At 71.1% G+C, this 56,273-nt stretch carries 51 protein-coding genes and 1 riboswitch (2 of these 52 cut by a window edge); of the genes, 25 read left to right on the top strand and 26 right to left on the bottom strand.

Going from position 1 to position 56,273, the window contains the following annotated elements:
- The 3 genes in view from modA to Vlu01_RS06075 are tightly spaced (at most 3 nt apart) and all read left to right on the top strand, a layout consistent with a single transcriptional unit that may run on beyond the window.
- Positions 1-707, top strand: partial view of a molybdate ABC transporter substrate-binding protein gene (modA, locus tag Vlu01_RS06085; protein WP_373307290.1) — the 3' portion only. It extends 79 nt beyond the left edge of the window; only the last 707 of its 786 coding nucleotides appear in the window; its start codon lies beyond the left edge, outside the window; the stop codon is at positions 705-707.
- A gap of 3 nt (positions 708-710) precedes the next feature.
- Positions 711-1,556, top strand: a complete 846-nt coding sequence (locus tag Vlu01_RS06080) for an ABC transporter permease (RefSeq protein WP_203995240.1) — start codon at positions 711-713, stop codon at positions 1,554-1,556.
- Complete coding sequence (locus Vlu01_RS06075) at positions 1,553-2,683, top strand: ABC transporter ATP-binding protein (protein WP_239095721.1); 1,131 nt, start codon at positions 1,553-1,555, stop codon at positions 2,681-2,683. Before Vlu01_RS06080 ends, Vlu01_RS06075 begins: the two co-directional genes overlap by 4 nt.
- A gap of 65 nt (positions 2,684-2,748) precedes the next feature.
- On the opposite strand, the gene Vlu01_RS06070 is transcribed toward Vlu01_RS06075, so the two are convergent.
- The gene (locus Vlu01_RS06070) at positions 2,749-6,963 is read right to left on the bottom strand and encodes a HEAT repeat domain-containing protein (RefSeq protein ID WP_203995235.1); all 4,215 of its coding nucleotides are present in this window, start codon (positions 6,961-6,963) and stop codon (positions 2,749-2,751) included.
- A gap of 210 nt (positions 6,964-7,173) precedes the next feature.
- On the opposite strand from Vlu01_RS06070, the gene Vlu01_RS06065 reads away from it, so the two are divergent.
- Positions 7,174-8,214, top strand: coding sequence for an SCO2521 family protein (locus Vlu01_RS06065; protein ID WP_203995229.1), 1,041 nt, complete (start codon positions 7,174-7,176; stop codon positions 8,212-8,214).
- A gap of 11 nt (positions 8,215-8,225) precedes the next feature.
- Here Vlu01_RS06065 and Vlu01_RS06060 read toward each other — a convergent pair whose 3' ends face one another.
- From Vlu01_RS06060 to Vlu01_RS06030, 7 genes are all read right to left on the bottom strand, one after another.
- Entirely contained in the window at positions 8,226-9,194 is a 969-nt protein-coding gene (locus Vlu01_RS06060) for an SCO2522 family protein (RefSeq protein WP_239095720.1), read from the bottom strand.
- Entirely contained in the window at positions 9,194-10,123 is a 930-nt protein-coding gene (locus Vlu01_RS06055; protein WP_203995228.1) for an SCO2523 family variant P-loop protein, read from the bottom strand. Before Vlu01_RS06055 ends, Vlu01_RS06060 begins: the two co-directional genes overlap by 1 nt.
- The gene (locus tag Vlu01_RS06050; RefSeq protein WP_203995227.1) at positions 10,124-11,965 is read right to left on the bottom strand and encodes an SCO2524 family protein; all 1,842 of its coding nucleotides are present in this window, start codon (positions 11,963-11,965) and stop codon (positions 10,124-10,126) included.
- 205 nt (positions 11,966-12,170) lie between these two features.
- On the bottom strand, positions 12,171-12,965 hold the full coding sequence (locus Vlu01_RS06045; RefSeq protein WP_203995225.1) for an SCO2525 family SAM-dependent methyltransferase: 795 nt from the start codon (positions 12,963-12,965) through the stop codon (positions 12,171-12,173).
- A 252-nt stretch (positions 12,966-13,217) separates the two neighbouring features.
- Positions 13,218-13,892 carry a hypothetical protein gene (locus Vlu01_RS06040; RefSeq protein ID WP_203995222.1) on the bottom strand — a complete coding sequence of 225 codons (675 nt, stop codon included), beginning with the start codon at positions 13,890-13,892 and terminating at the stop codon, positions 13,218-13,220.
- A 195-nt stretch (positions 13,893-14,087) separates the two neighbouring features.
- Entirely contained in the window at positions 14,088-16,040 is a 1,953-nt protein-coding gene (locus Vlu01_RS06035; RefSeq protein WP_203995221.1) for a tetratricopeptide repeat protein, read from the bottom strand.
- A 447-nt stretch (positions 16,041-16,487) separates the two neighbouring features.
- Positions 16,488-17,108, bottom strand: coding sequence for an L-threonylcarbamoyladenylate synthase (locus Vlu01_RS06030; RefSeq protein ID WP_203995219.1), 621 nt, complete (start codon positions 17,106-17,108; stop codon positions 16,488-16,490).
- A gap of 85 nt (positions 17,109-17,193) precedes the next feature.
- On the opposite strand from Vlu01_RS06030, the gene Vlu01_RS06025 reads away from it, so the two are divergent.
- Positions 17,194-17,592, top strand: a complete 399-nt coding sequence (locus Vlu01_RS06025) for a hypothetical protein (protein ID WP_203995210.1) — start codon at positions 17,194-17,196, stop codon at positions 17,590-17,592.
- A gap of 81 nt (positions 17,593-17,673) precedes the next feature.
- On the opposite strand, the gene Vlu01_RS06020 is transcribed toward Vlu01_RS06025, so the two are convergent.
- Entirely contained in the window at positions 17,674-17,988 is a 315-nt protein-coding gene (locus Vlu01_RS06020; protein WP_203995209.1) for an amphi-Trp domain-containing protein, read from the bottom strand.
- 264 nt (positions 17,989-18,252) lie between these two features.
- Between Vlu01_RS06020 and Vlu01_RS06015 the strand changes: the two genes are divergently transcribed.
- The 8 genes from Vlu01_RS06015 to Vlu01_RS05980 all read left to right on the top strand — a co-directional run bounded on the left by Vlu01_RS06015 (position 18,253) and on the right by Vlu01_RS05980 (position 27,474).
- Positions 18,253-19,422, top strand: a complete 1,170-nt coding sequence (locus Vlu01_RS06015) for an ATP-grasp domain-containing protein (protein WP_239095737.1) — start codon at positions 18,253-18,255, stop codon at positions 19,420-19,422.
- Positions 19,419-21,044, top strand: coding sequence for an IucA/IucC family protein (locus tag Vlu01_RS06010; protein WP_203995207.1), 1,626 nt, complete (start codon positions 19,419-19,421; stop codon positions 21,042-21,044). Before Vlu01_RS06015 ends, Vlu01_RS06010 begins: the two co-directional genes overlap by 4 nt.
- Positions 21,041-22,678, top strand: a complete 1,638-nt coding sequence (locus Vlu01_RS06005) for an IucA/IucC family protein (protein WP_203995206.1) — start codon at positions 21,041-21,043, stop codon at positions 22,676-22,678. Before Vlu01_RS06010 ends, Vlu01_RS06005 begins: the two co-directional genes overlap by 4 nt.
- The gene (locus tag Vlu01_RS06000) at positions 22,675-23,802 is read left to right on the top strand and encodes an alanine racemase (RefSeq protein ID WP_203995205.1); all 1,128 of its coding nucleotides are present in this window, start codon (positions 22,675-22,677) and stop codon (positions 23,800-23,802) included. Before Vlu01_RS06005 ends, Vlu01_RS06000 begins: the two co-directional genes overlap by 4 nt.
- A 67-nt stretch (positions 23,803-23,869) precedes the next feature.
- The gene (locus tag Vlu01_RS05995) at positions 23,870-24,967 is read left to right on the top strand and encodes a FecCD family ABC transporter permease (RefSeq protein ID WP_203995203.1); all 1,098 of its coding nucleotides are present in this window, start codon (positions 23,870-23,872) and stop codon (positions 24,965-24,967) included.
- Between the two features lie 25 nt (positions 24,968-24,992).
- Entirely contained in the window at positions 24,993-25,979 is a 987-nt protein-coding gene (locus tag Vlu01_RS05990) for an ABC transporter substrate-binding protein (protein ID WP_203995200.1), read from the top strand.
- Complete coding sequence (locus tag Vlu01_RS05985) at positions 25,976-26,761, top strand: ABC transporter ATP-binding protein (protein ID WP_203995197.1); 786 nt, start codon at positions 25,976-25,978, stop codon at positions 26,759-26,761. The genes Vlu01_RS05990 and Vlu01_RS05985 overlap by 4 nt, the downstream gene beginning before the upstream one ends.
- Positions 26,758-27,474, top strand: coding sequence for a class I SAM-dependent methyltransferase (locus tag Vlu01_RS05980; protein ID WP_203995194.1), 717 nt, complete (start codon positions 26,758-26,760; stop codon positions 27,472-27,474). The genes Vlu01_RS05985 and Vlu01_RS05980 overlap by 4 nt, the downstream gene beginning before the upstream one ends.
- 65 nt (positions 27,475-27,539) lie before the next feature.
- On the opposite strand, the gene Vlu01_RS05975 is transcribed toward Vlu01_RS05980, so the two are convergent.
- Positions 27,540-28,574, bottom strand: a complete 1,035-nt coding sequence (locus tag Vlu01_RS05975) for a ribonucleotide-diphosphate reductase subunit beta (RefSeq protein WP_203995191.1) — start codon at positions 28,572-28,574, stop codon at positions 27,540-27,542.
- A complete protein-coding gene (locus Vlu01_RS05970) occupies positions 28,571-30,931 on the bottom strand; it encodes a ribonucleoside-diphosphate reductase subunit alpha (RefSeq protein ID WP_239095736.1) in 2,361 nt (786 codons plus the stop codon). Before Vlu01_RS05970 ends, Vlu01_RS05975 begins: the two co-directional genes overlap by 4 nt.
- Before the next feature lie 143 nt (positions 30,932-31,074).
- Positions 31,075-31,278: riboswitch (cobalamin riboswitch) on the bottom strand.
- A gap of 122 nt (positions 31,279-31,400) precedes the next feature.
- Here Vlu01_RS05970 and Vlu01_RS05965 point away from each other — a divergent pair.
- Positions 31,401-31,895: a hypothetical protein gene (locus tag Vlu01_RS05965; protein WP_203995186.1), complete on the top strand. Its 495-nt coding sequence runs from the start codon at positions 31,401-31,403 to the stop codon at positions 31,893-31,895.
- Positions 31,896-31,940: 45 nt separating this feature from the next.
- On the opposite strand, the gene Vlu01_RS05960 is transcribed toward Vlu01_RS05965, so the two are convergent.
- From Vlu01_RS05960 to metH, 4 genes are all read right to left on the bottom strand, one after another.
- Complete coding sequence (locus Vlu01_RS05960) at positions 31,941-32,240, bottom strand: hypothetical protein (protein ID WP_239095719.1); 300 nt, start codon at positions 32,238-32,240, stop codon at positions 31,941-31,943.
- A gap of 29 nt (positions 32,241-32,269) precedes the next feature.
- Positions 32,270-32,482, bottom strand: a complete 213-nt coding sequence (locus Vlu01_RS05955) for a hypothetical protein (RefSeq protein WP_203995443.1) — start codon at positions 32,480-32,482, stop codon at positions 32,270-32,272.
- 52 nt (positions 32,483-32,534) lie between these two features.
- Positions 32,535-33,677: a helix-turn-helix domain-containing protein gene (locus Vlu01_RS05950; RefSeq protein WP_203995184.1), complete on the bottom strand. Its 1,143-nt coding sequence runs from the start codon at positions 33,675-33,677 to the stop codon at positions 32,535-32,537.
- A 169-nt stretch (positions 33,678-33,846) separates the two neighbouring features.
- Positions 33,847-37,362 carry a methionine synthase gene (gene metH, locus Vlu01_RS05945; protein WP_203995182.1) on the bottom strand — a complete coding sequence of 1,172 codons (3,516 nt, stop codon included), beginning with the start codon at positions 37,360-37,362 and terminating at the stop codon, positions 33,847-33,849.
- A gap of 303 nt (positions 37,363-37,665) precedes the next feature.
- Here metH and Vlu01_RS05940 point away from each other — a divergent pair, with 303 nt between their 5' ends.
- On the top strand, positions 37,666-38,535 hold the full coding sequence (locus tag Vlu01_RS05940; RefSeq protein ID WP_093402074.1) for a PAC2 family protein: 870 nt from the start codon (positions 37,666-37,668) through the stop codon (positions 38,533-38,535).
- 133 nt (positions 38,536-38,668) lie between these two features.
- Positions 38,669-39,460, top strand: a complete 792-nt coding sequence (locus Vlu01_RS05935; protein ID WP_203995180.1) for a GntR family transcriptional regulator — start codon at positions 38,669-38,671, stop codon at positions 39,458-39,460.
- 80 nt (positions 39,461-39,540) lie between these two features.
- On the opposite strand, the gene mshC is transcribed toward Vlu01_RS05935, so the two are convergent.
- From mshC to Vlu01_RS05905, 6 genes are all read right to left on the bottom strand, one after another.
- On the bottom strand, positions 39,541-40,779 hold the full coding sequence (gene mshC / locus Vlu01_RS05930; protein ID WP_203995177.1) for a cysteine--1-D-myo-inosityl 2-amino-2-deoxy-alpha-D-glucopyranoside ligase: 1,239 nt from the start codon (positions 40,777-40,779) through the stop codon (positions 39,541-39,543).
- Positions 40,780-40,844: 65 nt separating this feature from the next.
- Complete coding sequence (locus tag Vlu01_RS05925) at positions 40,845-41,663, bottom strand: SCO1664 family protein (protein WP_203995174.1); 819 nt, start codon at positions 41,661-41,663, stop codon at positions 40,845-40,847.
- Positions 41,660-42,241: a DUF3090 domain-containing protein gene (locus Vlu01_RS05920; RefSeq protein WP_203995172.1), complete on the bottom strand. Its 582-nt coding sequence runs from the start codon at positions 42,239-42,241 to the stop codon at positions 41,660-41,662. The genes Vlu01_RS05925 and Vlu01_RS05920 overlap by 4 nt, the downstream gene beginning before the upstream one ends.
- 97 nt (positions 42,242-42,338) lie before the next feature.
- Complete coding sequence (locus Vlu01_RS05915) at positions 42,339-43,052, bottom strand: MSMEG_4193 family putative phosphomutase (RefSeq protein ID WP_203995170.1); 714 nt, start codon at positions 43,050-43,052, stop codon at positions 42,339-42,341.
- Between the two features lie 258 nt (positions 43,053-43,310).
- Positions 43,311-44,147, bottom strand: a complete 837-nt coding sequence (locus Vlu01_RS05910; RefSeq protein ID WP_203995168.1) for an undecaprenyl-diphosphate phosphatase — start codon at positions 44,145-44,147, stop codon at positions 43,311-43,313.
- A complete protein-coding gene (locus Vlu01_RS05905) occupies positions 44,144-45,196 on the bottom strand; it encodes an LLM class F420-dependent oxidoreductase (protein WP_203995166.1) in 1,053 nt (350 codons plus the stop codon). Before Vlu01_RS05905 ends, Vlu01_RS05910 begins: the two co-directional genes overlap by 4 nt.
- A 167-nt stretch (positions 45,197-45,363) precedes the next feature.
- Here Vlu01_RS05905 and Vlu01_RS05900 point away from each other — a divergent pair, with 167 nt between their 5' ends.
- Both Vlu01_RS05900 and Vlu01_RS05895 read left to right on the top strand, forming a co-directional pair.
- The gene (locus Vlu01_RS05900) at positions 45,364-46,335 is read left to right on the top strand and encodes an aldo/keto reductase (RefSeq protein ID WP_203995164.1); all 972 of its coding nucleotides are present in this window, start codon (positions 45,364-45,366) and stop codon (positions 46,333-46,335) included.
- Between the two features lie 54 nt (positions 46,336-46,389).
- Positions 46,390-46,581: a DUF5703 family protein gene (locus tag Vlu01_RS05895; RefSeq protein ID WP_053655860.1), complete on the top strand. Its 192-nt coding sequence runs from the start codon at positions 46,390-46,392 to the stop codon at positions 46,579-46,581.
- Positions 46,582-46,670: 89 nt separating this feature from the next.
- Here Vlu01_RS05895 and Vlu01_RS05890 read toward each other — a convergent pair whose 3' ends face one another.
- Together Vlu01_RS05890 and Vlu01_RS05885 are read right to left on the bottom strand one after the other, a co-directional pair.
- Complete coding sequence (locus Vlu01_RS05890; protein WP_203995160.1) at positions 46,671-47,324, bottom strand: hypothetical protein; 654 nt, start codon at positions 47,322-47,324, stop codon at positions 46,671-46,673.
- An 85-nt stretch (positions 47,325-47,409) separates the two neighbouring features.
- Positions 47,410-48,738, bottom strand: a complete 1,329-nt coding sequence (locus Vlu01_RS05885; RefSeq protein WP_203995158.1) for a M20/M25/M40 family metallo-hydrolase — start codon at positions 48,736-48,738, stop codon at positions 47,410-47,412.
- Between the two features lie 168 nt (positions 48,739-48,906).
- On the opposite strand from Vlu01_RS05885, the gene Vlu01_RS05880 reads away from it, so the two are divergent.
- The 3 genes from Vlu01_RS05880 to Vlu01_RS05870 all read left to right on the top strand — a co-directional run bounded on the left by Vlu01_RS05880 (position 48,907) and on the right by Vlu01_RS05870 (position 50,838).
- The gene (locus Vlu01_RS05880; RefSeq protein WP_203995156.1) at positions 48,907-49,506 is read left to right on the top strand and encodes a hemerythrin domain-containing protein; all 600 of its coding nucleotides are present in this window, start codon (positions 48,907-48,909) and stop codon (positions 49,504-49,506) included.
- Positions 49,507-49,583: 77 nt separating this feature from the next.
- Positions 49,584-50,582 carry a LysR family transcriptional regulator gene (locus Vlu01_RS05875; protein WP_203995154.1) on the top strand — a complete coding sequence of 333 codons (999 nt, stop codon included), beginning with the start codon at positions 49,584-49,586 and terminating at the stop codon, positions 50,580-50,582.
- A 19-nt stretch (positions 50,583-50,601) separates the two neighbouring features.
- Positions 50,602-50,838, top strand: coding sequence for a hypothetical protein (locus Vlu01_RS05870; protein WP_203995152.1), 237 nt, complete (start codon positions 50,602-50,604; stop codon positions 50,836-50,838).
- 62 nt (positions 50,839-50,900) lie between these two features.
- Here Vlu01_RS05870 and Vlu01_RS05865 read toward each other — a convergent pair whose 3' ends face one another.
- The 3 genes from Vlu01_RS05865 to Vlu01_RS05855 are packed head-to-tail and all read right to left on the bottom strand — an operon-like array spanning position 50,901 to position 53,979.
- A complete protein-coding gene (locus tag Vlu01_RS05865; RefSeq protein WP_203995150.1) occupies positions 50,901-51,251 on the bottom strand; it encodes a DUF3140 domain-containing protein in 351 nt (116 codons plus the stop codon).
- A complete protein-coding gene (locus Vlu01_RS05860; RefSeq protein ID WP_203995148.1) occupies positions 51,251-51,415 on the bottom strand; it encodes a hypothetical protein in 165 nt (54 codons plus the stop codon). Before Vlu01_RS05860 ends, Vlu01_RS05865 begins: the two co-directional genes overlap by 1 nt.
- A 14-nt stretch (positions 51,416-51,429) precedes the next feature.
- The gene (locus tag Vlu01_RS05855) at positions 51,430-53,979 is read right to left on the bottom strand and encodes an ATP-dependent Clp protease ATP-binding subunit (protein WP_203995145.1); all 2,550 of its coding nucleotides are present in this window, start codon (positions 53,977-53,979) and stop codon (positions 51,430-51,432) included.
- Between the two features lie 141 nt (positions 53,980-54,120).
- Here Vlu01_RS05855 and Vlu01_RS05850 point away from each other — a divergent pair, with 141 nt between their 5' ends.
- The 4 genes from Vlu01_RS05850 to Vlu01_RS05835 all read left to right on the top strand — a co-directional run.
- The gene (locus Vlu01_RS05850; RefSeq protein ID WP_203995143.1) at positions 54,121-54,519 is read left to right on the top strand and encodes a PIN domain-containing protein; all 399 of its coding nucleotides are present in this window, start codon (positions 54,121-54,123) and stop codon (positions 54,517-54,519) included.
- Positions 54,520-54,666: 147 nt separating this feature from the next.
- On the top strand, positions 54,667-54,927 hold the full coding sequence (locus Vlu01_RS05845; RefSeq protein ID WP_092379879.1) for a hypothetical protein: 261 nt from the start codon (positions 54,667-54,669) through the stop codon (positions 54,925-54,927).
- 8 nt (positions 54,928-54,935) lie between these two features.
- A complete protein-coding gene (locus tag Vlu01_RS05840; RefSeq protein ID WP_239095718.1) occupies positions 54,936-55,985 on the top strand; it encodes a hypothetical protein in 1,050 nt (349 codons plus the stop codon).
- Positions 55,978-56,273: the beginning of an FtsK/SpoIIIE domain-containing protein gene (locus tag Vlu01_RS05835; protein WP_203995141.1), read on the top strand. The gene runs 2,374 nt beyond the window's last position; 296 of the gene's 2,670 nt are visible here — the first part of the coding sequence; it begins with the start codon at positions 55,978-55,980; the stop codon falls past the right edge of the window. Before Vlu01_RS05840 ends, Vlu01_RS05835 begins: the two co-directional genes overlap by 8 nt.

The raw sequence follows: 56,273 nt of genomic DNA, 5'->3' as shown, positions 1-56,273 counted from the left end.
ACCCGCTGTCCGGGAGCGGTGCCAGCACCGTGACCGGCGATGTCACGGTGTTCGCCGCCGCGTCGCTCACCGAGTCGTTCACCCGGATCGGCGCGGACTTCGAGGCGGCGAATCCCGGCGTACGGGTCGTCTTCAGCTTCGCCGGCAGCTCCGCCCTCGCGACACAGATCAACCAGGGCGCGCCGGCGGACGTGTTCGCCTCCGCCTCCCCGGCGAACATGACGACCGTCACCGACGCCGGTAACGGCGACCGCAGCCCGACTGTCTTCGTCCGCAACCAGCTCGTGATCGCGGTACCCGACGGCAACCCGGACGAGGTGACCGGCCTGGCCGACCTGAACCAGCCGGATGTCAAGGTCGCGCTCTGCGCCGAACAGGTTCCCTGCGGCGCGGCGGCGGGGAAGGCCCTGGCGGCAGCCGGGGTGACACTCACCCCGGTCACCCTGGAACGGGACGTCCGGGCGGCGCTGTCCAAGGTGCGGCTGGGCGAGGTCGACGCGGCACTGGTCTACCGCACCGACGTACGGGCCGCCGACGACGACGTGGACGGCATCGAGTTTCCCGAATCGGCCGAGGCGATCAACGATTATCCGATCGTCGTGCTGAAGCACGCCCCGAACAGGCCGGCCGCCCAGGCGTTCGTCGACCACGTACTCTCCGGCCCGGGCCAGGCCGTCCTCACCGCCGCCGGATTCCAGGCCCCGTAGTCGATGTCCCGACGCGACGCCGTGCTGGCGCGGCCCGACCGGTCCACGCCACCAGCACGCACCAGACGCACCGGTCGGGTACCCGTCGCACTGCTGCTGCCCGCCGCGCTCGGCCTGCTCTTCCTGGTGCTGCCGCTGGCCGGGCTGCTGGTCCGGACTCCGTGGAGCACGCTTCCGCAGCGACTCACCGAGCCGGGCGTGCTCACCGCGCTGCGGCTGTCCGTTCAGGCCGCCACCCTCGCCACCCTGCTCTGCCTCGTCCTCGGGGTGCCCCTGGCCTGGATGCTGGCCCGCGTCGACTTTCCGGGTCGCCGCGTGGTGCGCGCTTTGGTCACCGTGCCGCTGGTGCTGCCGCCGGTGGTCGGCGGCGTGGCTCTGCTGCTCGTCTTCGGCCGGCAGGGCATCCTCGGCGGCTGGCTCGACAGCACCCTCGGGGTGACCCTGCCGTTCACCACGACCGGTGTGGTTCTCGCCGAGGCCTTCGTCGCGATGCCGTTCCTGGTGGTCGCCGTCGAAGGCGCATTGCGCGGCGCGGACGTCCGGTACGAGGAGGCGGCGGCGACCCTCGGCGCCGGCCGTTGGACCACCTTCACCCACATCACCCTCCCGCTGGTCGCACCGGGCATCGCCGCCGGGGCGGTGCTGTGCTGGGCCCGGGCGCTCGGCGAATTCGGCGCCACCATCACCTTCGCCGGCAACTTTCCCGGCCGTACCCAGACCATGCCGCTCGCGGTGTACCTCGCCCTCGAAACCGACCTGGAGGCGGCGATCGTGCTCAGTCTCGTGCTGCTCACCGTCTCGGTGGTGATTCTGGCCAGCCTCCGCGACCGCTGGCTCAGCAGCCGGTGACCGCCGATCCGAGCGGGCCCGGTGCCGCCCCACCTCCCGGCGGCACGGTGCTCGACGCCCACCTCGTCGTGGACCGTGGCACCTTCCGACTCGACCTGCCACTGACCATCAGACCCGGCGAGGTCGTCGCTCTGCTCGGGCCCAATGGCGCCGGCAAGACAACCGCGCTGCGTGCCCTTGCCGGCCTGATTCCCCTCACCGGTGGACACCTCAGCCTCGCCGGGCGTCACCTGGACGATCCCGGCCGTCGCATCTGGACCCCGACCGAGCAACGCGCCATCGGTGTCGTCTTCCAGGACTACCTGCTCTTCCCTCACCTGACCGCGCTGGACAACGTCGCGTTCGGGCCGAGGCGACAGGGCCTCAGCCGGCACCGGGCCCGACAGCGGGCAGCGACCTGGCTGGCCCGGGTGGGGCTCGCCGAACACACCCATTGCAAGCCCCGACACCTGTCCGGCGGGCAGGCCCAACGGGTGGCCCTGGCTCGCGCCCTCGCCGTCGAACCGGCACTGCTGCTGCTCGACGAGCCGCTCGCCGCCCTCGACGCCCGCACCCGGCTCGACACCCGCGCCCAACTCCAGCACCACCTCGCCGGGCATTCCGGCGCGACGCTGCTGGTCACGCACGACCCGATCGATGCTGTGGTGCTCGCAGACCGGCTCGTCATCATCGAAGACGGACACGTGGTGCAGGAAGGTGACGTCGCCACCGTCACCGCCCAGCCGCGCACCGACTACGTCGCCCGCCTGGTCGGCCTCAACCTCTACCGGGGGCACGCTGACGGGCACCACGTCCGGCTCACCGACGGATTCCAGTTGGTCACCGGCGACCGGCACGTCGGCGGCGTGTTCGTCGCCTTCGCACCGTCAGCAGTGGCGCTGCATCCCCGTCGACCTGACGGCAGCCCCCGCAACACCTGGCCGGCCACCATCACCGGCATCCAACGCCACGGCGACAACCTGCGGGTACAACTCGACGGCCCGATCACCGTGGCGGCCGACATCACCCCGGCCGCCGCCGCCCACCTGAAACTGACCCCCGGGCAGACCCTCTGGGCCGCGGTGAAGGCCGCCGAAACCCGGGTCTATCCGGCCGCCGCCCCCCTCAACGTCCGGGCCGAGCCATGAGATCGACCGGCCGCCGCGCCGACCGGCCACGGCCAGCCCGCGTCGGCCACCGCTGGGGCAGCCGGTCACGGGAAGTCGTCCGGGCCGGTGCCGGGCAGCGTCGCCAACAGTTGCCCGGCGAGTCCGCTTACCGTCGGGTCGGGCTGACCGGCCAGCCCGACAAGTATCGGCCGGGTCCGGGTGTCCGCACCGTAGTGCCGGGCGAGCGCGAGCAACGCGGTGCGGCGGATCTCCCAGTCCTCGTCGTCCACCAGCCGCATCAGCAAGTCCCGCACCCCGGTCTGGTCGGCCAGGTTGGCCGCGAGCTGCTCCGCGGCCCGGCGACGCACCTCCAGCGCCGGATCGTCGCGCACCAGCCCCACCAGCAACACCCGGACTTCCGGATCGTCACCGAAATGCTCGCCGAGCGCGGCGGCGATGCGAGCCCGGATCGCCGGATCCCGATCGACCAACCGACGCATCAACCGCAGCGTCACCGCCATCGCGGTCTCACCCCGCGCGATCAGGCAGCCCACCGCCGCGTCGAACGCCGCCGGGTCGGTGTCGGAGCCGATGCACTCCAGCAGCACATCGGTGACCACGTCCGAACCGCCGTACGCGCTGAGGGTCTCCACGGCGGCCAGGCGGATGCCCGGGTAGCTGTCCCGGCGGGCCCGTCGCGACAGCGTCTCCACCAGCGCGTCGGTCTCACCGTGGCGCGCCAACGCCTGCGCTGCGGCGCGTAGCACGTTCGGATCCGGATCCCGGCGGACCTGCTCGGCGAGGCACTCCACCACCGCCGCGTCGAGCGGATCACCGAGACGGGCCAGGCTGCGGGTGACGCGAAGCCGGACGATCGGGTCCCGCTCTCGGGCGGCCCGGCTGATGAGCAGTTCGCGCGTGGCGGGCCCGAGCGGTGGTCGGCCGGTGAGCAGGTCGACGGCGGCGAGCCGGACCCCGGCGGTGGGATCCTGGCGGGCCCGTTCCCGCAGCAGCTCGCCGGTGCGGTCATCGGGGTACGCCTCGGCCATCGCACGAACCGCGGCGAGGCGCACCGTCGCGTCGTCGTCCACCCGCGCCGCCCGGGCGGCCACCGCCCATCCGCTGTCGTCCACGCGGTACCGGTCGGTCAACGCCACCACCGCCGCCGCCCGCACCGCCGCGTCCTCGTCCTGCTCGATCCGGTCCACCAGCCGGTCCCGGCACCGTCCGTCCGGGTCGGTGACCAGCACCAGCCGCTGCACCGCGACTGCGCGCACCCGCGCCGAGGCATCTGAGCCGGCCAGCTTGAGCAGCAGCTCGGTGGCGTCCGTGCCGCCCTGCCCCGGTAGCAGGTCGCACACCAGGCAGCGCCGCACCTCGTCGTGGGAGTCACCGACGATCCGCGACAGGGCCCGACCGCGAGCCGTCTCGCTCTGCTCGGGGAGGGTGAGCAGGCAACGCAGCGCGGCCTGCACCACGCCGGGATCGGTGTCGGTGGCCAGCAGGCGGTGCAGCGTCTCGGTGACGTCGGGCAGGTCGAGGCAGCGAGCCGCGAGCACCGTCACGGCGGCCCGCCGCACGCCGGTGTCCCGGTCCTCCGTCGCCCGCGTCACCAGCCGCCGGACGTCCTTGGCCAGCTCGGCCCGCCCGCCGAGGGACTGCACCGCCAGAGCCCGGACCGCCGCGTCGGGGGAACCGGCGAGGTCCCGCAGCATCTCGACCAGGTCGCCGCCGCTGGCACCGAAGTTGGCGACCAGTGCCCGCACCGCGGCCTGCCGCACCGTGGTCGAGCCTTCCGCCCGCGCCTGCGCGAGCAACAGGTCCTGGTAGTGGCGACGACTTCGGCCGGTGGCGTCCAACCTCCCGGCGGCCTCGGCCAGACCGGCCACCAGCGCGATCCGCGCCTGCCGCTCGCGGCCCTGCCCGAGCTCCTGGACCAGCAGCTCCTCCAGCTGCTCATCGGCGGTGGACAGCGCCGCCGCCGACCGGGTGGCGAAGGTCGAGCCCGAGCGCCAACTGGTGCGCACCCCGCGACGGCGATACCAGTGCAGGAAGACGGCCCGTCCGGGCCACTGTGGTCCGAGCGCGCGGATGGAGCTGAGCAGCTCCTGCTCGGTGACCTCGACGAGGTTCGGATCGTCGGTCGACATGCCGTGCTCGATCAGCAGCACGACCTGGCGTAGCACCGCCTCGCCGGCGCCGGCCAGCCCGGCGGGCTGCGGCGCCTCCGCCACGCACTGCGCGGCCAACACCAGGTTCCACGGTGGGCTGGGCAGGTTCAGCGGCGGCCACGGGCGGTTGACCTCGGTGGCCAGCAGGGTCACCAGACCGTTGGCGACCTCGGCGGGCAGGGCGCTGGCGACCAGCCGCAGCACCTCCCGCCAGGACGGATCTGCCCAGTTCTCCCGGAACAGCGCACGCAACTGGTCGATCCCCCAGGTGTCCGGGTCATGATCGAACCTGTCCACGATCTCCTCGGCACAGAAGTACTCCAGGAACGTACGGTGCACGAACCCGAACAGGCGCAGCCCGTACCGTTCCAGGATGAAACTGCGCTGGCGCAACTTGTTGATCATCGAGTACGCCATGGCGTGCGCGCGTTCGTTCTCGAAACCGTAGAACTCGACCAGGTGATCGCGAAAGATCCGCGACAGTTCATCCGCCTCGATGTAATTTCCGGCCGGCCCCGACTCCCGGCACTGCATCCAGAAAGCCAGGTGGCGCAACAGCCGCAGCTTCGCCTGCGGGTCCAGCGGCGGCACGTCGCCGTGTCTCTCCCGCAGTTGCTTGGTCACGTCCCATTCCGAGATCAGCACATCCGTGACGTGTGCGTAGAGCCGGCGACGGTTTCTCGGCAGCGGGCGGTCCCGACCGACGATCGCCATGAGCATCAGCAGCAACGGATTACCGGCGATCTCGTGCATCGCCCGTGACCGTCGCACCACGTCGAGGATCTGCCGCCGCTGCCGGTCGGCCTCGACCGACGGAGTCGGCACCACGTACTCGTACCAGTTGCCGAGGAACCGGGCGATCCGCTCGTCGTCGAGATCCTCCAGCGTGAAGTGGTCGAATCCGGCGTTGGCGAAGGTGTGCCGCAGGTACCCGGCCGCCCGCGAGGTGACCACCGTACGCACCCCGGGGTACTCGTTGGCGAAGGTGGCGATCTGCGCGGCCATCTCCTCCCGCTGCGCCGGATCGAACACCTCGTCCAGCCCGTCGAAGAGGAACAGGGCCTGACCACCCTGTCGCAGGTACGCCTCCAGCACGTCCCGATCGATTCCGGCCAGACCCTGCTGGTGCCGGTGGCCGACGTAGTCCAGCAGGCCGTCACACCGACCGTCGTCACGATGTTCCGCGTACGACCGCAGCTCGACCAGGACGGGAAGGTACTGGTCCAGCTCCGCCAACCGGGGTTCCTCACAGACCCCGGCCAACGCCAGGGCGAGGTAACGGGCGGCGGCCGACTTGCCGGAGCCGGGATCGCCGAGCAGCACCATGGCTCGGCGGGCCGGGTCGCAGACCACGTCGAACAGCGGCGACGCCTCCTTGGCCGCGTACTCCTCCCAGAGCCGCTCCACGTCCCTCGGGTCCACCACGCCGGGCAGCGCGCCGGCATCGCCGTCCGGGCCTGATCCCGCCCAGCGCCACCAGGCCAGCGGCATCTCCGGCCGGGCGTCCTCGTGCACTCTCGGCTCGACGAACACGTTGGACAGGCCGACGGTGAGGTAGCCGATGGTGGGCCGTGGCGCGACCGCGTCCAGCGGCACGGCCTGATAGCGCAGCCGGAGTTGTTTGTGGTACTGGCTGCGGACCGTCTCCGGCAGGTGAGTGTCGGGGTCGCCCGGTTCCCGCGCCGGTGACCGGCCGCTGCGCACGTCGGCAAGCGCCACGGTGACCTTCGCCGACAGATCGTCCACGCTGGAGAAGAAGGCGCAGAGGTGACGTTCCTTCAGTTCGTGCCGCAACGCCACGATCTGCTGCCAGTCGCCGTTGCGGTCGATCATGTCCACCGGCCAGGGCGTGTCCTCGGCGAGCAGAAAGATCAGGCACGGTTTGCCGGTCGCGAGCGCCTCACGGTATTCCAGCTCCGTGATGGAGGATTCCTGGCCGGGTGGCCGGTAACCGTAGCGCCAGGCGAAGAGACCCACGTAGAGATCACAGCGGCGTACGTCGGTCAGGCAGCGTTCCAAGGGCGGGCGGATGTCGGCGCCGTACGCCTCCATGGCGACGTCCTCGATTTCCAGACGACGCGCCACGGCGTGTACGGCCGCACGGTATTCCAGCAGGTCCTTTTGGGTGGCTGAAATGTAGACCTTCATCGACGGCAAACTCCAGGGGTGGCTGGCGACCGCATTCTTAAAATATCAGCCGTTGTCACATCCATCGGTCCCGTGACGTTCGCACCCCGGGCACATATCGGCCTTCCCGCCATGGATGGGCCTATGATGACCGCGGGACGGATTCGGTCCGGTCACCGGCCGCAGGCCCATGCCTGCCGGTCTCCCCCGTGGTGCCGATGCGGAGGAACCATGCTCACGGTGGGCGAGGTGCACACCAGCCTGCTGCAGCACAGCACGGCGCTGGCGCAGGACCAGAGCGCCGAGGTGCTCAGCCTGGTGGAGGGCGAGGCCGTGCTGACCTCGCGGCGGCCGTCGTTGTACGCGGTGTCACCCGACGTCCGTACCGGTGTGGACTGCTGGTTACCGAGCGCCAAGAACCGTCAGCTGCGGGGGGTGGGCGCGGTGGTGACCCGGGCCGTCATCACCGGCGGCCGGATCGTGCAGGCCTCCTCCATCATCCAGGTCGTCGCCGGGGAGCGCCGCCGGCCGTGGTCGCACTACCTGGCCAACTCGGGCGTGCTGGAGACGGTCGGCAAACTGGACTCCGACGACCTGACGAACGGCTTCCTGCACGGCAACGCCGCCGACGTGCTGAACCTGGACGCGATCACCGGCCGGGTGCTCGACAGCGTGCAGATGTCCGACCTGTTGGACCGGCGCCCACCACTGCGGGCGGCGCGCACCCGGTTGCGGTGGACCGCGCAGGTGCACCAGCAGCCGGGTGAGAGCGCCACGGCCGACGTCGCGGTGGACTCACCGACGCTGCGCACCGTACGCCTCACGGTCAGCCCGCAGGACGTGCCGGCGGCGGTCGCCGGTCTCTGCGAGGACCTCGCCCTGCACGACTGGCTGCTCACCATGCTGTCGGCCCTGGTGGAAGCCGCGGTGACCCGCACCGGCTCCACGCAGGAACACATCGAGCGGCTACGACCGGTGCTGGAGCATCTGCTGCACCTGTGGCTGCCGGGCGCCCGGGTCGACCCACGACTACGGCCGATCTGGGACCGGTTGGAACAGGTGCCCGGGTTCAGCCGGCAGTGGCAGTCGTCGGTGAGCTGGATCCGGGATCAGATCACCGTCGGCAACATGGCCATCCTGCGGGACCTGGCCGGTCGGGCGGCGGTCAGCCAGTCGTGCGGGCACGCCACACTGACCGAACCGCTCTCGACCGCCGGCAGTGGCCCGACGGGCCGCCGGGTCGGTCGCGGCGCGCAGACGCCGCACGGCTGAGGCCGGCCGGTTCACTCCCCGATGAACACGTAGCTCAGCCGGTCGACCAGTTCATCGGGCAGTTCCAGGCCCTCACTGCCGGCCCGCTTGGCGACCTGCCGCGCGACCGCAGGTGGCACCGCCACCTGCCCGAGGATGGTCCGCACCGCCAGCTCGACCGGAAGGTACCGGGTGTCCATCAGCGTCACCGTGCGGTATCCGCAGAACGGCGTGGCGTCCGGGTTCAACTGAACGATCGCGGGCAGCCGGTCCCAGTCGGTCGGCAACGGCTCGTCGGGGGGCAGCCGGTACGGCGGAGTGATCGTCTGACCCCGGTGCCGCAACACACCCAGTCGGGTCATCTGCCACACCGAGGCGAGCAGCGCGCACGCCCACACCCGGCGGTCCGGCTCGTCGGACCACAGTTCGATGTCGACGAAGATGGAGTGCGGCGCGTCGCCGGACTGCAGCGGTGGGGACCATGGCAACGGCAGCGTCATCGCGGGCGCGTCGGCGTGCCCCGGCGAACGCTTGCCGTTGGACAGCCAGCCCGACTCACTCAGCGGGGGGCGGCTCCCCGTGGTGTGCCGTGGCGGCTCCACGACCAGTGTGTCCACCACCAGCCGGGCCAGTTCGACGTCGTCGTAGCGGGCGAAGCTGGACTCGCGGGCCACGTAGTCGAGCACCAATCCGTGCTCCGCGGCGGCCTGCTGCACCTGCGGGATCACCTCACGCGGCGTGGCGAACCGGTGGAAGTAGTCATCGACGAGGAAGCAGGTGCTGATCCGGGGCTGCCGGTGGGGGCGCAGCCCTCGACGTGCCAGCGCCGGAATCGCCTGCGCCCAGTCCGCGATCCGGGCGAACTTGCGCCGTAGGTCCCGGCATCCGTCGCCGAAGTCCTCGGCGTAGACGTGCCCCAACTCCACCGACAGATGCGAGTACGGCACGCTCTCCGTACGACGCACCGCGGCTGCCTCCTGAAACCTGACATCCACGCTCATCACACGGTCTCCCATGCGGTCTCGTCGAAGAGCCGCTCGGTCAGCTCCACGAAGGCGTCCACGGTCCTGGCGTTGGCGATCTTGGCTTGCACGTCGTTGTCCGAGATCAGCTGCTCGCGCCATTGCAGCAGCGGATCCAACGGCACCGCGCCGAGCAGGGTGGTCCGGCCGGTGCCCCGCCTGCGGGCGAGTTCCGCCAGTTCCGAGTCGCATCGACGCAGGAACGCCTGCTGCGCCAGATCAAGATGGCCCACCTCGGGGCCGCGTGAATCGATCACCGCGGTCCGTACGAACCGCAGTGACTCCCGTAGCCGGTCCGGCTCGTGGCCGTACTCCTTGCCCATGGCCAGGATCCCGCCGGCCTCGAAGGCGAGGTCCGCCGCCGCCATCACGTGCTGGGGCGTCCAGCGGTGGAAGACCAACCACCGCACGGTCACCTTGCGCAGGGTCCGGTTGGCGGTGGCCGCCAACGCGATCTGGCTGGCGTACGATCGGCCGGCACTCAGATCCACCAGGGTCAGGTCGAACTCCTCCTCCAGCCGGAGGAACAGCTCGGCGCAACGTCGACCGATGTCGTCGGTGAAGCCGAACTCGCTGCCGTTGCGCTGCCCGGGCAACAGCACCAGCGAGCCCGAGCCGGTCGGTCGTTGGCGCAGGCTGACCCGTTCCGAGGTGCCCCACACGTCCAACTGCTCCGGTGACGGGATCTCGCCGCGCAGATACCGGTGCAGGCCGCCGCCGTTCGGGCCGGCGCCCTCGATGCCGTTGGTGGCCTGGGGGATCTGGAACGTGATGCCGGCGGTCGGCGATCCGAAGTCGTAGTCCAGATAGCAGGTGGAGCGACCGGAGAGCGCGCTGCGGTAGGCGATGTTCGCCGCAGTCACCGAACGTCCGGTGCCACCCTTGTGTGACGTGACGAAGACCAGCATTCAGATCCCCTCGCTGGCCTTCTGTTGGCCGGTGGTGATGTCGTTGAGCTGGAGCAGCAGGGTGCTCGCCAGGGCGGCTGCCGTGCCCGGCTGGCCGTCCACGAGCGACTGTGCGCGACGCAGCGTCGCGCGGATACTCCGCATGCTGCGCTGCATCGCCTCACCGGCGAACGTGCCGCTGATCAGCTCACGGTCGAATACGTACTCGGCTTCGTCGATGAGATCCTGGGCGAAGGTGGCAAGGTTCAAGGCTCGGGGAAACGGCCGCTCCCAGAGCAACTGCGCAGCGTTGACCAGGGCCTGTACGACGCGCTCGGTCAGGTACCAGGAGGGTGCCTCGGGCAGCGGCGCCAGCGCGGGAAAGGCGCCTCCGGCGTGATCCCACAAACCCTGGTGCCGACCCTCGGGAATACGCCGCCGCAGGAGGTGCTCCCACACCTCGTCGGCGAGTTCGAGCATCTCGCTGCGGTGCCGGGCATTGTTCAGCAGGCCGGCGACGGTGGTGGCTCGCTGGAGCAGCACCGTGGAGAACTCGTTGACGTTCCACGTCATGATCGGCTTCGACGTGGCGTCGTTCAGGGTCACCTGCTTGCCCGGTGCGTGCACGACCAACGCGGGCTCGTCAGGGGAGGCGCGCCGGGTGATCCGGCCCCGCTGCGCCAACTCCACCAGCACGTTGCCGATCCGCCCGAACTCCTCGTCACCGCCGCGCCCACTGGCGACCAGCCCTTTCACCGCCAGCGAGGTGGCCTGCAAGGTGTAGTAGTCGGTCCGGTCGCCGTCGGTGGTACGCCAGGGAATGTCCTCGATCGGCCACCGGCGTCGGTTGCCGAAGGTCGCCACCGTCGCCCAGTACCGCCGGGTCAACTCCCAGCGCAGTTGCAGGATGCGGAACAGCCGCTGCTGCTCCTCGTTGAGCAGACCGAGCAGGCGGGTCCGTTCGGAGTTCAGATCGTCGATGGCGTCCACGGCGATCACGGTGAAGTAGAGGTAGGGTGCGTTCTCCGCCGAGCCTTCGCGCTGTGGGCCGATCGCCTCGGTCGTCTCGACCTCCTCGGCGCCGGCCACGGTCCCCCACGACCAGCCACACTCGAAGAGCATCTCGCTGTTGTCCAGGTCCTCGGTGACCTGACCGGATCCGACCACGACGTTGCGCAGGCTCGCCATGGTGTCCCGCAACTGCGCGCGCAGCGCGGCCACGACCTCACGGCGCGGCAACTCGTCCTGGTTGACCATGTCGCACAGCCGGATGCCGAACTCGTCGGTGGCCGCGAAGACCGAGGTGCTGAAGCTACGCAGCAGTCCGACCATGGCCGCGGTGAGGCGGAGGCTGGCCATCTCCTCCAACTTGTCCAACTGGGCACGCAGGTCGGCCCGCTGCGTGGAGGGACGGTAGACCTTCACGAAACCGATGGTCGCCAGGGTCAGCGTGACCGACACCGCGAACGAGTCGACCACGTCCATGGAGCGCTGTTCCTCGGTGAGGTCCGGACCACCCTCGACCGGGGTGAGGTAGGTGCCGCCACCAAAGGTCGGCGCACCGCTGTCATCGGTGTAGCGGACGAAGTACTCGGTCATGATCCTGACCAGTCGGCGGGGAATCTCTATCGCGCCACCGATCGCGCCGAGGGCCTCGATGACCTCCTCGTCGATTCGGTCCGGATCGTCCAGCGCCAGCACCGGGATCTTGGTCGCCGGCATCAGCAGGGTCAGCAGTTGCTCCGCGTCACTGATGGAATTGGAGCCGCTCCGGCCGCCCCAATCCCAATCGCCGTTGCGTAGACAGCTACGCACCGTGGCCCGCCAGATGTCGAGAATCTCCTGGCGCGGCTGCATGCGCATGGTCCACCACCGTCTGCTGTAGTCGTCGAAACGGAGCTGCTGAATGTTGCCGGGCCCACGCTGATCACGATGACCTGCACCCATCATCGTATCCCTGCCGGAGCGTGACCTGAACCGCCGTGCGTACCGATCTACCGGTCAACCCGGATGGTCCGAGTGTCCAGCTGAGCGGGGTGCGGGGATCCGGGACGGACAATGCGCGAGGTCAGCCGCGGCTACGTCCGGTCACCAGCAACATGCCCAGATACCCGTCGCGCAGCGACGGTGTCGGCCGCACCTCGTGCATGTCCACGTCGTACGCGCCGGCCGCGATACTCGCCACCACTTCCGCGCGCTGCAGTTGCACGGCCGGAAACCAGTGCTGCCCGACGCGGTAGCCGTTCGATCCGAGCATGAACGCCGCGGCGAACGGCGAACCGGGCTGCAACGCTCCCAGGAACCGACCGATGGCATGCTCCGCCTCGGCCCGGTCGGCCGAGATCGAGCAGGCCACGAAGAACATGGTGCCTGCGCCCCAGGCCCTCCTGGGCAGGTCGAAGACGCTCAACTGCAGCACCCGACCCACCCGGGCCAGGTGACCACGGGGGTCGGTCAGCGCCGCGTACGCCGAGTGCTCCGCGCACACCTGCCAGTACGCGTCCCAGCAGTCGTCATAGCCGCTGATCTGGCTCCGCAACCAGCACACATTAGCCGTGGAATATTCGCAGAGTTCCACGCTGCGCGCGAATGGCAGAAGGGACAGCGCCGGGTAGAGGTTTGCCCCCGATCCCACGTCGACACAGTGCGCGTCGGCGACATTCGCACTCGCGAAAAAGTCTCTGATCCGACAGAGAATTTCACGATCATCGTCGCGCAGAACCGAGTAGTTGTGCTGGACGTAGGCGCGCGGGTCGAAGCCATCCCACTCGACCTCGGAATTGACAGTTCGTGGGGACCCGACTCGTGGCGGCGGGGTCGACGGCCCGCTACAGCCTGCACCAGCCGCCGGAATCAATGCCATGGAGGTGCCTCCATTGAAGTCGGCAGATCACTTTGGTCGTTTGCCCCGACGCGCTTGGCCCGCTGCCCATTATGCATCGGACGCGATGCCGATTCGCAAGTGCCGACGTTGACGCGAGCGCGATCATCGGTCGGCGTTCCGTCGTCGAGATGATTGATCGGTACCGACCACGGCGGTTCCGATCGCCGCGATGCCGGGCGACCAAGCGGGGTGAACCGGCGGGCAGGGAGGCTCAGCCCGTTGTGGAGGGTGTCAGCCGCCGACGCCCTCGGCCGAGCCGTCCGGACCGAGCGCGCCCTCCACCTCGCCCACGTCGAGGTGCACGTGCTGGTGGCCTTGTCCGGCGTCGACGTTGATCTGGTCGAGTTGGGTCGCGGCGACCGACCACGTGGTGACGGCGAGAGTCGCCTGCCGGGTCGCCAGCGACATCAGTTCCGTACGCCCGGTGGTCGGTTTGGCCAGCGCGAGAGCGACGGTGTCGACCGCGACGGTCGCCTGGTCGACGGCGCTACGCAGACCTCCACGGGCGACGTTGGTGGCGGTCATGCCCGATGGCGGATCGGCGAACTGCGCGGTCAGCCGCCGCATGGTCTGCTGCCACTGGTCGAGCTGCGCCTGCTCGGGCGTGCGCCCCGCCTCGGCGTCCCTGATGCCACGAATGATCGGCGCGAGTTCCTCCCCTGTCCGATGGGCCATCTCGGTCAGCTCGACGATCTGCTGCGCGTCCCGCTCGGCGTCGGCCTGACGTATCTGCGCCACGCTCTCCTCGATCGGATCCGGCCGACCGACAGCGTGCCCGACCAACCCGCCGACCAGGGCCGCCACCAGGACCGCCGCGGCGGCAGCGGCTACCATCTGCGCCCTCGCGCGGGTCTGCCGCGCCGGTGGAGCGACCAGATAGGAAGGCTTTCCGGTGCGACGGGACATGACACCCCTCGTATCGACGGCTGTTGCCTGGGAGCGTAGCCCTTACCATCAGCAACGTCGATAGTCGCAAAACCACCTACCGAACTTTCGCCTCAGGCAACGAAAGCCGGTCACCGGCATCGGGTGGACCTCGACCCGGTCGGGCCGGGCCCGCACGTCGCGGGGTCGGCCTGCGTGAATCAGTCGCCGGTCCGCCTACGCGTCGATCGGCGCACCGAGCCGGGCGAGCGCGTGACGGGCCCGGGCCCGCTCCTCGGGTCTGTCGATCTCCGTGGCCAGGGCCAGCGCCTCAACGTGCCGGGCGACCGCCTCGTCCCGGGCGCCCTGCCCGGCCAGCGCCCGCCCCAGTCCGTTGAGGACGCACGCCTCGCCGTACCGTTCGCCGATGTCGCGGAACAGGGCGAGCGCCGGTTCGTAGCAGGTGACGGCGTCCGCGAATCGGCCCAACGCGACATGGGCGTCGCCGAGGTTGTTCAGCGCGGTCGCCTCGCCGCCGCGATGCCGCAGCTCACGGAAGATCGCCAAGGCGCGGCTGTTCTGGTCGACCGCGACACCGGGACGGCCGGACCGTTCGTGGACGGCGCCCAGGTTCGTCAGCGTGTTGGCCTCACCCACCCGGTCGCCGAGCTGCACGAAGCGGTCGAGCGCCACCTCGTGGTACCCGCCGGCACGCTCCCAGTACCCGGCCGCGCTGTGCACGACGCCGAGGTTGCCCAGCACCCGCGCCTCACCACGATCGTCACCGGCGGCGCGGAACAACGGCAGTGCGCGTTCCAGATGCCCGATGGCCTCCGGATAGCGGCCCAGCTGCCAGCACACCACACCGAGGTTGGTCAGGGCGGTGGCCTCGGCGACCGGATCTCCGAGCAGCCGCGCCGCGTACTCGGCCTCGCCGTGCACCGTGATCGCGTCCGCCGGATAGCCACCGTTGTCGAGGTAGACGTAGAGGGTGCCGGCGAGCCACACGGCGTGTTGCGGCCAGCCGTCGCGGGCCGCGTGCACGCACACGGCCACCAGCGTCGCCCGCTCCGCGTCCAGCCACCGCAGCGCGGTCCTGGGCTCGTCGAACGGTGGGACCGCCGTGGGGCGCGGCGGCAGGTGCGGCCGGCGGTGTCGCTCGGCCGGGTACAACGCCTCCATCGCCGCGGCCGCGCGGTACAGGTAGTGGTCGAGCAGACGGGTCAGGGCAGCCCGGCGGTCCGCCGGTCGATCCTCCTCCCGGCCACGTTCGCCCGCGTAGGCCCGCACGAGGTCGTGCAAGGCGTACCGCCCGGCGACTGGCTGCTGGACCAGGTACTCGGCGGCGAGGTGACGCAGGTCGGTCGCGGCGGTGGCCGGGTCGGTGTCCAGCAGGGCCGCGGCAGCGTACTCGTCCAGGTCCGCGCCAGGGTGCGCGGCCATCCGTCGTATCAGCATCTGCCGCCGCGGCGGCAGATGCTGATACGACAGGTGCAGCGCCAGTTCCACGCCACTGTCGAGCCGGCGGTGCCGGTGACGCTCGTCCAGGCGGTCGGCGTGATCGGTGACCGTCCAGCCGGGCCGGGCGGCCATCTGGCCGACCACCACACTCAGCGCCAGCGGCAGGTACCCGCAGCGCAACGCGATCCGCCGATGCGCCGACGGGTCGTTGCCCACCGCCACAACGGGGTTCGACCGGACGAGCAACTGCTCCGCCTCCTGCGGAGTGAACAGATCGAGGTCGAGATGAACCGCCTCGTCCAGCTCGGCGAGGCGACGACGGGAGGTGACCAGGGTCAGGGTGCCGGCGCAGCGGGCCAGCAGCGGACGCACCTGCTCCGCGCCGGCCGCGTTGTCCAGCACCACCAGCACCCGTCGACCCGCGAGCCGCTCACCGAACGCCGTCGCGCGCTCCGCCAGACCGTACGGAATCTCGTGGCCGGACATACCGAGCAGGCGCAGGAAGCCGTCGAGCACCGCACCCGGCTCGGCCGGTGGCTGCCCCGGATCCGGGTGGAAGCCACGCAGGTCGACGAAGAGCGTCGTATCGAAGCGGCCGTCGTCGACCAGCACCTGGCCGGCGTGCACCGCGAGGTGGGTCTTACCGACCCCGGCCATCCCGGCCAGCACACAGACCTGCCCGCCGCGTCCGGTCGCACCGGGAGCGGCCAGGTCCGGCGCCGCGGTCAACGCGGCCAGGTCCCTCAGCCGGGTCAGCTCCGCCTGACGGCCCGGCGTTGATCCTCCGTCGCCCGGTCTTGAAGCAGTCCACGACGGTGCCTCTGCGGGCCAGCTCGTCGACGGGACGACCGTCGCTTCGCCGCCGCTCGTTGACCCGCCGGGTGATCGTGTCGTAGGAGGGATCACCGGCCCAGAGCTTGAGTGCGCGCAGGCAGTCGATCAACTCGTCGAGGCAGTGGGCCGAGCCCGGGTCGGGTGGCCCGTCGGACACGGTCGGCTTCATGACACCCACGAGGTGTGACGATAACAATCGATGTCGTACCAACCCGTACGGAATCGTTTGGACTTCACCTGGCGGGACGGCGGTCGTGCTGGGATCAGTCGGATGACGGCCGCCACGGCGTACGGGGGCGTGGCGGCCAGCCTCGTCCGCCGCCGTGCGAACAGGCCCAAACGTCAGGCGAAACGGGACGGATCACCGGCGCCCACCCGGACGATCTCCGGCTCGCCGTCGGAGAAGTCCACCACCGTGGTCGGTTCGGTTCCGCAGTCACCCGCGTCGACCACCGCGTCGACGGCATGGTCGAGACGCTCCATGATCTCCCAACCCTGGGTCATCGGCTCCTCGTCGTCGGGCAGCAGCAGGGTGCTCGACAACAGCGGCTCGCCGAGCGCGTCGAGCAACGCGCGGGTGACCGGATGCGCCGGTATGCGTACCCCCACGGTCTTCTTACGGGGGTGCCACAACCGCCGGGGCACCTCCTTCGTGGCGGGCAGGATGAAGGTGTATCGGCCCGGGGTGGCCGCCTTCACCGCCCGGAACACCGCGTTGTCCAGCTGCACGAACTGCCCGAGCTGAGCGAAGTCACGACACACCAGGGTGAAGTGGTGGCCACTGTCGAGGTCGCGGATCTCGCGGATCCGGTCCATGCCGTCCTTGTTGCCCAGCTGGCTGCCGAGGGCGAAGCAGGAATCCGTGGGGTAGGCGATCAACCCGTCCGCACGGATGATCTCGACCACCTGGCTGATGATGCGCGGTTGCGGGTTGTCCGGGTGCACGTCGAAGTACCTCGCCATCAGCGAAGCTTAGAGCGCCCGAGAGCGGTGTCGCGTTGCCGACAGTGGCACGTCCCGAGAGGCGTTGACGCTCATCGTTGTCTTTATGGTCGTACGCGCGCCCGGCGGCGGCTACGGGGACATGCTCCGGCCCCCCACGACGCCGACCCCGGTACGGGTCACCGTGCTCGCCTTCGCACTTCTGGCACTGCTGTTCGCCCTCGCGACGGTGCACCGTCTGCTGGGCACCAGCGGCTCCCTCGGCGCCGTCGCCTTCTTCGCCGTGATGGCCACCGCGTGCGCGCTGGTCGCGGTCAGCCTGGCGACCCGCCGCCGGTGGGCACCCTATCCGGCGTACGCCCTGGCGGGTCTGTTGGCCGCCGCCTCGCTGGGGCTCTTCGGCGCGATCACGCTTGTCGGCCTGGGCCTGCTGGCCTGGGTGGTCGTGGCCCTCAACACCCACGTCGCGCGCGACTGGTTCCGCGGCCGCGCCCGCCTCCGGTGAAAGGAAGGGCCCCCTCTTAACGCCTACGGTAGAGAAAGGGGCCCCTGTTAACTGGTCGACCCGCTCGGGCGGCGTGCCTCGTTACTCGCCGGTCGAGCCGGCCGTGTCGGCCTCCCCGTCGGCCTCGGCCGCCGCAGGCTTCTCCCGCTCCGCCTGCTCCGGCGTAGCCTTCTCCGGCTCGGCCTTCGGGTTGACCCAGGAGAACTCGATTTCGATCGAGAACTCGTCGGCGCCCTCCTGCTCGATCTCCAGTTCGCAGCGCACCTCGTCGGCGACCGTGATCGCCCCCGCCGCGCCGTAGAAGACCTGCCCGCTCTCCAACTGGCTCGCCATCTGACGCAGCCACGCGGCCAGGTCCGCCCGCGACACCGTGCGCTCGTCCTCGTAGATATCCATACCGCCATGCTGGCATCCGCCCCCGGTGCCCGGCCCGCAGGGGTGCCATCCGACACGGCACTGAGGAGCGCCACGGCGGGACTCCGGTCTTGCCCGACCAACAGCCACCTGGTTAGGTCTGCCTTACCTAAATAGGAGGAGAGCTGATGGCAGCATCGCTCGCTACGGTCGAGGCGGCCAGCACCCGCACCGTCGGCAAGGAACAGGTGGGGTCCCTGGCCTTCTGGCGCGTCCGGTGACCGCCCGCCGTCGAACTGGATCGTGATGCTGTACCTGACCGCGCTCAATCCGACCGACTCCGTGCTGGACGGCCTGCTGCCGGCCGCCGATGCCCTCGGCGTACCGGTCACCGTGCTGACCGACCGCCCCGACGACTGGCCCGAGACGGTACCGGCACGGGGCTGCCCGGTGCGAGATCCGCACGCCGTCACCGAGACGGTCCGGGACGGGCCCGCCCCGGCGGGCCTGTTCTCCAACAGCGATCACCTACAGGCCGCCACCGCGCTCGCCGCCCGCCGCCTCGGCCTGCCCGGCAAGGACCCCGAGGCGGCCCGGCGGTGCAAGGACAAGGCCGCCACCCGGCAGGCTGTCGCCGAGGCCGGTCTCGACGTGGTACGCGCCCGCACGCTCACCCCGGACGAGCCGCCGACGTTCGACGTCTTTCCCGCCGTGGTCAAGCCCCGCGACGGCGTCGCCAGCGAAGACGCCTACCTGGTGGCCGACGAGGACGACCTGGCCCGACGGGTGACCGAGATCCGCGGCCGACGACCGGACGCGTCGCTGGTGGTGGAGGAGTACCTGCCCGGGGACGTCCGCACCCACGACACCCTCGGTGACGGCGAGACGCTGACCGTGCTCGGCGGCTGGCGTACCACGCTCGGCCCGCCGCCCACCTTCACCGAGCTGTGCCTGGAGTGGGCGCCGGCACCCCCGGCGACCGCCGACGCCGTTCAGGCCCAGCTGGACGCGCTGGGCGTACGGTTCGGCGCCTGCCACACCGAGTTCGTCGTGCATCGGGAACGACCCCGTCTGATCGAGGTCAACGACCGGCTGATCGGTGACCGGATGGACCTCGTCCTCGCCGACCTGCTCGGGGTGCCGCTGTTCGAGTACGTCATCCGGCTGCACCTCGGCGAGCCGGTGGCCGATTTCGATCTGCCCGCCCCGGCCTCGATCGGGCGGACCGCCCGGGTCGAGTACGTCTGCGCCGAGCGCGGCGGCACGCTCGTCGCCGCTCCCGGGCCGGTCGACACCGTACGCGACGGAGTACGACTCGGCTGCCGTCCGTTGCGGACGGTCGGGACCACCGCCGAGAGGACCGGCACCAACCGCGACTACCTGGCCGTCCTGCACGCCATCGGGTCGGATCCGGTCGCCGTCGGCCGCGCGCTGGTCGAGTTCCGCGCCGGACTCGACTGGGTGGTCATTACGTGACCGACCCGGTAGAGCAGGAGCTGTTCCGCCGGGTGCTGGACGCCCTGCTGCGCGAGGACCATCTCGGCCTCAGCAGCGGTGGTGGCCTCGACGGTCCCGGCTGGTGGCAGGCGCCGCACCACGCCGGTCGGCTACGCCTTCCGGTGCGTCCCGACGGGTTCCGGCACGCGGTCCGGCTCGCCCGCGCCGAACTGCACGTGCATCCGCCCGGTCAGGCGCCGGCACGTCGGGTGAGCACGTTGGCGGAGCTGTTGAAGGTGCTCGCGCCGCACGACGACGCCGACGCCGAGCAGGGGTGGCGCGCCTTCATCGAGGAGTGCCGGCAGGACCTGCTCGCCCGGCGACTGGCCACGACCACCCGGTCGCGCACCTTCGCCCAGGTCGCCGCAGCCCGGGTCGGCACGCCCACCGGCTTCGGTGGAGCTCTCCTCGACGACGTACTCGCCGCCCACGCCGGCCACCCCGTCTACCCCACCGACCGGTGCCGCCACGGGCTCGACGGCGCCGAACTGCTCCGGTACGCACCGGAACACGCCGCCGCGTTCGCCCTGCGTTGGCTGCCCGTACCGGCTCGGAGGCTGCGGCTGCACGGCCGGCTGCCCGCCTGGTGGCCGGCCCCGCGCCAGGCCGGGGAGGTGTTGCTGCCGGTGCATCCGCTCACCGCCGACCGGTCGGCCCTGCCGGTACTGGACCTACCGGGCAGCGTGGTGCGGCCCACACTGTCGATGCGGACCGTCGCCCTGGACAGCGATCCGACGACGCACCTGAAGCTGCCGCTGGCCACCGCGACCCTGGGTGCCCGCAACCGTCGTACCCTCGCGCCCGACTCGCTGACCGACGGCGCGGCGGTGGCCGCGCTGCTGGGCCGGATCGCCGCGGAACAGCCGCGCTTCGCCGGCCGGATCCTGCACGCCGACGAGAGCACCTTCGGTCACTGCGACGATGACGAACTGCTGTCGTTTCTGCTGCGTCGGCTGCCCGCCGGGCTGGAACGGGCGACGGTCGTGCCGGTGGCCGCGCTGGCCGCGGCTGATCCCACCGCCGGCACGGTCGCCCAACGCATCGGCGGTGACGACCCGACCGAACTGCTCGGGTCCTATCTGGACCTCCTGCTCGACTGGCACGTGTGCCTGTGGTTACGGTACGGAGTGGCGTTGGAAGCGCATCCGCAGAACATCCATCTGGTCCTGCCGGTCGCCGGCCCGGTCCGGCTGCTCTACAAGGACAACGACGGTGCCCGGCTGGACCCCCGGCACGCGGGCACGGTCCGGCTGCGCGACCAGCGGATGTGGATCCGCCACCCCGGGGAACTGGTCGACATGTTCGTCACGATCACCCTGCACCTGGCGGCGGCGGCACCCCTGATCGCCCTGGCGGAGCAGGGCGTCACCGTGCCCAGCCCCGCCGAGGCGCTCACGCCCCGGCTGCGCGTCGCCCGCGACCGGTGGGGCGACACCCCCGCCGCACGGGATCTCGTCGATGGTGTCCTGACCGCCGACCGGCTGCCGGTCAAGGCGATGCTCACCGCCGGCACGCTGCTGCCCAAGCAGCGGCTCGGCTGCACCGACGTGAACAAGTTCTACCGCCGCACCGGACCCAACTACCTGCGGAGCGTTTCGTGACATCGCGGACGGCCGAGCCGGCCACCCGGCCGGCGGAGCACGCCGCCGATCTGGCTGCCGCACACACCCTGCTCTCCTGCTACCTGCGGGAGGTGGCCGCGCCCGACGGTGCCGCCGAGACCGTCGACGGCATCCTCCGGATCCGGTTGCCGCGCCTCGGGTTGACGCTGGCCTGCCGACTGGCGCGGGTCTCCCCCGTGCTGGCGCACCGCTACGACGGCCCGGTCCGGTGCCGACCGACGGAGGGCGCCAGCACCCGCCGTCTCCCCGACCTCCCGGAGCCGCCGGCGGCCGACACACCGGTCGACGGCGGTCAGCTCGCCCGGTTGCTCGCCGCCGAGCTGACCGCCCGCACCGGGCTGGTCAACGACGAGTTCGTCGAGCAGGTGCTCGGCAGCCGCGACGCCCTGGCCACCCTGCTGCGGCGACGCCCGTCGCGCGACCCCACCCCGACCGGTGACCCGGTGGTGGACGGCTACGTCGACTCCGAACAGTCCCTGGTGTACGGACATCCGCATCATCCGAGTCCGAAGTGGCGCAGTGGTGATCCGACAAGCTGGCGTCGCTACGCCCCGGAGCTGCGGAGCACCTTTCGGCTGAGCTGGCTCGCCGTGCCCACCGAACTGGTCGCGGGTGACGGTCCGTTCGACGCGCTGATCGCGCCGCTGGATCCGCCGGCCGTGCCAGCCGGTCACCACCTGCTGCCGGTGCATCCGTGGCAGCTGTCGCTGATGCCGCCGACCGACCCGAGGCTGCGCCGGCTCGGCCCGGCCGGGGTGCCGATCCGACCGACCGCGAGCGTCCGGACGCTCTACGCCCCCTCGGTGGACCTGTTCCTCAAGACCAGCCTGCACGTACGCATCACCAACTGCCTGCGCAAGAACGCCCGTTACGAATTGACCGGTGCGGTGGCGCTGACCCACCACCTGTCCACCGTCACGCTTCCCACGCGGGTCGGGCTGCTTCGCGAGCCCGCCTACCGGACCGTCGACCTGCCGGGCGCGGACGAGGCGTACGGCACGATCCTGCGGACCGGGGTACGCGAACATCTACGGCCGGGCGAACGGGTGGTGTTGGCGGCCGCGCTGGCCGCCGCGCCGCTGGCGGTGCCGGACCCGTTCGACTGGTGGCGCGCCTACGTCGAGCTTCTGGTCCCCACCGTCCTGCGACTGTGGCTGGGGCATGGCGTGATTCACGAGGCACACCTGCAGAACGTGCTGGTCGTCCTGGACCCCGACGGCCGCCCGGTGCGGCTGATCCTGCGTGACCTCGAAGGGTTGAAGCTGGATCTCAGCCGGTTGACGGCCTGGCCCGACCGCGTCCCCCGGCAGGCCGCCTACACCCCCGCGCAGGCGGCCCGACGGGTCATCTACTGCCTGTTCGTCAACCATCTCGCCGGTCTCGCCGGTGCGCTCGCCGATGGTCACCCCGGCATTGAGCCCCGGCTGTGGCAGACGGTCCGGCGAGCCGTCGAGACGGCGTACGCGCACCTGGGCGAGCCGGCCGAGCTGGCCCCGCTGCTCGACGGCGCGCCGCTGGCCGCGAAGGCGAACCTGCTGGTGCGCTGGCACCGGGCAGCCGACCAGCAGGCGTCCTACGTCGCGGTGCCCAACCCGCTGGGGGGTGCCCGGTGACCCGGCCGACCTACGTCTACGACCTCACCGCCCTGGCCACGCACGCCGCCGCTGTCCGCGCGGCCCTGCCGCAGCGGGTCGAGCTGCTCTACGCGGTGAAGGCCAATCCCGATCCGGGGATGCTGCGCACCCTCGCGCCCACGGTCGACGGTTTCGAGGCCGCCAGTCGGGGCGAGCTGCGTCATCTCGCGGCCGTGCTGCCCGACCGGCGGGTAGCCGCTTTCGCCGGGCCGGGCAAGACCGACGAGGATCTCGCGGCGGCGGTGGCCGCCGACGTGGCCCGGATACATGTCGAGTCCCCCGCCGAACTGCACCGGCTGGCCGCCCTGGCCCGGGTCGGCGGGCGTACCGTCGACGTGCTGCTGCGGGTGAACCTGCCGGTCGCGACGCCCGGCGCGGTCCTGGTGATGGGCGGGCAGGCGAGCCCGTTCGGGATGGACCCGCCGGAGGTGGTCCGACTCGCCGCCGACCCGCCGGTCGGGGTCCGGGTCCGTGGCGTGCACGCGCACCTGGCCAGCGGGCTCGACGCGGCGACCGCCGCCGCCGTGGCGCGGGAGGTGACCGACTGGGCGGTGCGGCAGGTACGGGCCGAGGAGGTCAACGTCGGCGGTGGCATGGCCGTGGACTACCGCCATCCGGAGGACCGCTTCGACTGGCCGCGCTACGGCCGGCTGCTCGGCGAGGTGACCGACGCCCACCCGACGGTGCGGCTGCGGATCGAGCCGGGCCGCGCCGTGGCGGTCTACTGCGGGTCGTACCTCACCGAGGTGATCGACGTGAAGCGGTCCCAGGGCCGGTGGTTCGTGATCGTCGCTGGTGGCACCCACCACCTGCGTACGCCGGCGGCCAAGGGGCACTCGCAGCCGTACGTGGTGGTGCCCCGGGGTGGCGACGGGCCGCGCACCGACGGTGGCCCAGTCACCGTCGTCGGCCAGCTCTGCACCCCGAAGGACGTCCTCGCGCAGACCAGCGACGGTCCGACCATCGCGGTCGGCGACGTGCTGGTCTTCGGAATGGCCGGCGCCTACGCCTGGAACATCAGCCACCGCGACTTCCTCATGCACGATCCGCCCGACTTCGCGGTCGGAGAACCACTCGCTCTCGCCCGGATCTGGGGCCACTAGGCTTTCCGCTGCTCTGATCTTGCTGGTAGCTTATTGCCATAACTTTGCAAGAGCTAGAGGAGTGCAGATGGGTGCGGTGATCACCACCGCCCTGCCCAAGAGCCGGCCGGACCTGCTCGGTGTGGCCGCACAGCGTCGCCGTACCGGGATCTGGCTGTGCGCGCTGACGGTCGGGCTGATCCTCACCGGGGTGGCCGCCGTCGGCTCCGGCGCGATCGGCATCCCGCCGATCACGGTGGCCCGGATCATCGGGCATCACCTCGTCGGGGTGCCCGCCGAGGTGACCTGGACGCCGCCGCAGGAGGCGATCGTCTGGCAGGTCCGGCTGCCCCGGGTGCTGCTCGGCATGCTCGTCGGTGCCGGGCTGGCCGCGTGCGGGGTGGCGTTGCAGGCCATGGTCCGCAACGTGCTGGCCGACCCGTACCTGCTGGGGATCAACTCCGGTGCCTCCAGCGGAGCCGCCGCCGCGATCCTGTTCGGCGCGGGCGCCGGCTTCGGGCAGTACGCCCTGTCCACCAGCGCCTTTCTCGGCGCGCTCGGCGCGTCGCTGCTGGTCTTCCTGATCGCCCGCAGCGGCGGCCGGGTGACCTCGATCCGGCTGCTGCTCTCCGGCGTCGCCGTCGGCTACGCCCTCTACGCCACCACCAGTTTCCTGATCTTCGCCTCCGGCTCGGCCGAAGGGGCCCGTTCGGTGATGTTCTGGCTGCTGGGCTCCCTCGGGCTGGCCCGGTGGAACGTCCTGCTGCTGGTCGCCGCGGTCGTGCTGTGCGGCATGATCGGCTACCTGACCGTCGTCGGTCGACGACTCGACGTGCTGGCCATCGGCGACGAGACCGCGCAGACCCTGGGCGTGGCACCCGACCGGTTCCGGCTCCGGCTGCTCGTGCTGGTCTCGCTCAGCGTGGGCGTGCTGGTTTCCGCTGCCGGCAGCATCGGTTTCGTCGGTCTCGTCGTGCCACACCTGGCCCGCCGCATCGTCGGCGCCCCGCACGTACGCGTGGTGCCGGTGGCCGCGCTGCTCGGCGCCATCCTGCTGGTCTGGGCCGATGTGCTCGCCCGGGTGCTGCTGGCCCCTCAGGAGATCCCGATCGGCATCATCACCGCCCTGCTCGGCGCCCCGTTCCTGCTGGTCCTGATCCGTCGTCTGCACGCCACCGGCGCCTGAGCGCCCGATGAGCCGAGGAGCATCGATGAAGGCAACCCGACTCGCCGTCACCGTGACCGCGTCCGCCCTGGTGCTGCTGGTCGCCGCCTGTGGCGGCACTGCCGAGCAGTCGGCCACGGCCGGCCCGGGATACCCGGTCACCGTCACCAACTGCGGCGTGGACGTGACCTTCGACGCCGCGCCGGAGCGGATCGTCCTGCTCAAGAGCGCGGCCGTGCCGTACCTGCAGGCGCTCGGCGTGATGGACCGGGTCACCGCCCGCGCCGGGCAGTACCCCAAGGAGTACTACGACGCCGCGACCCTCGCCGCGCTGGACCGGATCCCGCTGCTGACCGACAAGACCGACACCAGCGGCCACCTGCAGATCTCCAAGGAGGTGGTGATCAGCCAGGAGCCCGATCTGGTGCTCGGCGAGGTGGACAACCTCTCCCGCGACAGCCTCTCGGCGGTCGACATTCCGCTGCTCGAAGAGCCGGCGATGTGCCCGGACAACACCACCACCCCCAGCTTCGACGACATCTACCGGCAGATGGAGACCTACGGTCGGGTGTTCGGCCGCGAGGCGGAGGCGGCCTCGGCGGTGGGCGCGCTCCGGGACCGGATGGCGACCATCCAGGCCGCCGCGGGTACGGCGTCCGGTCGTACCGCGGCCGTGCTCTACCCGACGGTCGGCGGCGGCACCACGTACGCGTACGGCTCCGCCAGCATGGCCCACCCGCAGCTGGAGGCGGCCGGCTTCCGCAACGTCTTCGGCGACACCCGGGAACGCGTCTTCGAGGTCACCGTGGAGGAACTGCTCGGCCGCAACCCGGACGTGCTGATCCTGCTGTACAGCGACGGCGATCCCGCCGCGGTCGAGCAGGCCCTGACCGGTCTTCCCGGCGCTGAGAAGCTCAACGCGGTCCGCGACGGCGCGGTGATGACCCAGCTGTTCAACTTCACCGAGCCGCCGACCCCGTTGTCGATCGACGGCCTGGAGCGGATCGTGCAACGGTTCAAGGTCGAATCGTGATCCGGGCGACCCAGGTTTCCTGGCGCTACGGCGTCAACCCGGTGATCGACGGGGTCAGTGTGACCGCGCGACCGGGCCGCGTCCTCGGCCTGATCGGCCCCAACGGCAGCGGCAAGACCACGCTGCTGCGGCTGCTCTACGGCGCGCTGCGCAGCAGCACCGGGCGGGTCGTCGTGGACGACGACGACCTGGCCGCGCTGCCGTCGCGGGAGGCCGCGCGTCGCCTGGCGGTGGTCGTGCAGGAGACCGGCGGCGAGACCGCCCTCACCGTGGCGGAGCTGGTGCTGCTGGGCCGGGGTCCGCACCTGGGCACCTTTCAACGCACCGGGCGGGCCGATCATGAGATCGCGGCCGAGTGCCTGGCCCGGGTCGGTGCCGCCCACCTGGGGTCACGTCCGTTCGCCGGCCTCTCCGGCGGTGAACGCCAGCGGGTGCTCATCGCCCGGGCGCTGGCCCAGCAGGCCACCCATCTGCTGCTCGACGAGCCCACCAACCACCTCGACATCCGCTACCAGCACGAGATCCTGCGGCTGGTACGCGACCTCGGCACCTGCGCCGTCGTCGTGCTGCACGACCTGAACCTGGCCGCCCGCTACTGCGACGACCTGGTGCTGCTCGGCCGGGGCGGGGTCGCCGCCGCCGGCACCACCGACGAGGTTCTCGACCCCGATCTCCTCGAACCCGTCTACGGCATCGGCATCCAGCGTCTCGACCTCGACGGTGCCATCCACCTGCTGTACCACCCGGCCCACCTGCCCGCCGTCGAAAGGACCGCCGCATGAGCGAGCGCAATCGAACAGCCGACACCCAGGAGCGGATCAACACGTACTGGACCGAGCGGGCGCCCGGCTACGACGAGTACCAGCAGCGTCCCGACCGCCTGGCCGAGGACACGCGGGCCTGGTCGCAGGTCTGGGCGCAGGCGCTGCCCCCGGCGCCGCTGGAGGTGCTCGACGTCGGCACCGGCACCGGGCAGGTCGCCATGGTGCTGGCCGGGCTCGGTCACCGGGTCACCGGCATCGACCTGGCCGAGGGCATGCTGGCCCAGGCCCGCCGGCACGCCGCCACGGTCCCCGGCGGCCCAGTCATCCGACCCGGCGACGCGGTGCACCCGGATTTTCCACCCGCCAGCTTCGACGCCGTCGTCAGCCGTTACCTCATGTGGACGCTGCGTGAACCGGAGACCGCGGTGGCGAACTGGGTCCGCCTGCTGCGCCCCGGCGGCACGGTCGCCGTGGTCGACAGCACCTGGTTCCCCGACGGCCTGGACAACGCTTCGGAGAACTTCGCCGACCACTACGACAGCCAGGTCCGGGCGGCGTTGCCGCTGGCCGCCGCGACCTCCATCGACCAGACCGTGTCGGTGCTCGAACGCGCGGGGCTCACCGGGGTCACCGCCACGCCACTGACGTCGATCTTCGAGCTGGACCGGCGTTTCGGTGTCGCGCCCAACCACGAGCACCGGATGCAGTACCTCATCTCTGGTCGGGTCTGAGCAGGCCCGCGAGCCCGGCCCGGCGGTGATCGTCAGGATCAGCGCCGGACCGGGGCGGACCGCCGTCAGAAGTCGTCGTCGAAGGCGACCGTGCCGGTGACCCCGACCTGATAGGCCGACACCCGTCGTTCGAAGAAGTTGGACAACTCCTGCACGTCCTGCAACTCCATGAAGGCGAACGGGTTCGTCGACCCGTACAACGGTTCGATCTCCAACTGCGCCAACCGGCGGTCCGCGACGTGTTGGAGGTACTCGCGCATGTCTGTCAGGGAGAGCCCGGACACGCCCTGTTCGAGCAGGTCGGCGGCGAACTGCACCTCACACTCGACAGCTTCGGCCAGCATGTCCCGGACCTGCTGCCGCATCTCGTCGTCGAACAGGTCCGGCTCCTCGGCGCGTACGGTGTCGACCACGTCGAAGGCGAAGGCCATGTGCATCGACTCGTCCCGGAACACCCAGTTGGTGCCCGAGGCCAGACCGTGCAGCAGCCCCCGGGACCGCAGGAAGTACACGTAGGCGAAGGCGCCGTAGAAGAACAGCCCCTCGATGCAGGCGGCGAAGCAGATCAGGTTCAGCAGGAACGCCCGCCGGTCCTCGCGGGTTTTCAGCTCCCGTAGCTCGAAGATGGAGTCGATCCACCTGAAGCAGAACTCGGCCTTACGCGCGATCGACGGGATGTTCTCCACCGCCGCGAACGCCTCGAACCGTTCCCGCTCGTCCGGCACGTAGGTGTCCAGCAGGTTCAGGTAGAACTGGACGTGCACCGCCTCCTCGAACAGTTGCCGCGACAGGTAGAGCCGGCCCTCCGGCGAGTTGACGTGCTGGTAGAGGTTGAGCACGAGGTTGTTGGCGACGATGGTGTCACCGGTGGCGAAGAAGGCGACGAGCCGGGACACCAGATGCTGCTCCGCCGGGGAGAGCTTGGCCAGGTCGGCCAGGTCGGAGTGCAGGTCGACCTCCTCGACGGTCCAGGTGTTCTTGATCGCGTCCTTGAACCGGTCGAAGAACTGCGGGTAGCGCATCGGCCGCAGGGTCAGGTCCATACCGGGGTCGAGCAGCATCTGCCGCTTGTCGGTGCTGGTGTCGGAAACAGTCGTCATTGGCACGCCTCGCAGCTCTCGGGGTTCTCCAGGGAGCAGGCCGCCGCTTCCGCGTCGCGGGCCGCGACGACCGGCGTGATCCCGACGGTGGCCTGCTGGATGCGGGTCGCGGGACGCGACCGCAGGTAGTAGGTGGTCTTGAGCCCGGCTTTCCAGGCGTACAGGTACATCGAGGAGAGCTTGCCGATGGTCGGCGCGCTCAGAAACAGGTTCAGCGACTGCGACTGGTCGATGAACGGGGCACGGGCCGCAGCCAGGTCGATCAGCGCCCGCTGGGGCAGCTCCCACGCGGTACGGAACAGCTCCCGCACCTCCGCCGGCAACTCGGCGAGACCCTGCACCGACCCTTCGGCCCGTTTGATCTGCTCCCGGATCGACGCCGTCCACAGTCCGCGCGCCTTCAACTCCCGGACCAGGTAGGTGTTGATCTGGAGGAACTCCCCCGACATCGTCTCGCGCTTGAACAGGTTGGACACCTGCGGCTCGATGCACTCGTAACAACCGGCGATCGACGCGATCGTGGCGGTCGGCGCGATCGCCACCAGCAGCGAGTTGCGCAGGCCGTGCCGGGCGATCCGCTCCCGCACCGCCGCCCACCGCGGCGTCTGCGTCACCTCCGCGCCCCACAGGTCCGGATGCAACTCACCCTTCGCGGCACGGGTTTCGGCGTACGCCGGATGCGCGCCGAACCGTTCGGCGAGCCCGGCCGACGTCTCCAACGCGGTCAGGAAGATCTCCTCCTGCACCCGGGTCGACAACTCCCGCGCCCGCGCCGAGTCGAACGGCAGACGCAGCGTGAAGAACGCGTCCTGCAAGCCCATCAACCCGAGCCCGACCGGACGCCACCGCGGATTCGACACCGCCGTCTGCTCGGCCGGGTAGTAGTTGATGTCGATCACCCGGTCGAGGAAGACCACCGCCGTGCGTACCGTGGCGCGCAGCTTCTCCCAGTCGACGCCGTCGGCGGTGACGTGCGCGGCCAGGTTGACCGACCCCAGGTTGCACACGGCCGTCTCGGTGTCGTTGTTGACCTCCAGGATCTCCGTGCACAGGTTCGACAGGTGGATCGTGTTGCCGGGCGCGCCGGTCTGGTTGGACAGCCGGTTCGCCGCGTCCTTGAACGTCATCCACCCGTTGCCGGTCTGCGCGAGCGTACGCATCATCCGGCCGTACAGGTCGCGGGCCTTGACCGTGCGGACGGCCTTGCACTCCGCCGCCCGGTACGCCTCGTCGAACGCCGCACCGAACAGGTCCGGCAGCTCGGGCGCGTCGGACGGGTCGATCAGCGACCAGTCGCCGTCCGCCTCGACCCGCCGCATGAACTCGTCGGGGATCCAGTTGGCCAGATTCAGATTGTGGGTACGCCGGGACTCTTCCCCGGTGTTGTCGCGCAGCTCCAGGAACTCCTCGATGTCCGGGTGCCACGGCTCCAGGTAGACGCAGGCCGCGCCCTTACGACGGCCGCCCTGGTTGACCGCCGCCACGCCGGCGTCGAGGGTCTTGAGGAACGGCACGATGCCGTTGGACCGGCCGTTGGTGCCCCGGATCAGCGCACCCCGACCCCGGACCCGCGACCAGGAGATGCCGATGCCGCCGGAGAACTTCGACAGCCGCGCCACCTGGTGGTAACGCTCGTAGATCGAGTCGAGTTCGTCGCGCGGCGAGTCGACCAGGAAACACGACGACATCTGGGTGTGCCGGGTGCCCGAGTTGAACAGCGTCGGTGAACTCGGCAGATACGCCAAACTCGACATCAGCCGGTAGAACCCGATCGCCTCGTCCGGGGTCTGCGACAGTCCGCAGGCGACCCGCAGCAGCCAGTACTGGGGCGTCTCCACCACCAGGCGGGTCTGCGGATGCCGCAGCAGGTACCGGTCCGCGACCGTGCGCAGCCCGAAGTACTCGAACCGCAGGTCACCGTCCGGGTCGACCGCATCGTCCAGCTCGCGCGCATGGTCGGCCACGAACGCCGCGGTCGTCTCCCCGATCAACCCCAGGTCGTACGCGTACCGGATGGACTGGCTGAAGCTGTCCACCTGCTGGCCCCGGACCTCGGAGTCCACGTACGCGGCCAGCAGCCGCGCCGCCAACTTCGAGTACTGCGGCTCCGTACCGATCAACTCGGCGGCCGTCTGGATGGACAGCTTGTCCAGTTCGGCGGTGGTGGCACCGTCGTACAGCCCGCTGATGGTCTTCGTGGCCACCCGAAGTGGATCGACCTCGTCGAGGCCGGTCACCCACCGCTCCACCGCCCGGACGATCTTGTTGACGTCCACCGCTTCCGTGGCGCCGTCGCGTTTGCGGACCTGCATCACCTGCCGGCGCTGCTCCGACACACCTGTGTCGGAGGCCGGCATCTCCCGCACGACCGTCACGTCTCTCTCCTCGCGCCGTCTGCTCAGGGCCTCGGACACGCGGGGAGGACGCCACGGCACCACGCCGGCAGGCGCGACCGTCGATGGCGTCGGCCGTCCCGCGCGGCCTGCGGCCGCCGCCCACGAGTGCGGGCGGCGTGCTGGCAGGTCTTCGGACTCGTGGGCGTGCTCGCGCGCTCCTACTGGCCGTCGCTTCCCAGGCCGGAGCCCAGTGCTGTGTGACGGCGGTCGTTCCCACTCACCGCTGCGGGGCAGCCCCGGATTCCCACCGGGTTCCCTCTTGCCTCGGCACCCCGGATGGGCGCCGAACCAGCTACAGGTGACACCATATATGGGCCGCCAACGAACACAAGACACCAGATGGTGTGTCGGCGTGTCTCACAGCGGACGCCCCTCCGGATCCGCGCTCGCGCGAGCCGGAAGGTTTGACGTGTGCTGCCATGCTGGCCGCGTGAAGCCCAACCTGGATCGAATCCCAGGACAGCAGGACCGACTCGCGGAGGAGATCCTCGCCCGCGCGCCGCGACGCATCGAGCAGACCTTCGTACGCTCCCTCGACCCCGCTGCCGCGCTCGCCCTCGGCCGCTACGGCACCCGCCTCGCCACCCTGGCGTTGCGGCAGAAGTCGGTCGGCCTACTGCGCCGCTCGGTGCTGGCGACCGGGCTCGCCAGATGTCTGGCGTCCGATGACGACCGGGACATCATGGTGGCGCTGGCGGTGCCGTGGATCGTGGCACAGCAGCTCGGAACATCCCCGGCCGAGGCGTTCGCCACGGTCAGCGCCACTCTTCCGGAGGGGCCGACAGCCCGCCTGGTCCAGGCTTTCGGTGCCCGTACCGACATCACCCTGAAAGCCTTCGGCTGGGAGCTGGTGACAACCGCCGACGGCCCGGACTTCCGTCCGGTGCCCTGGTCGCGCTCGCCGCAGGTGCCGGACATGCGGTGACGGCACCCGCGTGCCGAAACTGCCTCCGGCTGGGCCCTCGACGCGCTACGGCGTCCCCCAGGAACACCGCGTCCAAGCGGTGAACCGGGTGGTCAGCTCGCCCGGATCGGCGGCCGGCAAGTCGTCCAGCGCAGCCGTGAGCAACGCGCCCACGTACATCGACAGCCCGATGCGATCCCGGCCGTACGCCTCGCCGAGCCGCACCCGCGCCGGAGCGCACGGCCACACCGGTTCGCCGTCGCAGGTGCCGCACGTCCACTGCGGCCGGCGCGGCACATGCTGGTCGCCGAGGCGGCCGGGCAGGGCGTCGACGGCACGACCGATCCGGACAGCCTCAGCCGCCATAGCGTCGCGGTAGCGCACAGGTCGCCCGGTCATGCCGGCCACCGCGGGTCACGCCGCGCCTGGTCGAGCAGGCGTCGCCGGGCCGCATCCTGCTCGATCTCCTGCCACCGTTGCCCGGTGCCGGCCGGCGGCACGGACCGCCGCCACGGCCACCACCGGAACCTGCGCCACACGCCCACCGCCACCACCTCCGCCAGGTCGGAAAGGGGTGGCGGCGCTGCACGGGGGAACACCACCGCCACCCACAAACATCGTGCGATGACGGTGTACGCCCAGGTCAGAGACGCGTGTCCGCTACGGGTTGACGGACAGGCCCAGGTCGCGGACAGCTGCGTCCACCTGCCCGGCCAGGCGTCGTGACGCCGTCGACACCGCGATGGAGCGTGCCCGCTCCAGCACCTGCAACGCCGAACCGCTGTCCCCGGCCCGGCCGTGGGCGATGGCGAGGTGCACGAGGTGCCGGCCGTGCCAGTCGGCGCTCTCGGCCGTCTCGTCCACCCCGGCCGTGCCGACGGTCAACAGCTCGATGGCCCGGTCGTTGGCCCGCGCGTCCCGGTCGCCCAGGTACCGCCACACGATTCCCTGCTGTACCGCGTAGAAAGCCGGGGTGTACCAGTACCCCCACGCGGGCAGCGGCGTCTCTGCCGCCTCTGTGGCCAGGTCGGCGGCCCGCGTGAGCATCTGCCGCACCTCGGTCGGGCACGCCCCGGCCATGGCCAGCCCACGCGCCTCCTGGCCGGCGGAGTACGCGCGCAACGCCGTGTTGGCACGCGGATCATCCCGGGCGGCCCGGGACAGCCCGATCATCTCCGGCAGGTCCCCGCGACCCTCCGCCCGGTGGCCCTGGAAGGACAGCACGGTCGCCGTCAGGTCGGCGTTGCCGGCCTCTGTGGACCATTGCAGGCTGCGGTCCAGCCATACGCGGGCGGTCCGGTCGTCACCGTTGGCGATACCGAGCCAACCGGCGAACTGCGCCCACTGCGCAGCCATGTCGACCACCGCCGGCCGCACCTGGTGGCCAGCCTCGCGCAGCAGCGACACGATCGTGTCGAGTTGGACGCGCACGGGCGGTAGGACGGCTGCGGCACCGATGGAGTCCTCCAGCCGCCGGTATCCGGCGAGCACCTCGCCCAGGATGCGAACGCCGGCCAGGTCGACACGGCCCGAATGCGCGGCGACGTAGGCGGCCCGCCGGCCCCCGTCGAAAACGTCGACGACCATGGCGGCGAGCGCACCACCAGCGGCCAACGCGTCATCGAGGCGGGTGGCGACGTCGACGGCGGGCCGGGTTTGCCCTGTCTCCAGCTGATGGATGACGCTCTTGCCATGGCTCACCGCAGCGGCCAGCTGGCGCAGCGACAGACCACGTTCACGGCGTAGCCGGGCCAGCTCAGCAGGGAAACGCGGGTCGACGATGGTGTGTGCGCGTGGTGGCATGGTGTTGCTCCCGCGTGGAGGACCACGGCTGGCCAACCGGCCTCCACACCGGCGGGCCGACACAGTCGACATTACTCAGTAGCGGCACGCCACGACAGCGGTCGACCCGCGAACCGGGCAATGTCGGAGGCGACACCAACAACCTGCCCGGCACGGGCGTCCTGTTCGCCTACTTGGCGTTGAAGTAGCTGGCCTCGGGGTGGTGGACGACGATGGCGTCGGTGGCCTGCTCCGGCATCAGCTGGAACTCCTCGGACAGTTGCACACCGATCCGCTCGGCACCGAGCAGGTCCACGATCTTCGCCCGGTCCTCCAGGTCGGGGCAGGCCGGGTAGCCGAACGCGTACCGGCAGCCCCGGTAGTCGGTGCGCAGCATACCTGCCAGATCCGCCGGGTCGTCGTCGGCGACGGTACGCCCGTCAGGCAGCCTCAGCTCGGTCCGGATCCGCTTGTGCCAGTACTCGGCGAGGGCCTCGGTGAGCTGCACCGACAGGCCGTGCACCTCCAGGTAGTCGCGGTACTCGTTGCGGGCGAACAGCTTCGCCGCGTACTCGCTGACCGGGTGACCCACGGTGACCAGCTGCAACGCGACCACGTCCAGTTCCTCGCCGCGCGGGCGGAAGAAGTCGGCCAGGCACAGCCGCCGCTCCTGCCGCTGCCGGGGGAAGGTGAACCGGGCCCGCTCGGAGTGCCCGTTCTCGTCCAGGACCACCAGGTCGTTGCCCTCGGAGTAGGCCGGGAAGAAGCCGTACACCACGGCCGCCTCCAACACCTGGTCGGCGATGAGCCGGTCCAGCCAGTAACGCAGCCTCGGCCGGCCCTCGGTCTCCACCAACTCCTCGTACGACGGGCCCTTGCCGCCGCGCGCACCGCGCAGCCCCCACTGGCCCATGAAGGTGGCCCGCTCGTCCAGCAGCGCCGCGTAGTCCGCCAGCGGCACCCCCTTGACCACCCGGGTGCCGTGGAACGGCGCGACCGGCACCGGCACGTCGACCGCGACATCGGAGCGTACCGAGGCGTCATTCAGCTCCGGCAGCGACTCGGCGACCATGGCACGCTGCCGCTCACGGCGGGCCCGCCGAGCGGCGAGAGCGGCCTCCCGCTCAGGATCGATGACCGGCGCGCCGCCCCGCTTGGCGGTCATCACCCGGTCCATCAGCGACAGACCTTCGAAGGCGTCGCGGGCGTAGTGCACCTGGCCGGGGAACATCGATCGCAGGTCGTCCTCGACGTACGCCCGGGTCAACGCCGCGCCACCGAGCAGGACCGGCCAGCGCTCCGCGACCCCGCGCGACGCCATCTCGACCAGGTTCTCCTTCATGATGACGGTGCTCTTGACCAGCAGGCCCGACATGCCGATGGCGTCGGCTCGGTGCTGCTCGGCGGCGTCGATGATGGCGGAGATCGGCTGCTTGATGCCGATGTTCACCACCTCGTAGCCGTTGTTGGACAGGATGATGTCGACCAGGTTCTTGCCGATGTCGTGCACGTCGCCCTTGACCGTGGCGAGCACGATCCGACCCTTGCCACCGTCGTCGGCCTTCTCCATGTGCGGCTCGAGGTACGCCACCGCAATCTTCATCACCTCGGCGGACTGCAACACGAACGGCAACTGCATCTGACCGGAGCCGAACAGCTCACCGACGACCTTCATGCCGTCCAGCAGGATGTCGTTGATGATGAGCAGCGGGGCGGTGCCAGCGGCCATCGCCGCGTCGAGGTCGGCCTCCAGGCCGTTGCGCTCGCCGTCGATGATCCGCCGCTTGAGTCGCTCGTTCAGCGGCAGCGCCGCCAGCTCCTCGGCACGGGTGGCGCGCGCCGAGGCGGCGTCCACGCCCTCGAATGCCTCGATGAACCGCTGCACCGGGTCGTAGCCCTCCCGACGCCGGTCGTAGATCAGGTCGAGGGCGACCTCGCGCTGCTCGTCGGGGATCTTCGACATCGGCAGGATCTTGCTGGCGTGCACGATCGCCGAGGTGAGCCCGGCCTGCACGCACTCGTGCAGGAAGACCGAGTTGAGCACCTGCCGGGCCGCCGGGTTGAGCCCGAACGAGACGTTCGAGATGCCCAGCGTGAAGTTCACCCCGGGCCAACGGCGGGCGATCTCCCGGATCGCCTCGATGGTCTCCAACCCGTCGCGGCGGGTCTCCTCCTGCCCGGTGGCGATCGGGAAGGTCAGCGCGTCGATGAGAATGTCCGAGCGACGCAGCCCCCACCGACCGGTGAGGTCCTCGATCAGCCGCCCGGCCACCCGCACCTTCCACTCCGCCGTACGGGCCTGGCCCTCCTCGTCGATGAGCAGCGCGACCACGGCCGCGCCGTGCTCGGCGACCACCGGCATCACCCGCGCGTAGCGGGAGCCGGGGCCGTCGCCGTCCTCGAAGTTGACCGAGTTGACCACGCAGCGTCCGCCGAGCATCTCCAGACCGGCCTCGATCACCGCCGGCTCGGTCGAGTCCAGCATGACCGGCAACGTGGAGGCGGTGGCGAACCGGCCGGCCAGCTCACGCATGTCGGTGGTGCCGTCACGGCCGACATAGTCGACGCAGAGATCCAGCAGATGCGACCCGTCGCGGGCCTGGCCCCGGGCGATCTCCACGCAGGCCTGCCAGTCGGCGGCGAGCATCGCCTCCCGGAACGCCTTGGACCCGTTGGCGTTGGTCCGCTCCCCCACCATCAGCACACTGGCGTCCTGTGCGAACGGCACGTGATGGTAGATCGAGGAGACACCCGGGTCGGTGCGCGGCTCGCGGGCCACCGGCCGCACGTCACGCAGCCGCTCGGCAAGCACCCGGATGTGCTCGGGGGTCGTGCCACAGCAGCCGCCGACCAGCGCGACGCCGTAGTCGAGGACGAAGCGTTCCAGCGCGTCGGCCATCTCGTCGGGGCTCAGCGGGAAGTACGCCCCGTCGGGGGTGAGCACCGGCAGCCCGGCGTTCGGCATCACCGACACGGGGATGCGGGCGTGCTGCGACAGGTAGCGCAGGTGTTCGCCCATCTCGGCCGGCCCGGTCGAGCAGTTGAGGCCGATCAGGTCCACGCCGAGCGGCTCGATGGCGGTCAGCGCCGCGCCGATCTCGCTGCCCAGCAGCATCGTGCCGGTGGTCTCGACCGCCACGTGACAGATGATCGGGACCGTACGGCCCGCCTCGGCCATCGCCCGCTTGGACCCGATCACCGCCGCCTTCACCTGGAGCAGGTCCTGGCAGGTCTCGATGATCAGGGCGTCCACGCCGCCGGCGATCAGGCCACCGGCATTGCGCTGGTACGCGTCGCGGAGGCTGGCGTACGAGGCATGGCCGAGGGTCGGCAGCTTCGTACCCGGACCGATCGAACCGAGCACCCACCGCGGTCGATCCGGCGTCGAGTACGCGTCGGCGGTCTCCCGGGCCAGCCGTGCCCCCGCCTCGGACAGCTCCCAGATCCGGTCGGCGATGTCGTACTCGGCGAGGTTCGGCAGGTTCGCACCGAAGGTGTTCGTCTCCACACAGTCCGCGCCCGCCGCCAGGTACGCCTCGTGCACCCCGCGTACCACGTCCGGCCGGGTGACGTTGAGGATCTCGTTGCACCCCTCCAGACCGTCGAAGTCGTCAAGGGTCAGGTCCGCAGCGTGCAACATCGTGCCCATCGCACCATCGGTGACGAGGACCCGGTCTGCCAGCGCATCGAGCAACGAAGTACCCACGACCTCAGGTTAGTGCGGCGAAGCGGGCCTGCGTCCAGGCGTACCGTCCGATCCCACATTGTGTCGTCGGGATCACGTTGCCGGGTTTGGTGGTCAATGCCCGACATCGTGCCCTGCGGGTCGGCGTTCCTGCCTCTGATGCTTGGCGTCGACGCCCGGCCGATCCGGCGCGGCCGACGGGCCGGGTCCGGGCACGGCACGTAGGCTGACTGACGTGAAGGACTACAGCGACACCACCACGCACCGTGGGCGGACGACCGGGCCTGCGCCCCGGCCCGCCGGTGACGAGCAGGAGGTGACGGCGTGACCGAGTTCGACGGGCTGCCGGTGCTGCGGTCCCCCGTTGCCATCTGCGCATTCGAGGGGTGGAACGACGCGGCCGACGCGTCTACCGCGGCGGTCGAGCACCTGGAGCAGGTGTGGGAGGCCCGACCGGTCACCGAGCTGGACCCGGAGGACTTCTACGACTTCCAGGTCAGCCGGCCGACCATCGCCATGTCCGACGGCGCCACCCGCCGGGTGGAGTGGCCCACCACCCGGTTCACCGTCGCCAGCCCCGCCGGCACCGAGCGGGACGTGGTGCTGATCCGCGGCATCGAGCCGAGCATGCGGTGGCGCACCTTCTGCGAGCAGGTGCTGGAGATCTGCCACAGCCTGGAGGTCGAACGGGTGGTGCTGCTCGGTGCCCTGCTCGCCGACGTGCCGTACACCCGGCCGTTGCCGATCAGTGGCAGCGCATCCGACGCCGACGCCGCGCGCCGCTACCAGCTCACCCCGACCCGCTACGACGGGCCGACCGGCATCGTCGGCGTCCTGCATGACGCCTGCACCCGCGCCGAGGTCGACGCCGTCTCGTTCTGGGTCCACGTGCCGCACTACGCCAACAACCCGCCCTGCCCGAAGGCCACCCTCGCCCTGCTGCACCGAGTCGAGGAGGTGCTCGATCTGCCGGTGCCCATGGCCGACCTGGCCGAGGAGGCCGCCGAGTGGGAGCAGCGGGTCCGCAGCGCCGCCGAGCAGGACGCCGAGTTGGGCGAGTACGTACGCGAGTTGGAGGAACGCGTCGGTGACGCCGGCATCACCCCGCTGACCGGGGACGAGATCGCCCAGGAGTTCGAGAAGTATCTGCGCCGCCGAGGCGGATCCGCCGGCCCTACCGCCGGTTCCTGGTAGCTCTCTCCCCTGCTGTTCCGCTTTCCGAGACCCCGGGCACGCCCTGCCCGGGGTCTCGTTGTGCGGGTCAGGGTGGCGGTGATCACCCTGCATAGGGCATCCTAGGAACCTAGCTGAAATGAGGAGGCGGGGGATGCAGATCAACCCGGGGGCGGCCGAGTTCCCGCACCGCCAGATCGCCGCGCAGCTCAAGAGTCAGATCCGACGCGGCGACTGGGCGCCGGGTGAGCGGCTGCCGTCCATCCCGGCCATCGCCGAGATGTTCGGCGTCGCCAAGCAGACCGTGCAACGCGCCGTCGACCAGCTGCGGGTCGAGGGGGTCCTGATCACCAAACCCGGTTCCGGCACGTACGTACGGGGCACCCGGCGGCGACTCAACCGACTCTCCCGGGGCCGCTACGGCGGGTTCCGTGGCTACCACACCGACCTCGCGGCCCGCTATCGCCAACAGCTCGTCTCCGTCGGCCGCTCCCCCGCGCCACCCGAGGTGGCCGACGCGTTCGGCGTACCCGACGGCACCGAACTGCTCTGCCGCCGTCACCTGGTGCGCACCGAGGACTCACCGGTGGAGGTGGGCGCCTCCTGGTTCCTGCCCGCTGACACCGCCGGCACCAGTCTGGAACGCGCCGAGGCGTTCGGCCGTCCGCTCTACCAGGAGGCCGAGGAGGCCACCGGCCGGCGGTACGCGACCGCCACCGACACGATCACCGCGCGTCAGCCCAGCCGCGAAGAGTCGGAGACCCTGCAGATCCGACCCGACACCCCGGTGCTGCATCTGCTGCACGTGGCGTACGACCCGCACCGCAAGCCCATCGAGGTCGCCCAGGCCACCTGGCCCGGACCGGTCACCACGCTCACCGAGGAGTACCAGATCCCCGCCCCCACCCCATCGCCCGACCCCGACCCCGGCCTCATCCTCGGCTGACCGACGCCTGCGTGATCGACGGTGGGAGCCGTTAACAAGGGGCCCCTGCTATACCGGAGGCGTTAACAGGGTGCCCTTCCTTACAGGCGGACGCCGAGCAGGGCGTCGAGGGTGTCGGCGAACAGGCGAGGTGCGGCCGGGTCGTCCTCGGTGCCGGCGAGGGTCCGCTCGGCCCACTCGTCGGCCAGCCGCAGGACGTCAGGAGTGTCGAGGTCGTCGGCGAGTCGTTCGCGTACGCCAGTCAGGAACGCCGACCCGGACGGCCCGGCGGTCGCGGCGGCGGCCCGCCGCCAACGGTCCAGGCGTTGCTCGGCGGCGGTCAGCAGGTCGTCGGTCCAGGAACGGTCGGCGCGGTAGTGGCCGGAGAGCAAGGCCAGACGCACCGCCATCGGGTCCACCCGGTCGGCTCGTAGCCGGGAGACGAAGACCAGGTTGCCCCGGGACTTGGACATCTTCTCGCCGTCCAGCCCGATCATGCCGGCGTGCACGTAGTGGTTGGCGAAGGGCGACACGCCGGTCAGCCGCTCGGCGTGCGCGGCGGAGCACTCGTGGTGCGGGAAGATCAGGTCGTTGCCGCCACCCTGCACGTCGATCGTGGAGCCGAGCAACCCGAGGGCAATCACCGCGCACTCGATGTGCCAGCCCGGGCGGCCAGGGCCGAGATCCCCGCCGGGCCAGGAGGGCTCGTCGTCCCGGGCGCCGCGCCACAGCAGCGGGTCCAGCGGGTCACGCTTGCCGGCGCGGTCCGGGTCGCCGCCGCGCTCGGGGAAGATCTCCAGCATCTCCGCCCGGGAGAGGTTGGACTCGTAGCCGAAGCTCGGCGCGGCCGAGATGTCGAAGTAGACGTCGCCGGTGCCGTCGTCGAGACGGTACGCGGCACCGTCCTTGAGCAGCACCAGCACCTTCTCGGCGATGTCCGGGATCGACTCCACCGCGCCGACGTAGTGCGCCGGCGGGATGATCCGCAACGCCTCCATGTCCTCCCGGAACAGCGCCGTCTCCCGCATCGCCAGGACCTTCCAGTCCTCGCGGTCGCGTTCGGCCCGCTCCAGCAGCGGATCGTCGATGTCGGTGACGTTCTGTACGTACCGGACCTCGTGGCCGGCGTCGCGCCACATCCGCTGCACCAGGTCAAAAGTGATCATGGTGGCGGCGTGGCCGAGATGGGTGGCGTCATACGGGGTGATACCGCAGACGTACATGGTGGCGGTGCCGTCCGGCTCACTCGGCTGCACGCTTTCGCGTGCCGAGTCGAACAACCTCAGCGGCTCGCTCCTGCCCGGCAGCCGCGGCACCTCGTGCCCCACCCATGACTCCATGACCGCCAGCCTAACCAGCCGTTGGGCGACGTCACGCCGGCCCGCGAGTGATCAACGCGACAGGGTCAGATCGGCGGCCACGGCACCGCCGGCCAGTCCGGGGACGGCTCCGGAAAGCGACCGCTCTCGCACAGCCGGTCGATCCGGGCGGCCAGCTCGGCGATCTCACCGAGAGTGAGGTGCTCGGCCAGTTCCTCGCCGAGCGGGCCGGCGACCTGACGGGACAGGCGACCGAGCATGTCGACCGCGTCGGCCGGCAGCGAGCGGCCGGCCCAACCCCAGAGCACCGTACGCAGCTTCTCCTCCACGTGGAAGCTCACCCCGTGGTCGACCCCGTAGATCCGGTCGTCCGGGCCGCTCAGCACGTGGCCACCCTTGCGGTCCGCGTTGTTGATCACCGCGTCGAGCACCGCGAGCCGGGCCAGCCGCGGATCGTCGGCGTGGGCCAACGCGTATGCGGTGCCGTCGTCGTCGCGGGCCGCCGCGATCGGGAACCAGCGCGGCGGCACCGCGGCGGCCGGCACGAACCCCACCAGCGGCTCGACGTCGGGCGGCTCCTCGATCCAGAGCTGGCAGGACCCAGACCCGAACGGCCCGTCCCGCAACACCGTCGGCGGCACCAGGTCCCAACCGGTGGCTTCGGAGACCAGGTAGGCGGCCACCTCACGGCCGGCCAACGTGCCGTCCGGGAAGTCCCACAGCGGTCGCTCCCCACGCACCGGCTTGTACACGCACCGCGCCGACAGCCCGTCCAGCGTCAGCACGCCACGCAGGGTGGTGTTCGACGCGTCGACGAGTCTGCCCTCGACGGTCAGCTCACCGTCGCGCAGCAGGCGCAGCGCGGCACCCCCGTCGTGTCGGGCAGCCACGCCGGACGAGGTCACCGGTGGTAGCCGTTGTTCCGCGGGCAGAGGTGGCCCGCCGGGTCAAGGGGCTGGCCGCACAGCGGACAGGGCGGCCGGCCCGCGTTGACCACGCGCCGGGCCCGCTCGATGAAGGCGCGGGTCGCCTCGGGGGTCAACCGAACCCGGAGCCGGTCGAGATCCTCGTCGGGCTCGACGTCGTCGGGCTCGTCCTCCTCCTCCGACTCGCCAAGCTCGATCTCGGCCTCCGCCTCGCCGACCGCGATGGCCTCGATCACCACGGTCGCGGTGTCCGCGTCGAAGGCCAGGCCCAGCGTGCCGACCCGGAACTCCTCGTCGACCGGGGTTTCCAGCGGATCGTTGTCACCGGCCGGGGCGGCAGCAGCCTCGGGCAGGTCCACACCGAACCTCCGCTGGGCCTCGGTGAGCAGCTCCTCCAACTTCTCGGCGAGCAGGGAAACCTGGACCTTCTCCAGCGCGACGCTGACCAGCCGGCCACCGCCGCGCGCCTGGAGGAAGAACGTGCGCTCCCCCGGCGGCCCGACGGTCCCGGCGACGAACCGCTCCGGCGGTTCGAAGGCGTGCACCTGGTGGGTCATACCCACGACCCTATCCGGCGGCCCCACACAGCGCGTACCCCACCGACCCGAATCGCGACTCCCCCATCGGTGGCGGGATGCGGGGCCGGGCGGCAGCTCACCGGGACGCTCCCGCGCCGCCGCCGACCGCAGCGTCCGAGGCCGTCGACCGGTTGGCCCGCCGCCGCCGCTTACCGGGTGGTGGCACCAGGCTGGCCAGGTCACCGCCGACGTCGTTGAGACGTACCAGGAAGGGTCGCAGAGGGGTGTAGCGGATCGCGGTCACCGACGCCGGGTCCACCACGATCCGCTGAAAGAGATCCAGGTGTACGCCGAGGGCGTCGGCGACGATGGCCTTGATCACGTCCCCGTGGCTGCAGGCCAGCCAGACCGCCTCCGGGCCGTGCTGGGCGGTCAGCCGGGTGTCCCAGTCGCGTACCGCCGCGACCGCGCGGGCCGCCATCTGGGCCATCGCCTCCCCGTCGGGGAAGACAGCGGCGCTGGGATGCTGCTGCACCACCGGCCAGAGCGGCTCCTTGGCCAGCTTCTTCAGGGGCTGCCCCTCCCAGCTGCCGTACCCGCACTCGATCAGACCCTCCTCCACCACCGGCGACGCCTGGGGCAGCGCCAGCTCCAGGGTCTGCCGGCAGCGGATCAGCGGGCTGGTCACCACGGCCGACAGCGGCACCGTCCGCAACCGCTCACCGACGGCGGCGGCCTGGGCGCGACCGGTTTCGTCCAGTTCGACGGGCTGCCGGCCGGCGAGGCCACCGTCGGCGTTCGCGGTGGTCCGTCCGTGCCGCAGAAGCAGAAGTGTCGCCACCCGCACCACCCTAGGCCCTCACCCCACACCCCTCAGGGCGGTGCCGAACTCCCCGACAGCAACCGGAACCACACCCGTCCGTTCGGATCTTGTTGCAGTTCGGCCCTCTGGTGGGCGGTTCGGGACCAAGATTGCGGACCACCCCACCACCGCGCACGGTCCCACCCCTGGCTGGCCTGCACCTCCGGGCGGCGGCCGACCAGGTCAGGCTGGGGGCGACCGCAACCACTCGAACCAGCCACCGTCCCCCCAGCCGCAACCACCCACTCAGGTAGCGCTGATCGTCCCCGTCAACAGCAGGGCCAGGACGAGCGTGCCGACCGCGACCCGGTAGAGCACGAAGATGTACAGGGTGTGGTGCGCGACATAGCGCAGCAGCCAGGCGATGGCCGCGTAGCCGACACCGAACGCGATGAGCGTGGCCACGACCATCTGCGCGACCGTCGGCGCCGAGGTGCCGGGCGCCGCCGGTTCGAAGACGTCGCCGAGGCTGAACACCCCGGACATCACTACCGCCGGAATGGCCAGCAGGAACGAGTAGCGGGCCGCGGTCTCCCGGGTGAGGTTCAGGAACAGACCGAAGGTGAGGGTCGCCCCGGAGCGGGACACGCCCGGGATGAGCGCCAGCGACTGGGCGAAGCCCATCACCACACCGTCGCGCATCCGGAAGTCCCGCAGGGTCCGGGTCTGCCGGCCCCAGTACTCGGCGAAGGCGAGCACGAAGGCGAAGACGATCAGGGTGGTGGCCACCACGTACAGGTTGCGGGCGGTCTCCCGGATCTGGTCCTTGAACAGGAAGCCGAGCGCCCCGATCGGGATCGAACCGACGATCACGTACCAGCCCATGCGGTAGTCCAGGCTGGAACGGACGGATTTGTCCCAGATTCCGATGATCCAGGTCCGGCCGATGCGCCAGATGTCCTTGGCGAAGTACAGCAGCACCGCCGCCTCGGTGCCCAGCTGGGTGACCGCGGTGAAGGACGCGCCGGCGTCCTGCTCGAAGAAGATCGCCGAGGTGATCCGCAGATGCCCCGACGAGCTGACCGGAAGGAACTCGGTCAGGCCCTGGACGATACCCAGGACGATGGCCTCGATCCAGGTCACTCCCCGACTCCTGAGAGGTCCAGCGCCTCGGCGACGGTCCGCAGGGTCTGCACACCGGTGTCACGGTCGGCGGCGAAGAGGGTCACCGACAGGGTGGTGACACCGGCCTCGGCGTACTCGCGCATCCGGTCGGCGATGCGCTCCTTCGGGCCGAGCAGCGAGGTCCGGTCGATGAACTCCATCGGCACGGCGGCCGCGGCGTCGCGCTGCCGCTTGGCCAGGTAGAGCTCCTGCACCTCGCGGGCGGCGTCGCCGTAGCCCATCCGGGTGGCCAACTGGTTGTAGAAGTTCTGCTGGCGGCTGCCCATGCCGCCGACGTACAGCGCCGCGTACCAGCGGACCAGCTCGGCGCAGGAGTTCAGGTCGTCGCCGATGACGACCGGCACGGACGGCACCACGTCGAAGCCGGCGAGGTCCTTGCCGACCTTGGCCCGGCCGGCGCGCACCGCCGCGAGCTGCTCCTCGGCGAACTCGGGGGCGTAGAAGACGGCCAACCAGCCGTCGGCGATCTCGCCGGCCAGTTCCAGGTTCTTCGGGCCCACCGCGGCCAGGTAGATCGGGATGTGCTCGCGCGGCGGGTGGAAGCCCAGCCGCAGTGCCTTGCCGGGGCCGTCGGGCAGTGGCAGCGTGTAGAACTCGCCGTCGTAGGCGACCTCCTTGCGGCCCACCGCCAGCTTGACGATGTCCACGTACTCCCGGGTGCGGGCCAGCGGCTTGCCGAACCGCACGCCGTGCCAGCCCTCGGAGACCTGCGGCCCGGAGACGCCCAGGCCGAGCCGGAACCGGCCGCCGGAGAGCGAGTCGATGGTGGCCGCGGTCATCGCGGTCATCGCGGGCGTCCGAGCCGGAATCTGCATCACCGCGCTGCCGATATCGATCCGCTCGGTCTGCCCGGCCATCCAGGAAAGCATGCTCGGCGAGTCGGAGCCGTAGGCCTCCGCCACCCACACCACCGAGTAGCCGAGCCGGTCCGCCTCCTGAGCCATGGCCAGATGATCCGCCGGCGTGCTCCAGGCTGTCTGGTATCCGAGGTTTAGCCCGAGTCGCACAGAGTCCTCCCCCATCCGCAGTCGCACCAGGTTACGCAATGTCGGTGAAGGGGACGATCACCGGCTCACCGAGTCGTCCGACCCGGACGAGCGGGAACACGAACCGCCGGGCAGACTTGACGGGAGCGAGGATATCGGTCCGGCCCTGTTCGAAATAAGGTTCACCCATGCAGCAGCGACCGCTCGGCCGAAGCGGGCTGGCGGTTTCCCGGCTCGCGCTCGGCACCATGACCTGGGGCCGGGACACCGACGCCGACGACGCGGCCGCGCAACTGAAGAGTTATCTCGACGCCGGCGGCAACCTGATCGACACTGCCGACGTGTACGGCGACGGCGACGCCGAATCGGTGATCGGCTCGCTGCTGGGCACCCTGGTCCCCCGCGAGGATCTGTTGATCGCGACGAAGGCGGGGCTTCGGCCGGGTGGCGACCGCCGCCGGGACGGCTCCCGTGGGCACCTGCTGCGTACCCTGGACGCCTCGCTGCGACGGTTGGGCACCGACCACGTCGACCTGTTCCAGGTGCACTGCTACGACCCGCAGACCCCGCTGGAGGAGACCCTCGCGGCACTGGATCACGCGGTGGCCAGTGGTCGGGTGCGCTACGTCGGCGTGTCGAACTTCTCCGGCTGGCAGACCGCCCGGGCGGCGGCCTGGCAGGCGGCCTGGCCCGGGCGAGCACCGGTGGTGGCCGCACAGGTGGAGTACTCCCTCCTGGAGCGAGGCGTGGAGCGGGAGGTGCTGCCCGCCTGCGAGGCGCTCGGGCTGGGTGTGCTGCCCTGGTCGCCGTTGGGCCGTGGGGTGCTCACCGGCAAGTACCGGCACGGCCGACCGGCGGACTCGCGGGCGGTGTCGCCGCATTTCGAGCGCTTTGTCGCCACCTACCTGGAGCCGCGCTGCTCCAGCATCGTGGAGGCGGTGGCCACCGCCGCGAGTGGCCTCGGCGTCTCCCCGCTGGAGGTGGCGCTGGCCTGGATCCGGGACCGGCCGGGAGTGACCGCGCCGATCCTCGGCGCGCGTACCTCCGGGCAGTTGCTCGGGGCGCTCCAGGTGGAACGGATGACCCTGCCCGACGAGATCACCACGGCGTTGGACGACGTTTCGGCGCTGGAGGTCGGCTATCCGGAACGCGATGGTTGAGCATCACCCGGTCGAGGGTGGCGCCCGAGGGCTCGGGCTGGGCAGCATGGGCCCATGGACTACGAATACGCGCCGCTGCGGTTACCGCCGAACGTCGACCGGTTGACCGCCGCGGCGCAGTTGGCGATCCAGGCGGAGTTCTCCGGCTGGGAACTGGCCCGGGTGCGGCTGTTCCGAGACGGTACGCGGCAGGTGGTGCTGCGCCGTCGACGGGTCAACCAGCCACAGCCGGGCCTGTCGTACTGACCCGCCGGCGCTCTCACCCGCCCGGGCACCCACCGGTCGGGATCGGTTGCGCCGATCCCGACCGGTGACCGGTCGGTGCGCCGGTGCCGTCAGTGCACGTGGTCGTGCTCGTCGTCGAGTTCCAGGAACGGGTGCTCGTCGAGGCGACCGACCAGCCGATCGTCGGGGCCCGGCTGGAACGGACCAACCGGGTCGTCGTCGGCGAAGGACTCCAGGTCGACCGGCGTACCGACCTCGCTGACCATCACCACACCGTCGAGCGGCTCCAGCTCCGGCACGTCGAGCGCGCCGAGTGAACCGTCGCCGCTCTGCAACAGTTCCAGCACCGCCTCGCCGACGCCCTCCACCGGCGGCACCTCCTCGTCACCGGGTACGCCTTCCCGGCGGGCCGCCTCGGCGACCCGGATCAGCGCGGAGACGCTCGGCACCCGGTAGTCACGCCGCTGACGTACGGAGATCACCTGCGAGTGCGGGTCGGTCGACTCGACTCCCTCGCCACCGGCGAAACGCTGATCCGCCTCGTCCGGATCGATGGACTCGACATCCCACGGGGTGACTTCGCCGAAGGCGTCCATGAGTTGCTCGTCGTAGGCGAACGACGCGTTGTTCAACGCGACGTACGCCTGCCAGACGTCGTCGTCGTCGATCCGGCCCTGCGCGGCCCGGACGGCGGCGAGATGGTGACGGGCCGCTTCGATCACGCGCTCGAGGGCGGCGTCCAGCTCGCCGTGCTGGTCGGTCATGTGAGGCGTCCCCTTCACGAAGAATCCAGGTTGTCGCGTCCACCCGGACGCGAAACAGCAGGTAGGGCGTCCAACCGGACGCCCGTTAACAGGTACGCAGGAACCGGTCGAGAACCCGCACGCCGAACTGTAGTCCGTCCACCGGAACCCGCTCGTCGATGCCGTGGAACAGCGCCGAGAAGTTCAGGTCGGCCGGCAGCCGCAGCGGGGCGAACCCGAAGCAGCGGATGCCCAGTTGGGCGAAGGCCTTCGCGTCGGTGCCGCCGGAGAGCATGTACGGCACCGGTCGGGCGCCCGGGTCCTCGGCCCGCAGCGCGGCGGCCATCGCCGCGACCAGTTCGCCGTCGAAGGTGGTTTCCAGCGCCGGCTGCCGCTGGACGTACTCGATGGCGATGTCCGGGCCGATCAGCTCGCGCAACTGCCGCTCCAACAGCTCCGACTGGCCGGGCAGGCTGCGGCAGTCGATGGTGGCGCTGGCCCGGCCGGGGATGACGTTGTCCTTGTAACCGGCGGCGAGCCGGGTCGGATTCGCGGTGTTGCGGATGGTGGCGCCGATGATGTTGGCGATCGGGCCGAGCTTGGCGATGGCGGCCTCCGGGTCGTCCGGGTCCAGCTCTATGCCGAGCACCTCGGAGACCTCCTCCAGGAAGGCGCGCACGGTGTCGGTGACCACCACCGGGAAGCGGTGCCGACCGATCCGGGCCACCGCCTCGGCCAGCGCGGTGACGGCGTTGTCGTCGTGCAGCATCGAGCCGTGCCCGGGCCGGCCCCGGGCGTGCAGCCGCAGCCAGTCGATGCCCTTCTGGGCGGTCTCGATGAGGTAGAGCCGCCGCGACGGGTCCACCGTGTAGGAGAAGCCGCCCACCTCACCGATGGCCTCGGTGCAGCCGTCGAAGAGGTCACGGTGCCGGGTGGTCAGGAAGTGCGCGCCGTACTCGCTGCCCGCCTCCTCGTCGGCGGTGAACGCGAGCACGATGTCCCGTGGCGGGCGCACCCCCGTACGCTGCCAGTCCCGCACCACCGCGAGGACCATGGCGTCGAAGTCCTTCATGTCGATGGCGCCCCGACCCCACAGGTAGCCGTCGCGCACCTCGCCGGAGAACGGGTGCACCGACCACTCGTCGGCGTCGGCCGGTACGACGTCCAGGTGCCCGTGCACGAGCAACGCGCCCCGGCTGGGGTCGGTGCCGGGTATCCGGGCGACCACGTTGGCCCGCCCCGGCGCGGACTCGTGGATGACCGGGGTGATGCCGACGTCGGTGAGCTTCTCCGCGACGTACTCCGCCGCGCCGCGTTCGCCGACGCTGGTGGCGTTGTCGCCGGTGTTCGTGGTGTCGATGCGCAGCAGGTCCCGGCACAGCTCGACGACCTCGTCGGTCGGCGCGGGAAATGCGGCGTGGGCGTCGCTCGTCATCGTGCCTTCATATCAGCCTGGTGCGGTCACCAGGAACGTCGCCGCGACACCGCCAACGTTCCTGGACACCGCGCCAAGTTTCGGTTCGGGCGGCTGCGGGTACTGCCGCGCCTGCCCGACGTCCGCCGAGACCACCTCGTCGCTGCCCCGCCCGCCCAGGAGGCGACCATGTCCGTCCATCTGCCGCCACTGCCGCCCACCCCCGGCGACGACTACCGGCCCACCGGGCGCAGCATCGCCGACCTCGTCGCCGAGGAGCACCGGCAGTTGCTGGAGTTGACCCGTCGGCTGATCGAGCCCGGACCGGACCCGGAGCATGGTCGCGACGTCCTGGTCGCCGCCCTGTCTCGGCATCTCTCCGGAGAGGAGCAGTACCTTCTGCCGGCCGTGCGGCACGCCGTCGAGGACGCGAACCCACTGGTCGACGAGGTGCTGGCCGGCGATGTGGAGCTGCTTCGGGCCCTGCAGGGACTGACCGACGACGGGCTACCCGACCTCGCCGCCCGGCTCGAGGCGCACGCCCGTGCGGTCGACCCGCTGATGCAGCGGCTCTGCGCCGCCGCGACCGAGGAGGAGCTGATCCGGCTCGGTAACCGGCTGGAGATCGCCGAGGAGGCGGCGCCGACCCGCCCCCATCCGGCGGTCCCGCACAACCCGCCGTGGAACCGGATCGTCGAGCCGGCGGTCGGGGTGGTCGACAAGGTTCGGGACGTCCTCGCCGGCCGGCACACCCAGTTGGGTGAGCTGACCGAGCCGCCACCTCGGTAGGAGACCCGCGCCACGTTCATGGTCGTTGATACGTCCGGGCACTACCGCCGGCTGCCCCGTGGCCCTACCGTCACGCTATGAATCTGGAGTTGCGCCACCTGAGGGTGGTCTGCGCCATCGCGGAGACGGGGAGCGTGACCAAGGCGGCCTCGACGCTCGGCCTGGCCCAGCCGGCGCTGACCGCCCAGCTCCAGCGGATCGAACGTACCCTCGGCGGGCCGCTGTTCGAACGGGACCGGCGCGGCGCGCGGCCCACCGCCCTGGGCGAGTTGGTGCTCGCCCGGGCCCGGGTGCTGCTACCGGCGATGAAGGGCCTGCAGGACGAGGCGGCCCGGTTGGCCGGGGCGGGAGACGCACCTCGCCGGTATCGCTTCGGCGGCGTCAACAGCCCGATCCTGGGTCGGCTGGTGCACCGGCTGGCCGCCGAGCAGCCGCAGGCGCAGATCAGTACGCACGCCTCCTGGTCGGTCGACGAGCTGGCCCAGTTGGTCGCCGGCGGACGGCTGGACTACGCGCTGACCGGGGTGTGCGGTGACTCGACACCATCGGCGGACTACGGGCTGAGCTGGCGGGAGGTCGCCGTCGATCCGGTCATGGTGCTGCTGCCGGAGACCCACCCGCTGTCCGGGCGTGACGAGGTGGACCTGGCCGACCTGCGGCACGAGCAGTGGGTGGCGGCACCGGGGGACGGCTGCTTCGGTGACTGCTTCGCCGCCGCCTGCGCGCGGGCCGGATTCACCCCCCGGAAGGTGTACGAGGCCGACGTGCGCAGCTGCATCGACCTGGTGGACGCCGGCGAGGCGGTGGCGCTGTGCCAGGCCACGTTCCGGCCGGTCGCCGGTCTGGTGACCCGCCGGCTGGCCGGCACGCCGCTGCGCTGGCGGCTGATGCTGGGCTGGCATCCTGAGTCGGCCGCCGCCCGCACGGCCGACCTGGTGCTGGAGACCGCTCTGGTCGCGTACACCGACGCTCTCGCGCCGCATCCGGCGTATCTGGCCTGGCTGCTGCGGAATCCGGCGTTCGGCGTGCGGCGGCCGGCGCCGGCGGTGACGGCTCCCTGGGTGCGAAGCGCCTGAGCGCGGGTAAGGGCGGAGTATGACCGACCTCTACCCCGCCGCGGACGACCGCGAACTGCTTCGTCGGGCCGCCGCCGCGCACACCGCCGCCGTCCGGGAGTCCGAAGCCTTCCTGCGCCGGTTGCCGGAGGTGCCCGACCCGGCGGACCTGGCCGAGTACGCCAACCTGCTCACTCGCGAGGAACAGACCCGCAGTGACCGGCAGGCCGCCGCGGACGCCGCCGGGCTGGCCATCGCCAGTCTCGAAGCCGAGTAGCCCGGTACGACGTACGGTCGTCCCCGGCGCGATGCGGCGGCGCCGGGGACGATCGTGGTGGGTCAGCGTTCCACGAGCACGTCGTGGCCCAGGTCGAGCAGGCTGTGCCGCCATTCGTCGTCGGCGTTGCCCCGACGGGGCTTGTCGGCGGTCAGCGATCGGATCCGCTCGACGGCCTCCCGCATCACGTCGATGTCCTCCGGTGTCAGGTCGACCTTGCGTTTACGCAGCACCGCGAGGATCTGCCGGCCCGGCTCGGGCAGATTCAGGTCCGGGTCGGGGCCGAAGGCGGTCTCACCGGAGCCCCGGGTCAGCAGCCACTGTCGCAGTTGCTCGGACGGCACGTTGACCTCGGCGTGGAAGTCCTCCCAGAGCACTTCCACCTCGGGGTCGAGTCGCTGCTCGCGTACCATCAGCCCTCCTCTGCCACCGGCGACCCGGACTCCTCCGGGTGCCCCTCGTCGGTCTGCCCGCCCAGCCCTTCCGGCGGCAGCTGCACCCGGGAAGGGTTGGCCGTCGGTGGCGCCAGGATCGCCTCGGTCCGCTCTTCTTCGCTTGCCTCGTCCGGTTCGGTCATCAGTAGCCTTCCGGTCAGCGGGGATGCGAGGTCGTCGCCTTGGCGTGGCCCCGGCCGGCCGACACGTCGAAGGCGAGCTTGTCGTCCCGGGCGTCGACGGTGACCCGCTGACCGGGTGAGATCTGCTGTTCCAGCAGCATCCGGGACAGGTGGTTGTCGACCTCCCGCTGGATCACCCGCCGCAGCGGCCGGGCACCGAACTCCGGCTGGTAGCCGTGCTCGGCGAGCCAGTCGATGCTGGCGGTGGTGAAGTCGACCTCGATGTCCTGCGCGTGCAGCCGGCGACGGGTCTCCTCCAGCAGCAGTCCGGTGATCTGGCGCAGCTGCTCGGCCTCCAACCGACGGAAGATGATCACCTCGTCGATGCGGTTGAGGAACTCGGGGCGGAAGTTCTCCTGCAACCGGCGCATCAGCCGCTCTCGCAGCTCGTCGCTCTCCTGTGCGCTGCCCGGCTCGCCGGCACCGAAGCCGACGGCCCGCTGCGCACCGGTGATCAGCTCGGAGCCGATGTTGCTCGTCATGATCAGAACGGTGTTCTTGAAGTTGACCGTCCGGCCCTGACTGTCGGTCAGCCGGCCGTCGTCGAGTACCTGCAACAGGATGTTGAACACGTCCGGGTGGGCCTTCTCGATCTCGTCGAGCAGCACCACCGCGTAGGGGCGTCGACGGACCGCCTCGGTGAGCTGACCAGCCTCCTCGTACCCGACGTAGCCGGGTGGAGCGCCGACCAGTCGACTGACCGTGTGTCGTTCCTGGAATTCGCTCATGTCCACCCGGACCATCCGGTCCGCCTCGCCGAACAGCGCCTCGGCCAACGCGCGGCCCAGTTCGGTCTTGCCGACACCGGTGGGGCCGAGGAACAGGAAGCTGCCCATCGGCCGGTTCGGGTCGGCCAGACCGGTACGGGAACGACGGACCGCCTCGGCGACCGCGGTGACCGCGTCGTCCTGCCCGACGACCTTCTCGTGCAGCTGGCCCTCCAGCCGCAGCAGCCGGTCCCGTTCCTCCTCGGTGAGCTGGCTGGCCGGAATGCCGGTGGCCCGGGACACCACCTCGGCGATCTCCTCCGGCCCCACCTCGGGCACCCGGCTGCCGCCGTCGTCGCCCCGGGCCCGGTGCACCTGCCCCTCCAGTTCGGCGACCCGATCACGCAGCGCGGAGGCGCGTTCGTACTGTTCGTCGGCGACGGCCTGCTCCTTGTCCCGCCGTACCTCCTCAAGCTCCTGTTCCAGGTCACGCACGTCGGCGTCCGGGGTGCGGGTACGCAGCCGGACCCGGGCACCGGCCTGGTCGATCAGGTCGATCGCCTTGTCCGGGAGGAAACGGTCGGTGACGTAACGGTCGGACAGTTCCGTGGCGGTCACCAACGCCTCGTCGGTGAAGCGGACCTGGTGATGCGCCTCGTAGCGGTCCCGCAGTCCGCGCAGGATGGCCACGGTGTCCTCGACGGTCGGTTCGGGTACGAACACCGGCTGGAAGCGCCGGGCCAACGCGGCGTCCTTCTCGATACTGCGCCGGTACTCGTCGAGGGTCGTCGCGCCGATCACCCGTAGTTCGCCGCGGGCCAGCGCCGGTTTGAGCATGTTGGACGCGTCCATGCCGCCCTCACTGCCCGCGCCGCCCGCCCCGACCAGGGTGTGGATCTCGTCCAGGAAGATGATCAGCTCCTCCCGGTGGGCCCGGATCTCGTCGATCACCTTCTTCAGCCGTTCCTCGAAGTCGCCCCGGTAGCGGGTGCCGGCGACCAGACCGGCCAGGTCGAGCTGGATCACCCGCTTGTCCAGCAGCGTCTGCGGCACGTCGCCGTCACAGATCCGCTCCGCCAGGCCCTCCACGATCGCGGTCTTGCCGACACCCGCCTCGCCGATGAGCACCGGGTTGTTCTTGGTACGCCGGGACAGGATCTCCACCGCCTGCTCGATCTCGTCAGCCCGCCCGATCACCGGGTCGATCTGATCGTTGCGGGCCAGGTCGGTGAGATCCTGGCCGTACTGGTCGAGCGTCGGCGTGCCCCGGTCGGGCCGGGGGCCACCGGCCGGACCGCGTTCGGCGTTGGCGGCCTGGAGGGATTCCGGCTGGATCCGTCCGGCGGCCAGCATCCGTCCGGCGGGGGACTCCGGGTTGAGCGGCAGCGCCATCAGGATGTGCTCGGGTCCGATGTAGTTGGCGCCCATCGCCCGGGACAGTTGGTGCGCGTCGAGCAGCGCCCGCTTGGCCGCCGGAGTCAGCGACAGGTTCGGCGGAACCTCGCCCTGCGGGGCGCCGTCACCCCGTCCGCCCAGGGCGTTGATCAGGGTGTCCGGCTCCGCGCCCGCTCGTCGGACCAGGTCACGCAGCGGCTCGCGCTGCAACGCCGCCCAGAGCAGGTGGTCGGTGTCCAGGTCGTTGCTCTGTTTCTGCGCGGCCCGGCGGGCCGCGTCGGCCAGCATCTCCCGCGCGTCGGCGGTCATCAACCGGGTGATGTCGACCCGGTGCGCGGGACGTCGCCCGGCCTCGCCCCGCCCGAAGTATCGCGCCAGGAACTCGTCCCACGGGTCGGAGCCGAAGTCACCGGGTCCAATCATGTCTGTCCTCCGCGGTCGGGCGCGAGACGGTCGGCACGGGCTACCCAGCCCCCGGCCGGACAAACGCCACCACCCGTGCCCAGCCCTCGGCCCGGCGCGGCTATCCCGGCACGTCGCCCAGGCGGATGGCAGGGTTGACAGATGGAACCGACACCGCTGCTGATCGTGGACGCCGCCAACGTGGTCGGCTCACGCCCGAACGGCTGGTGGCGTGACCGGGCCGGCGCCACCGCCCGCCTGCGGGACACGCTCGCCCCGTTGGGCGGCCGGGGTCTGCCCCCGGACCTGCCGCCCCCCGTCGAGGTGGTGCTGGTGGTGGAGGGCGCGGCCCGGGACGTGCCGGGCGTCGAGGGGGTACGCGTGGTGTCCGCCGTCGGTTCCGGCGACGACGCCGTGGTCGACCTGGTGGCCCACGACGGGCAGCGGCGACGAGTGGTGGTGGTGACGGCCGACCGTGAGCTGCGGGAGCGGGTCACCGCACACGGCGCCGAGGTGCACGGCCCACGGTGGCTGACCGGCGGTGGCGGTGGCGGTGGGTGAGCGTCCGCCCACCGGTCCCACTGATCGGACCTGCGTCGTCTGCGGTCGACAACCGGTCAGCGAGGCAGGAACACTGACAGGGCAGTTGTTCTGTTCCCTACCGGCATAGGCTCTAATGGAGTCCTCCCCGCCCCCAGGAGGTTCCGCGTGGCGAGCGTCGCCGAGCTCAAGGCAGCCATCGATGTCGCACTTCAGCAGATCGGTGACGGTCAGAGCGCCGTGCAGGCCGCCGGCGAGAAACTGGCCGAGGCGCAACAGACCCTCGCCGGAGCGCTGGAGGGCAGCGGGCACACCACGGTCGAGGCGGCCCAGGCGTCACTGACCCAGGCCAGCCAGGAGCTGGAGGAATGCCTCGCCGCGACGCTCGTCGCGGTCGAGCAGGCCCAGCAGTACGTCTCGACGCTGTAGGGGCGGGCGTGTCCATCGTCGAGGAGGTCGGCGCGCAGGTCCGCGCCGCCGCCGAGGAACTGCCGCTGGGCCTGTTGGGACAGGCGTTGGAGAAGTTCGGGCTGGCCAGCGAACGGCTGCGCTGGGTGCGTCAGGAGTCGGCCAACCCGATGGGGGTGCCGGAGTTGTCCGCCGCCACCGAGCACGCGGAGACCGCTGGCTACGCGTTGCGGCTGGCCCAGGAGCAACTGACCGGGTACCTCGCCGCGATCGGGCTGGCTCCCGACGGTGCGTCACCGGCTCCCGGTCAGCCGCAGCGACAGCCGGTGCACGACGCGCCCGGAGCGGCCGAACCGGTGGTCGGCGCACCGGAGCCGGCCGGCGAGGTGCGGCTGCGTCGCTGGTGGTCGGTGCGGGTGGCCGAGTTGACCGGTGAGCGGGAGGGCCCGGCGGAGCAACCTGACGAGCGCGTCGCCGACTCCCGGGAGTTGCTGCACCGGGTGGTACGCGGCGTCCGGGCCGGTGACCGCGACCGGCTGCACCGCGACCTGCACGGCGCACACGCCGACGTCGGCCTCGGGCTGGCCGCGGTGGCCCCACCGCTGCTTCGCGACCTCGCCAGCGAGTTGCTGGGTCATCCGCCGCGCAGCGACGACCTGCCCCGGTTGCACCGCGAGCTGGACGGTCGGGTCCGTGACCTGCTTCCCGGCCTGCCGGCGCCGGTGTTGGACACCCTGCTCAGCCGGGTCTGCCGGATGCCGCCACCGCGTCGCGGTGAGGGCGAGCAGCCGCACGCCGCCGATCCCGCGGTCACCGCCGGGGTGCTCACCGGCGTCCTGCTCGACCGCCTCGGACGCGATCTGCCCGCCGAGGCCGGCGGCACCGCCGGTGACCGGCCCGCGAGCGGCGCGACGACCGGTGGCCGACCGGTCGGGCGCGGCGGCGAGCCGGAGCCCGGTCGTCCGTCCGGGGCGACCGGCTCCGGGGTCGGTCGCGCGACACCGTGGTCCGGGGCACCATCACGGTCCAGGTCCTACGACGGACCCGTCGGCCGGCCGAGGCGCGGGATCGATGGCTGACCGGCGCAACCAGCTGGTCACCCGGGTCCGGGAACTGCTCGCCGAGGCACTTGGCGCGTCCCGGGAACGGTCGGCCTCGGCCCAGGTGACGCTGACTGCCGCCCGCGAGCGGGCGGTGCGGATACGTCGGGCCGCCGCCGGCGTGCCGGAGCGCGTCGGCGCCGAACGTGACCGCCGCCTCGCCGAGATCGACTCCCGGCACGCGGCCCGGTTGGAGGTCCTGGCCCGGGATGCGGCCCAGGCCGCAGCCCGGGAAGCGCCCGGCGCGGGTTCGGCGGACTGGTCCGG

Origin of the sequence: Micromonospora lutea, assembly GCF_016863535.1 — a bacterium.
In the GTDB taxonomy this organism is placed as follows: domain Bacteria; phylum Actinomycetota; class Actinomycetes; order Mycobacteriales; family Micromonosporaceae; genus Micromonospora; species Micromonospora lutea.
Note: the sequence above shows the minus strand (reverse complement) of the source record. Positions and strands in the feature narration are given on the sequence as shown.

What these genes read in the sequence shown, in the direction of transcription:
- Vlu01_RS06080 (WP_203995240.1), top strand. Translation starts at nt 711, where the DNA reads ATGTCCCGACGCGACGCCGTGCTGGCGCGGCCCGACCGGTCCACGCCA.
- Vlu01_RS06070 (WP_203995235.1), bottom strand. Translation starts at nt 6,963, where the DNA reads ATGAAGGTCTACATTTCAGCCACCCAAAAGGACCTGCTGGAATACCGT.
- Vlu01_RS06065 (WP_203995229.1), top strand. Translation starts at nt 7,174, where the DNA reads ATGCTCACGGTGGGCGAGGTGCACACCAGCCTGCTGCAGCACAGCACG.
- Vlu01_RS06060 (WP_239095720.1), bottom strand. Translation starts at nt 9,194, where the DNA reads ATGAGCGTGGATGTCAGGTTTCAGGAGGCAGCCGCGGTGCGTCGTACG.
- Vlu01_RS06055 (WP_203995228.1), bottom strand. Translation starts at nt 10,123, where the DNA reads ATGCTGGTCTTCGTCACGTCACACAAGGGTGGCACCGGACGTTCGGTG.
- Vlu01_RS06050 (WP_203995227.1), bottom strand. Translation starts at nt 11,965, where the DNA reads ATGCGCATGCAGCCGCGCCAGGAGATTCTCGACATCTGGCGGGCCACG.
- Vlu01_RS06045 (WP_203995225.1), bottom strand. Translation starts at nt 12,965, where the DNA reads ATGGCATTGATTCCGGCGGCTGGTGCAGGCTGTAGCGGGCCGTCGACC.
- Vlu01_RS06040 (WP_203995222.1), bottom strand. Translation starts at nt 13,892, where the DNA reads ATGTCCCGTCGCACCGGAAAGCCTTCCTATCTGGTCGCTCCACCGGCG.
- Vlu01_RS06030 (WP_203995219.1), bottom strand. Translation starts at nt 17,108, where the DNA reads ATGGCGAGGTACTTCGACGTGCACCCGGACAACCCGCAACCGCGCATC.
- Vlu01_RS06025 (WP_203995210.1), top strand. Translation starts at nt 17,194, where the DNA reads ATGGTCGTACGCGCGCCCGGCGGCGGCTACGGGGACATGCTCCGGCCC.
- Vlu01_RS06020 (WP_203995209.1), bottom strand. Translation starts at nt 17,988, where the DNA reads ATGGATATCTACGAGGACGAGCGCACGGTGTCGCGGGCGGACCTGGCC.
- Vlu01_RS06015 (WP_239095737.1), top strand. Translation starts at nt 18,253, where the DNA reads ATGCTGTACCTGACCGCGCTCAATCCGACCGACTCCGTGCTGGACGGC.
- Vlu01_RS05995 (WP_203995203.1), top strand. Translation starts at nt 23,870, where the DNA reads ATGGGTGCGGTGATCACCACCGCCCTGCCCAAGAGCCGGCCGGACCTG.
- Vlu01_RS05990 (WP_203995200.1), top strand. Translation starts at nt 24,993, where the DNA reads ATGAAGGCAACCCGACTCGCCGTCACCGTGACCGCGTCCGCCCTGGTG.
- Vlu01_RS05980 (WP_203995194.1), top strand. Translation starts at nt 26,758, where the DNA reads ATGAGCGAGCGCAATCGAACAGCCGACACCCAGGAGCGGATCAACACG.
- Vlu01_RS05975 (WP_203995191.1), bottom strand. Translation starts at nt 28,574, where the DNA reads ATGACGACTGTTTCCGACACCAGCACCGACAAGCGGCAGATGCTGCTC.
- Vlu01_RS05970 (WP_239095736.1), bottom strand. Translation starts at nt 30,931, where the DNA reads ATGCCGGCCTCCGACACAGGTGTGTCGGAGCAGCGCCGGCAGGTGATG.
- Vlu01_RS05960 (WP_239095719.1), bottom strand. Translation starts at nt 32,240, where the DNA reads ATGGCGGCTGAGGCTGTCCGGATCGGTCGTGCCGTCGACGCCCTGCCC.
- Vlu01_RS05950 (WP_203995184.1), bottom strand. Translation starts at nt 33,677, where the DNA reads ATGCCACCACGCGCACACACCATCGTCGACCCGCGTTTCCCTGCTGAG.
- Vlu01_RS05935 (WP_203995180.1), top strand. Translation starts at nt 38,669, where the DNA reads ATGCAGATCAACCCGGGGGCGGCCGAGTTCCCGCACCGCCAGATCGCC.
- mshC (WP_203995177.1), bottom strand. Translation starts at nt 40,779, where the DNA reads ATGGAGTCATGGGTGGGGCACGAGGTGCCGCGGCTGCCGGGCAGGAGC.
- Vlu01_RS05920 (WP_203995172.1), bottom strand. Translation starts at nt 42,241, where the DNA reads ATGACCCACCAGGTGCACGCCTTCGAACCGCCGGAGCGGTTCGTCGCC.
- Vlu01_RS05900 (WP_203995164.1), top strand. Translation starts at nt 45,364, where the DNA reads ATGCAGCAGCGACCGCTCGGCCGAAGCGGGCTGGCGGTTTCCCGGCTC.
- Vlu01_RS05895 (WP_053655860.1), top strand. Translation starts at nt 46,390, where the DNA reads ATGGACTACGAATACGCGCCGCTGCGGTTACCGCCGAACGTCGACCGG.
- Vlu01_RS05890 (WP_203995160.1), bottom strand. Translation starts at nt 47,324, where the DNA reads ATGACCGACCAGCACGGCGAGCTGGACGCCGCCCTCGAGCGCGTGATC.
- Vlu01_RS05885 (WP_203995158.1), bottom strand. Translation starts at nt 48,738, where the DNA reads ATGACGAGCGACGCCCACGCCGCATTTCCCGCGCCGACCGACGAGGTC.
- Vlu01_RS05880 (WP_203995156.1), top strand. Translation starts at nt 48,907, where the DNA reads ATGTCCGTCCATCTGCCGCCACTGCCGCCCACCCCCGGCGACGACTAC.
- Vlu01_RS05875 (WP_203995154.1), top strand. Translation starts at nt 49,584, where the DNA reads ATGAATCTGGAGTTGCGCCACCTGAGGGTGGTCTGCGCCATCGCGGAG.
- Vlu01_RS05870 (WP_203995152.1), top strand. Translation starts at nt 50,602, where the DNA reads ATGACCGACCTCTACCCCGCCGCGGACGACCGCGAACTGCTTCGTCGG.
- Vlu01_RS05865 (WP_203995150.1), bottom strand. Translation starts at nt 51,251, where the DNA reads ATGGTACGCGAGCAGCGACTCGACCCCGAGGTGGAAGTGCTCTGGGAG.
- Vlu01_RS05860 (WP_203995148.1), bottom strand. Translation starts at nt 51,415, where the DNA reads ATGACCGAACCGGACGAGGCAAGCGAAGAAGAGCGGACCGAGGCGATC.
- Vlu01_RS05855 (WP_203995145.1), bottom strand. Translation starts at nt 53,979, where the DNA reads ATGATTGGACCCGGTGACTTCGGCTCCGACCCGTGGGACGAGTTCCTG.
- Vlu01_RS05850 (WP_203995143.1), top strand. Translation starts at nt 54,121, where the DNA reads ATGGAACCGACACCGCTGCTGATCGTGGACGCCGCCAACGTGGTCGGC.